This is a genomic window from Pseudomonas cichorii, from assembly GCF_015471405.1.
In the GTDB taxonomy this organism is placed as follows: Bacteria; Pseudomonadota; Gammaproteobacteria; order Pseudomonadales; family Pseudomonadaceae; genus Aquipseudomonas; species Aquipseudomonas serbiensis.
This window is the reverse complement of record NZ_BLVZ01000006.1, coordinates 229,013-286,683: the sequence shown is the minus strand read 5'-3', so window position 1 is coordinate 286,683 and position 57,671 is coordinate 229,013. Positions and strand designations below refer to the sequence as shown.

Here is a 57,671-nt window from a genome sequence, read left to right as displayed (position 1 = left end):
AACCCTCTGATCCCGAGCCTCTACAAGGACGTGGCCAAGGAGCGTGATTTCTATGGCTTCCTGGCGGCTGATCGCACACAAAGCGCTTATCAGCTCAATAACAAGCCACTGGTGCTCAGCCCTGCGCTGGTCAACAAGGTGCGCAACACGCCGGGCATACGTCGCGCCCTGGAGTTTCATGATCGCGGCGAAATCGTCGACGGCCGTCGTGAGTGGTATCACGTCAGCCGCCTGTTCAGCCGCGATGAAATGGTTGCCCAGGCCAGACTGGCCTATGACATGAAATGGTATTTCCCGGCGATCCGGACCATCAGTCAGGCGCAGTACTGGGACGATCTGGATATCCGCTTCCCGATGGCGCATCGCGACACACTGGTGCGCGAAGCCAAGGTACGCGGCCTGCATTCAAGCTGGGTGTTTGCCATTACCCGCCAGGAAAGCGCATTCATGGACGATGCCCGCTCAGGCGTGGGCGCCAGCGGCCTGATGCAATTGATGCCGGCCACCGCCAAGGAAACAGCCCGCAAGTTCAGCATTCCACTGGCATCGCCGCAGCAGGTGTTTGATCCGGACAAGAACATTCAGCTTGGTGCTGCCTATCTGAGCCAGGTACACGGCCAGTTCAACGGCAACCGCGTGCTCGCCTCCGCCGCCTACAACGCAGGCCCCGGCCGCGTTCGCCAATGGCTCAAGGGCGCCAACCATCTGGCATTCGATGTCTGGGTAGAAAGCATTCCCTTCGATGAAACCCGCCAGTACGTGCAGAACGTGCTGTCTTATTCCGTGATCTACGGGCAGAAGCTCAATTCACCACAGCCGCTGGTGGACTGGCATGAGCGCTTCTTCGACGACCTGTAAAAGCTGATCAGAGGCAAGGCAGTTGCACGCTGCCTTGCCCACACCACTCAGGCGGCAGGTTATTCGAGAATCTCGACCTTCATCCCCACTTCCAGAACCCCAGGCCCGTCATTGACCAGATTCTGGCCGAACATCACATCGCCCTCCATTTCGCGATAGGTCTTCAACGTAGTCAGCGGCTCACGGTCTTCGCTGCGTACGCCTGTCGCCGGATCGATGGTGGTCAGGATGCAACGCGCACAAGGCTTGAGGACACGAAACTCCATTTCGCCGATGCGGATACGTTTCCAGCCGTCCTCGGCAAAGGCCTCGGCGCCTTCGATGACCAGATTGGGCCTGAAGCGCAGCATCTCCTGCGGGCGACCGATCCTGGCAGACAGATCGTCGAGCGAGCCCTGACCGATCAGCAGCAAGGGAAAACCATCGGCAAACGACACCTTGTCATCAGCCGTGCCGTAACCACTGGGCAGCGAGCGGGCACGATCCACCGGCACGTACACCATGCGGGTCGGCTTGCCGATGAATTCGCTGACCCAGGCAGCCGCCTCCTCTCCCGCATCCGGCACCTGCAAGGTATCGCGCCAGACCGTGACACCGCGCAGATTCGCCTCGACACTGGCAGGCAGAGCCACATCAAGAGGCTGGAAACCGGGTGCAGAAAGGGTCACACCGCCTGCGGCATTCCACAGTACGGACAACTGAGACATGTGCGGCAAGGCACGCTGAGTGAAGAAACGCCCGCTGTTTGCGTCCACCAGCATCCAGCGTCGGTCGCCTGCCAGCCCCAATTCATCGAAGGCTGCGCGCTGCAGTACTTCGGCTTTGCATGATTTGAGGGGGAAACGATAAAGAGAAGCGAGACGTAGCATTGCCTGTTCCTTGGGAGCTCGAAAAACTGCGACATGAACGTCGCAGCTTATACGAGGCACCCAAGGCAAAGCAGCAAATGTTTCAGCCGCCGTTGACCATGATCAGACGCTGGCGCACTACTTCGACCAGTTTGTCGGGCTGGAACTTGGAGAGGAAGTTGTCGCAACCGACCTTCTTGACCATCGATTCGTTGAAACTTCCGGACAACGAGGTGTGCAATACGATGTACAGGCTGCGCAGGCGCGGGTCATTGCGGATTTCCGTGGTCAGGCGATAACCGTCCATCTCGGGCATCTCGGCGTCGGTAAAGACCATCAGCAGTTTTTCTTCGACGTTCTCACCCGCGTCAGCCCAGCCTTTGAGCATGTTCAACGCCTTGAGGCCATCGCTGGCCACATGCAGCTTCAGCCCCAACTGCGAAAGAGTGTCGCGCAACTGCGACAGCGCCACCTTGGAGTCGTCCACCAGAAGGATTTCACGGCCACGGGCGTGCTCCAGAACCGGGTCTTCCAGCTTCTCGCGGGACACCTTGGCGTTGTAGGGCACGATCTCGGCGAGGACTTTTTCCACGTCGATGATTTCCACCAACTGGTCATCGACCTTGCTGATGGCAGTCAGATAATGCTGACGACCGGCACTGGTCGGCGGCGGCATGATCGCATCCCAGTTCATGTTGACGATACGGTCCACGCCACCGACCAGGAACGCCTGCACGGAACGGTTGTATTCGGTCACGATGATGGTGCTGCCCGGACCGGGCACCAAGGGACGCATGCCGATGGCCTGAGACAGGTCGATCACCGGCAGCGTCTGACCGCGCAGGTTGACCACACCACAGACAAACGTGTGTCGCTGGGGCATCAGAGTCAGCTTGGGTAACTGGAGCACTTCCTGGACCTTGAACACGTTGATCGCGAACAACTGACGACCGGCAAGGCGAAACATGAGGATTTCCAGGCGATTCTCGCCCACCAGCTGTGTGCGTTGATCTACTGTGTCGAGAATGCCAGCCATTTATAGCTCCTGAAGCGTTGATCACGATGAGTCTGCAGTACCTGTATCGGCTGCAACAGCCCGGACCTTAATAGCCATAAATACAATGTCCAAGCATTGATGTCACATTACCATCATGCTTTACTGGTGTCGCACTTCCCGTGGTCAAATATGACAGAAAACTCCTGTTTGACCCCCACATAAAAACAGGCTCGACGCTTTCGAGCCTAGGGGTACCCCTGAGCCTCCATCAGGGCTGACCTGATATTCTCCACACTCAATAGCCACTATTGTGACGCCATTCTCATTGCATGAATGGAGTCAGGCTCTTGTTCGCTTTCCGGTCCGTGCAATCAGCCATCCTGCTGAGGTTCATCGCTGGGCGTCAATGGCGTTGCACCATTGCAAAACTGGAGTATCCAGTGCGGTCCGATAACGGGTTGGCGTCATTCAAGGCACTATTTTTTAAAAACCAAAATGCCATCATTCGGCAATATTCAGAAAGCACCTACATACATTCATTTGAAATCAACATTAACTGTCGTCCATTCGCTGCGGGCGAAACAAATTCGCTACCTACACTGCGTGGAGACAGAGGATGCTGAACAGTAATGAGTGGCAGCACAGACACGATCAGTTCCTTGAGGACTCGCTGGCTCTTCTTTACAAGTCGGAAGAATGCCTGTCGCACCTGGAAATGATCGTCGACGATGAAGATGCCATTGAAAGCCTGCTGACCAATCTGCTCAAGCTTAGCCATGAGGCTCAGAACGCTTCGATTGAATGCCTTGCAGACTTTTCCCGGCAACTGCGGCAATGGCTTACCGAAGCCCGCCAATGTGACGGGTTCTCACAGGAAGTGCTGAATACGCTAAAAAGCTGTCTGGCCCTGATGTCCTGGCAACTGGAACTGATCGACCCACAGACCGGCGAGCTTCCTCTGGACAGTGAAGAGCAGCAGGAACTTCTGGCCAAGCTCGCCGATATTTCCAGTACTTCCTGATCATCGCAGCCTGTTACGCGCAAATGACAACCGGTCTTGCAGGCCATCTTCCCCCGGCAAATCATTGCCTGTTTTCAAGTCGATATCCCTTCAGAAACATCAGGACACTATTACGGTACGTGCCAGCGCACGCATTGCCCTGCAATTTCCTGTTTACAGGAAGGCAGGTTAAAACATTAAATCATCGCAGCATTGAGATAAGATCACTCGCCGGACATGGACAGGCTCTGAAACTGACGGGCTGTTATACAACTACGTGATATTGACCTGACCTCGATAATGCCAGGTCATACGCACTGACCATCAATTGGCGCCATTCTTTATGCATGTCAGCAGGAAGCTCCCCAGAGTTCGATCCCTCAACACGAAAAACGCCCAGTGGCTTACGAATGTGCTGTGTACGGGCGCAATCCTGGGCAATATCGGGCTGTTTCTCAGTTCTGACGCACTCCCCCTTTCACTGCTGGCACTGAACCTGATCACGTTCGTGAGCATCTGGCTCGCACAACTACGTGCCAACAAACTGATCCAGCTTAAACCCCAGGAACTGGCCGAACGGATGCTGGAAGTTCAGGAAAGCGAACGCCATCGGCTCAGCCGGGAATTGCATGACGACATCGGCCAGATGCTGACCGCTGCAAAGATCCAGTGCGACTGGCTGCAACGCCGCTTAACGACAGATTTACAGTCCCACGGCATACAACTGAACAGCATTCTTGAAGAAACCCTGGACAAAGTGCGCGACCTGTCAGCCATCCTCAATCCCCGCCAACTGTCGAGCCTGGGGCTGGAAGCCAGCTTGCGGGCTCATCTGCTGAACGCCCTGACCGACAGCCCGGTGCGCTGGAGCCTGGAGTGCCACCAGCGGCTGACCGGCATTCCCGAAGAAATGGCCGTGGCCGCTTTCCGCATCACTCAGGAAGCCGTGACCAACGTGCTGCGCCACTCCCGTGCCGAAAACCTGCTGGTACGCCTGCAACGCTTGCCCGCCGGGCTTTCACTCTTCATCGCCGACGACGGCATAGGCTTCGAGCCGGCACATAACCCGGCACATGCTGGCCAGCGCGGCATGGCGGGCATGGCAGAACGGGTAGCCTTGCTCAATGGCTCATGGAGCCTGCACAGCACGCCGGGCAAAGGCACACAGATCGACGTATTGTTTCCCTGGGCTCCTCGCACACACGAACGGGCCAATGCACACAAGAACCCCCAATGACTTGCAATCTATTACTGATCGATGACCACTCGCTGATAAGGGCTGGCGTCCGCGCTCTGGTTTCAGACATTCCCGGCTACGCCGTGATTGGCGAGGCGGCTGATGGCAGCCAACTGTCGAGTCTGGTACTCGAACTGGAACCGGACATCATCCTTCTGGACATCACCATGAAGGACACCAACGGCCTGGACGCCCTGGAACAACTGCTTGGGGTGCAACCCCACAGCAAAGTGCTGATCATCTCGATGCATACCGACACCGACACGATCATGCGAGCCCTGGAAATGGGTGCCCATGGCTATCTGCTCAAGGACGCGACAGCCAAGGAACTGGAACAGGCACTGGAAGCCCTGCGCAACGGCGAGCGCTATTTGAGCCCTGCCATCGCCCATACCGTGATCAATCGGGCCTTGCGTGGTCCCCGGGCAAACAAACCCGAGCCACTGGACAAGTACAACCTCACTGCTCGCCAACTGGAGATCCTGCGTCTGGTCGTACGCGGCAAATCCACCCGTGAAATCGCCAGCGGGCTGGGCCTGAGCATCAAGACCGTGGAAAGCCATCGCTCACAGATCATGAAGCGCCTGCAGATCTACGATGTTGCCGGGCTGGTACTGTTTTGCGTGCGCGAACGGATCATCAGTCTGGACGACTGAGTGCCTGTACCGTCCCGAGCACCGGCGAATTCCCGGGCAAATGGATCCGCAAGGCGCCGGGGCGGGCCACAAAGCGCAGGTTCTCGCCTGATAACGGTTCACCGTCCAGATTGATGTCCAGCCCCTGGGCGGACTTGAGTTCAACCCACGGCAGGCGCGCACGAACGAACATATTGTCGATCCCCAACCCGCCTTCGAGCAGCCGCTTGAGCGTACCGACAACCTCCTGAGGCGCCGGAAGGATGCTGATATCGAGCATGCCATCATCGACCATCGCTTCCGGGCACAACACATGACCGCCTCCGGCCTGTCGACCGTTACCGATGCCCAGGGCCAGCAGATTGCCGCGCCAGTGAAAATCCGGCCCGACCAGTTCGCCATGAGCCGCATGCAGCTCGCTGAACCGCGACAACCCGGTAAACAGATACGCAGCGCCGCCCAGCACCTTTTTCAGGTCTTCAGAGGTATTGGCTGTCACCTGGCTGCCAAAGCCGCCAGTGGCCATGTTCAGGAACAGCTTGCCGTCCACTTCCCCGAGATCGACCGCACGTGGCTCTACATCCAGCAGATCCAGTGCATCCGACACTTCCAGCGGTACACCGGCTGCACGGGCGAAATCATTGGCGGTGCCCAATGGCAGAATCACAAGGCTGCTCTGTGTCTCAGCCTGCGCAAGAGCTTCGGCAATATCGCGTACGGTGCCGTCCCCGCCTCCGGCAATGATGTGCCGGTGTCCGTTCGTCAGCGCTTCGGTGACCAGACGCTGCGCGTCACCGCCCTCCCAGGTCAGTCGAACATCCAGCTCCCAGCCTTGCTCACGCTTTTCCATCACGGCGCTGCGTACATCCTCATTAAGCGACTGCTTGCCATGCAGAATCAGAATCGCTCTGCGTTTTGTCATGACGCTTCTCCATAATCGATAGTCTGTACGAAGACACTTTCCGTGTAACACGTGGATGTGACCCCACCGCACAAGAAAAAACCCCTTCTTCCGGATAATTTTTTCAAGGGGCCTGCTGGCCGGACCTCCCTTGAAATAACTGAACGCGCACGCCTGCAACAGCTCTGCAACAACGCAAAAAGCCAAAATAAAATCCCAAGAATGAAACTTTTTTTGTTTCATGAGCTTTACTGTCAAGAAACCCCCATTCGAGGGTGCTGTTTTTCAAAAACCAACGAAAAGACCTACGCGATCAAAGGCTTTGAATGACTTGAAAAAATTGACACACCATCAGGGGACATGAGGAAAAAAACCAAAAACGACAAATAAATGGCTTTTCTTGGAATAAATAAATAGAAAAGATATTTTTTTGACTCTAGGATATTACGACCGACAGATCATGGATCGGCACTCGAACCATGAGTGCCATGTAGTGAGGGAGCTTTATGCGGTTGCAACCAGTCGACAGTCTTTCGCTGACACGCACCAGCCTGGTCGAATACTTCCTTTTGGGCATCCGCCTGATCCATGGAGCCTCCTGCATCCTGCCAGGATTGCTGATTCTGGTACTCCTGCATGATGGCGCTATCGAAAACCCGCAGGATTACGCAGTGATGCCGCTGTTTTTCAGCGTGGTCAGCGTCCTGATATTCCAGGCTCTGGGGGTTTATTCCGAAGCGCTGTTCAGTAACGCATTACGTTTGCGCGTCATCGTCTTCGCCTGGTCCGCATCCTTCGGCGTATTGCTGTTCATGCACCAGACCATGGGCTTTTTCGAGCGTCTGACCAACGAGCAGCTGATTTTCTGGTACCTCAGCAGCCTGGCCCTGTTCTGTATCGTGCGCTTGCTGATGCTGGTGTTTTTCAAGCACCAGATGCGCAAGGGCATTTTCCTGCAGAACGCGGTGATTCTGGGGGCAACGGAAAACGGCCTGCGTCTGGCCGAATACCTGCTTGAGCATCAAGACATCCGTTCGGGTGTAACCGGCTTCATCGATGACCGCATTGGCCGCATGCCCAAGACCGTCGCCAACCTGCCCTTGCTGGGCAACACCAGCGATCTTGAGCGGCTGATCAGGGAAGAGAAAGTCACCCAGGTACTGGTTGCCCTGCCCTGGACCGCCGAAAACCGCATGGACTACATCATTCGCGAACTGCGCAGGCTGCCAGTGAATGTCTTGCTGGTGCCGGACATGATTGCTTTCAGGCACACCCACAACCGCATCACCGAAGTCGCCAAGCTGCCGATGTTCAACGCTTCGGATGTGCCACTCAATGGCTGGTCGCCCTTTTTCAAGCGGGCCGAGGACATTGTGCTCTCGACGCTGGCGGTACTGGCGCTGTCGCCGGTCATGCTGCTCATCGCCCTGGCGATCAAGCTCGACTCTCCTGGCCCGGTGCTGTTCCGGCAAAAACGTTATGGCTACAACAACCGGCTGATCGAGGTCTTCAAGTTTCGTTCCATGCATCAGCATCAGGCCGATGCAACCGCCGAGCAACAAACCACGCGAGGTGACGCCAGGGTCACTCGGGTCGGGCGCTTCATACGCAAGACCAGCCTGGATGAGCTGCCACAGTTGTTCAATGTCGTGGCAGGCAGCATGTCGATGGTGGGGCCTCGGCCCCATGCAACGGCAACCAAAGCGGCCGGCATTCTCTTCGAGCAAGCGGTGAAGGAGTACACGTCACGCCACAGGGTCAAGCCGGGAATCACCGGTCTGGCCCAGATCAATGGCTATCGTGGTGAAACAGACACCGTGGAAAAAATCGAAAAGCGCGTCGAATTCGATCTTGAGTACATAGAAAACTGGTCCGTCTGGTTCGACCTTTACATCCTTATGCGCACTGTTCCGGCAGTGCTCTTCACTCGTGAGGCTTATTGATGAGCAACCTCATCCCCTGCATCATCGCCGGCGGGTCCGGCACCCGACTCTGGCCGGTCTCTCGCGAAGCCATGCCCAAGCCTTTCATGCGCCTTCCCGATGGCGAAAGCCTGCTGCAAAAAACCTTCAAACGCGCCACAGGCCTGCCAGGCGTCGAGCGTCTGCTGACCGTCACCAACCGTGAAGTGTATTTCCGTACCGCAGACGACTACCGTCAGCTCAACAAGAGCAAGGTCCCTCTGGACTTCATCCTTGAGCCTTTCGGCCGCAACACGGCACCGGCCATCGCGGCAGCTGCACTGCATGCGCTCAAGCTGTATGGCACGGATGCCAAGCTGCTGGTTCTGCCCGCCGATCACCTGATCACCGATGTGACAGCCTTCTCCCAGGCTGTCAGTGCCGCACGGCTACTGGCGGATGAAGGCTGGCTGGTGACCTTCGGGATCTTGCCTACCAAGCCGGAAACAGGTTTCGGCTATATCGAAAAGGCCCAGTCGCTCAATGCCGATGGTTATCAGGTCGCACGCTTCGTCGAAAAACCCGACGCAGCCACCGCCCAGAGCTATGTAGACGGCGGGCAGCACCTGTGGAATGCGGGCATGTTCTGCATGCGTGCCGAAGTCCTGCTGCATGAACTTGAAATCCATGCGCCCGAGGTGTTGATCGCGGTCAAGGCATGCCTTGAAAAGAGCATCAGCAAGGAAGGCAACCGGGAGTTGCAGCTGGAACTGGACAGCGAGCTGTTCGCGGCCGTCCCGGATATCTCCATTGATTACGCCCTGATGGAACGCTCGAAGAAAGTCGCCGTTGTGCCCTGCCAACTGGGCTGGAGCGATATCGGTTCCTGGCAGGCAGTACGCGAACTCTCCGCAGTGGATGCCAAGGGCAACCAGTGCAACGGCCAGACCGTATTGCATGACGTGACCAACTGCTACATCGACTCCCCGAAACGACTGGTGGGTGGTGTGGGCCTGGACGACCTGATCATCATCGATACGCCCGACGCCCTGTTGATCGCTGACGGCAAGCGAAGCCAGGACGTGAAAATCATTGCCCAGGAACTCAAGCGCCAGGGTCACGATGCCTATCGCCTGCACCGCACCGTCACTCGTCCATGGGGCACTTACACGATTCTTGAGGAAGGTAAACGCTTCAAGATCAAGCGCATCGTGGTTCGCCCACAAGGGTCGCTGTCACTGCAGATGCACCACCATCGCAGCGAACACTGGATCGTGGTCAGCGGCATGGCCAGGGTCACCAATGGTGAACGCGAGTTCATGCTCGATACCAATGAGTCGACCTTCATCAAGCCAGGACACACGCACCGCCTGGTCAACCCCGGAGTCATTGATCTGGTGATCATCGAAGTCCAGAGCGGCGAGTATCTGGGCGAGGACGACATCGTGCGCTTCACTGACATCTATGGCCGGGCTCCGGAACAAGCGATCAAGGCATGAAATTCGATAACAAGGTCACGATGACAAGCACATCAATAACGATGAGGGACTGAACCAACACGCACTGGACAGGCAGTACCAGCCAACATGATTTCTTTACCCGAAAGGGAGCCTTATTCGTGCATGACAGGAGTTCAGGACCGATGAAAAGCATTCTGCTGTTAATCAGCGTATTGCTGCTAAGCGCTTGCAATACACCCGCGCGGGTCGGCTTGCCCGATGACAAGGCGCAGATCGAAGCCGGCCAGGCGGCAGGACGGGCTCTGGCAGGCAAACCTTTGCCACCGGAACGGATTCGCCCCGGAGATACCTTGCGTATCGTGCGCAACACCGGGGAAGCACCGTCGATATCAGCCTTTACCGCCAACTCCATCTATGAGCTGACGCTGTTTCAGGTGCTCAACGACGGGACCTTTTCCTATCCCTACATCGGCACGGTCAAGGCGGCTGGCCTGACCTTGCAACAGTTGAACGACCTGCTGGAAAGCAAGCTCAAGGATGTCTATCGCGAGACGGCCCTGACCATCAATATTTCCCAGTCGCCAGGCAATACGGTGTTCGTGGGGGGCGCCGTGCGTAACTCGGTCACTCTGCCGGTCAATGTCGCCACCAACCTGGAGCAGGCTCTGGTAGGCGCAGGCGGTGTGGCACTCGATGCCGATGCAGGTCAGGTGGCGTTGCTGCGCCTGGAAGAAAACGGCCTCTACAAGACTTACTTCTTCGACTACAGCAAGTTTCTTTGGGCAGACGCTGGCGGGCCTCGCGCGCCGGTACTGCTGCAACGCGGCGATGTGGTGTTCGTCCCCAAATCCACAGTCGGAAACAAGGTGGACGGCGTCAACCTGTACTTCAACCAGTTGATTCCTTTCGCGAAATCGATAGGCCTGGGCATGAACTACGAGTTGCGTAACAACAACTAATCGTCAGGGAAAAGACATGATCAATATTCGTTCATTCCGCGATCTGCTACGCCTGTTTTTTATCTTCAAGCGCGAAGTAAAGATCACTGTGCTGGTGACTTTCGTCATCGTTATTCTGGGCGCCTTCCTGCTCCCCAACCGTTATGAGTCTACGGCTCTGCTGCTGGTCAAACCCGGCCGCGACAGCAGCACCGTGCCCATCGAACTGTCCGACCGCCAGGCGATCGTCGTACCCAGCGGCCTGCGGGACCCGCTGCTGGACGAAGAACGCATGCTCACCGGACGCCCGATCATGCGCACGGTCGCCGAGAAGTACCTGAACGAACTGTCAAAGGCACAGCCTGAAACCGGCTTCCTGGTCACCGTGAAAAACGGCATCAAGTACGCCGTACGTTCGGTCTTCGATGCCGGCCACAGCATTCTGCAATTCCTCGGGCTGGCAGAAAAGCGCACCCCGGTCGAACGCATGGCCGAAGACCTGGAAAAGAACTTCAAGGTCCGTCACGAGCAGGGCTCATCAGTGATGGAGCTGACCTTCACCTGGAATGACCCGGTCACGGCACAGATCGTGCTCAAGACCTGGATCGATGAATACCAGTTGCAACGTACCAAGACACTGGGGCGCGTCAGCCTCTATGGATTCTACGAATCTGAAGTCCAGAAGATTGGTGCCAACATCATTTCGCACAAACAACAGATCCAGGGTTACCTGAACCAGTTGGGCGCGGTGAGCATTTCCCAGCGTCTGGCAGATACGTCACAGGGCCTCAATGACCTGCGCACCGAACGCAACAACACCATTCGCGCCATTGCTTCCACCAAGGCCGGGCTCGACACCCTGCAGAAACAACTGGCGGCACAACCCAAAACGGTTTCGGCAGGCCGTGAGCTGGCGCTGAACCCCAACCGCCAGGACCTGCAAAACCGCATCAATGGCAAGGAAGTCGAGCGTCAGGAACTGTTGCGTTCGTTCAAGGAACAGGCACCGCCAGTGCGTGCCGCCAACGAAGAAATCAACAACCTCAAGCAACTGCTCAAGGAGCAGGAAGCGACCATCCAGCGTTCCGAAAGCATTACGCCCAACCCTATCTATAACCGCATGCAAAACGTGTATGCCGACCAACAGACCAGCTATGCACGGCTGCAAACCCAATTGGCGCAGCAGAACGCACAACTGGCTCAACTGGAGAGCGACCGTCAGTTGGCCTTGAAACTGGAGCCGGAGCTTTCGCGTCTGCAGAACGAGCTGGATGCTGCCCAGAAAAGCTATGCGCTCTATACCGACAGCCTGGAAAAAGCACGTATCGACCGCGAACTGGACAACAGCCAGATCAGCAACATCGCCACGATCGAAGACGCCACCTTCAACGCCAGCCGGGTTTTCCCGAAAAGCATGCTGATGCTGCTTCTGGCCTTCCCGTTGAGTGCTGTCGTAGGCTTCCTGGCGCTGTACTTCTTCTATCTGCTGGACCAACGCATCCACGATGGAGACAAGATCGAAGGACGCTTTGGCGTACCGATCTGGACCAGCCTTCCCGATCTGGAACGCGCTCAGGAGCGCAGCGCGGCACTCACTGCCAACCTGCATCGCATATACGGCATCCTGCCCCTGGGTCAGGTTGCGGAAAAAGGCCTGGCCATCGGTTTTACCTCCGTGCATCGGGGCGAAGGTGTGAACTTTGTCATCTCGCGCCTGAGTACGCTGCTGGTCGAGCAAGGCCATACCGTGCGAACCGAAGGCCGGGCTCCGGCAAAACCGGGCGAGATCGTGCTGATCAATGCATCGGGGGTTTACGGCAACCAGGAAGCCTTTGTCCTGTTGCGTGATGCCGATCAGATCGTGCTGGTGGTGCGTGCCGAACAAACCACCGTACCGATGCTCGAAGACGCCCTGACTACATTGAATACAGCGTTCAAGAAGGTCGATGGCGTCATCCTCAACCGCCGTCGCTTCGAGGTACCGGAACACGTTCTGAAGTTCCTGAAACGCATCGGGAGTCGTGCCTGATGCGAATTGCCCTGCTCGCCCCTCTGCCACCGGAGCAGAACGGTATCGCCGATTATGCCGGACATCTGAAACAGGCTCTGGAAGATCTGGGCGTGCAGGTACATACGCCTTTGCAGGGGATCGGCAACGATCCTCGCAAGGCCGAGCAGCGTGTCGCCGAAACCGACTGGAGCGGCATCGATCTGGTCCATGCCGAACTGGGCGGCGGACGGCTGGCAGAGTTCCATGCCTTGCGGGCATTGCGTCAACGCTTCCCCCGCTTGCCATTGAGCGCCACCGTGCATGACCCGGAGCGTCTGGTATGGCGTCGGGAAAAACTGCCATGGCCCTTGTCTCTTGCCAGCGGCATGCGCGCTCCCCTGCCGGAAATAGCCACGGTGCTGGCTGATCCACTGTGCCTGCGCGAGGAGCGTCAACTGGCAAGAAGCATGACCCGCCTGATCACGCTGACTCAGGCGGGCAGCCAGAGCCTGAGGCAACGCATGGGCCTGCAACAGGCGCAGATGGCCGTGATCAACCATGGCAACCTGGCAATCGAGCCGGTACCGCTGCCGCCCTTGCAGCCTCTGCGGTTGCTGTACTTCGGGTTCATCTACCGCGGCAAGGGTATTGAGGACCTTCTGGATGCACTGGCCAATGTATTCCTCTCCCAGCCGGAACTGCGCCCTCGTGTGCGCCTGACACTGGCGGGCGGTAGCGAACCGGAAATGGCATTCGGGCCGTCAGGCAGCTATCTGGATCAGTTGCGCCTGCGTATCCGGCAACTGGGTCTGGTGGATCTGGTGGACTGGCAACTGGACCTGCCCGCCGAACAGATCGCCCATGTCATCCAGGCCCATCATGTGATGGTCCTGCCCTATCGCGAGTCCAGCAAATTGAGGATTCTGGGCAAGCTGCGCGGTACCAGTGGCGCGTTGTCCTGGGCCACCGCCTGCGGGCGCGGGGTCATCACCTCGGATGCACGCTCGTTTGCCGAAGAAGTCTCCCATGGCAACGGCATGATCTACCCGCAGGGCGATGTAGAAGCACTGACAGCCGCCTTGAATCTTGTCTGCGCAGCACCGGACATGACCATTGAATGGGCCGAGAACGCGACGCGCATAGGCAAGACCCGAGTCTGGAGTCAGACGGCAGAACGCTTCAAGGATGTATTCCGGCAAGCATGCGAGGTGAACTGACATGCAGTGCAGATCAAGATCATGGCTGGCTATCGCGGCACTACTGACAAGCGCGATGCTCATGGGAACCGTCGCTCAGGCCGCGACCATTCTGCAAGCACCGCGTGCAGTGGTCTGGAAGGACTTTCTGGGCGTCAACGTGCAGTTCCAGTATTTCGCTCCAGAGGTCTATCAGCAGCAGATGGCGCGCCTGGACGCACTCGGGCTGAACTGGATACGCCTGACCATTCACTGGCCAATCATCGAGCCCGTCCAGGATCAGTACAACCTGACAGAGCTTGATGCTGCCATGGCCGCGATCAAGACTCATGGCTATAACACCCTCGCCTATCTGGTGGGCTCGGCACCCTTTGCCAGCAACTCGGCGTCCAGCGCAGCGAGCCGCGATCAATATCCCCCCAGGGACTTCAATGTCTTTGCCGCGCGCATGACGGCGCTGGCCCAGCGTTATTCCCATGTGAACAACTGGCAGGTCTGGAACGAGCCCAATATCGTCTGGCTGCCACAGGCGGACCCGGTCGCCTACAGCAATCTGTTGACCACCACCGCCAATACGATCCGTGCAGTCCTGCCGGACAAGACCATCGTGACCGCCGGCATGGCCTATTACAGCCAGATGCAGCATCGCTCGGGCTACATGTTGCAGACACTGGTCGAAAACAATCTGGGTTCGCAGAATATCGTGGCGGCTTACCACCCGTATTCCGAATACCCCGAAGGTGACTCGGTCGCAGACCGGGATTTTCTGGTGCGTTCCAACGCCATGAACCAGTTGCTGCACAGCAATGGCGTCTCGCAGGTCTGGGCCACCGAATGGGGCTGGTCGAGCTATGCCGGCCCGGTGGAAATGCAGGCCATCATCGGTATCCAGGGCCAGGCCGACTACACCCTGCGCCGTCTGGCGCTGATGAGCGCTCTGGATTTCCAGCGTATTTTCCTGTTCAACCTCAGCGACCTGGATGAACGCGCCAGCGCCCGCGACCAGGGTTACGGCCTGCTCGACCTGCAAGCCAACCCCAAGCCTGTCTACACTGCGCTGCAAAACTTTCTGAATATCACCGGCCCGCGCCTGGAGCCCGCCGCACCGCCCGCCGTCAGCACAGTTCCCGATGACCTGTTTGCCGTGCCATGGACACGCAGCGACGGCAAACATCTGCTGATGTTCTGGAGCGCCACCGGCACCACTCTGAACTTTCCGCAAATCCATGAAGGCATCGTTCATGACCCTCTGGCCGGCACACAGACGCCATTGTCTGGTAGCCAGGGCATCAGTCTGGCGCTCAAACCTTCCCTGCAAATTCTGGAATGGAATCCATAAGCCATGCGAATTCTATGGACGCTACCTTACTTGCCCTGGCCAACCACCAGCGGCGGCAAGACCCGGGAATATCATCTGCTGCGCAATCTGGCAGCACGAGGCCACCGGATAACCCTGCTGGTGCAATCCAAGGTTGCGCTGGATGATGCCTGCCGCAGCGCGCTGGAACCCTGGCTGGAGCGCTTGATCGTCATTGATCGACGCCCGCTGTTCAGCCTGCGCACGTTGCTGGCTGTGGCCTTCGCACCGCCTCCCATGCTGGCCAGCGTCAACGGCTATGCGCCGAAACTGGAAAAGGCGTTCGAAAAGCTGCTTGAAGAAGACTGGGACATCATCCAGCTTCAGCACACCTATGCCTTTCAGCCATTCGAGCGGGCGCTCAAGCGTTCGGGCAAACCGTTTGTGCTTACCGAGCACAATGTCGAATCGGCGCTGGGTGCCGCCAGCTATGACCGTCTGCCCCGCTGGGCAAGCGCCTTCGCCGTCTATGATCGCTGGCGCTACCGCCGCTGGGAGCTGAGGGTCTTCCGTCAGGCCAGCGAACTGGTCGCCGTCACCGAGGATGATGCCAAGGCTCTTTCACGCCTGAGCGGCCGGGCGACTTCCATCGCGGTCAACAGCGTCGATTGCAGCTATTACGCCAATGTTCACGCAGACCGTTACAACCGCCGCCTGCTGTTCATCGGCAACTATGAATACGGCCCCAATGTGGACGCCATCGAGTGGGCGCTGGACGAAATCATGCCACTGGTATGGGAGCTGTCCCCTACAGTGCGCTTTGCCGTGGGCGGCTTCGGCATGCCTGAGTCCTGGCGCGAGCGCTGGACGGATCAGCGCATCGAATGGCTGGGCTTCGTGCCGGACCTGCGAGCCTTGCAGAGCAGCGCTTCGATGTTTTTCGCGCCACTGCGTCAAGGTGGCGGCTCGAAGCTCAAGACTCTTGAATCCATGGCTGCCGGCCTGCCCGTGGTCACCACCGGGCAGGGTGTGTCGGGCCTGGAAGTCACCAATGGCGAGCACTACCTGGGCAGCGAGGACCCGTTACAACTGGCACGCCTGATCGCCGACAACATCGACAGCCCTGCACGCCTTATCCAGATTGGCGAAGCCGGACGTGCCTACGTTCGCTCACGGCATGACTGGTCCGTTTCGGCCGCCCAGCTGGAAGGCATCTACACCCGACTTTCGCCCCCAAGCAAGGATCTCGCGCATGCGTATCGGACTTGATTACCGCGCTGCGGCCGGTTACCCCATCAGCGGCATCGGTCGCCAGAACTTCGCGCTGGAAGATGCCTTTCGCGCTCACCCCGACGTGCAACTGCAACTGTTCGGGGTTGCTCCTTACGATCATCCGATCCGGCGCCTGATCCATGCGCCCAGGTGGGCGACCCCGCTGAACTCGGTGCATCGTCTGCCGGATCGCCTGGGCTTCGAGGGCCTGTTTCTGCCCAAGGCCCTGCGCGACACGGAAGTACAGATCTACGTGGCCAACATCAACATGGGCCTGCCTCTGGGTCGCAAACCTGCCAACGTGCGCTACGTGCTGCAATTGCATGACCTGTTCCAGATCACTCAGAAGAACAACCACGGTTCGCGACTCAAGGCAGCGTTCTATCGCCTGACGGACTACCTCTCGATTGCCCATTCGCTGAAAGTGGCCGACGTGGTATGGGTGCCTTCGCAATTCACTGCAAATGAAGTCATCCGCCTGTTCCCTTCAGCCCGTAACAAATTGCGTACGGTGCCGTTGCTGGTCGAAGGCTTCAAAGGGGAACCTGCCGATATCAGCGAGTTGCAATTGCCCGAACGCTACTGGTTATGTGTCGGCACTCGCGAACCACGCAAGAACATTGCCTGGTTCGTCGATGCCTGGCAGAACGCCCGTCTTCAGTTCCAGACCGTACCGGACCTGGTGCTGGTCGGCGGCAGCGAGCCCTTGAACGAATCCCAGCGCCGCTTGCCGGGGCTGCATGTGCTCAGCGGCATCAGCGATAGCGAACTGCATGCGGTCTATCGCAACGCTGACCGCCTCTGGCAGCCCTCCTATGCCGAAGGCTTCGGCCTGCCGGTGATCGAGGCCTTGAGGGTCGGCACACGGGTTGCCGTGGCCACCGGTTCGTCGCTGGATGAAATCACCCCGCCGGACAGCCCGCGGTTTTCGCCCACCAACAGCAGCGCACTGGTCCAACTGATGGGAGAGCTGTCCACTGCCCCCGAAGAGGACCCCGACATTTCCAGAGCCTGGTCGGCCAATTATGCTCCAGAGGCTTTCTACAAACGCCTGCATGAAGCCCTTGAGGAGTTGCGCTGATGCCGGTAGCGATGCCCCTGGGATTGTTTTTCGGCCTGGTCTTCGGTGTCATGATCTGGCTGTTGCCTCCTGCAAAAGTGTTGCTGGTCGCTGTCGGAACTGCCTCCATCATCACCGTGATCCGCCAGCCCATTCGCGGGCTGCTGCTGTTCTGTGTGATCGGTGCATTCATTCCCTACTCCACGATCCAGATCGGTATCCGCACCACAGTATCCGAAGCACTGATCATGCTGACCTGGGCCAGTTATCTGTTGCAGGCCATGTTCTTCGAGCAGCCCCGCGTGCCGAAGATGATGCGCACAGAGCGTCTGCTGCTGGCGCTGATGCTGTTCAGCGCCTTCCCGTTCCTGGTCGGCCAGTTAACGATCGTTTCCGACGGCAACGGCCCCATCAACTGGGTACGCTGGCTGTTCAACCTGTCGATCCTGTTTCTGGTGCCGCGCCTGCTGAGCGATGGCAAGGCCCTGGAACACGTGATCATCGCCATGCTGGCCGGGACCCTGATGTTGCTGGCGCTGTCGATTCCGACCTACATCATCAGTGGCTCGGCGTCGGCCATCACGCCGATCCTCGCGATCATGGGCTACGGCGGCCTCGACGTGCTGAGCGAGAGCCTGCTGTCGCTTGCCAGTCGCATGGGTTCACCGTGGTTGCACCCCAACGTGGCCGGTGGTGCCATGGCCATGATCCTGCCGATTGCGTTCTGCTTTGGCGTCACTCGCAGCGGAGGACCGCGCTCCCTCGGCCTGCTCGTCGCGGCGCTGGGTGCCATCGGTCTGCTGCTGACCGGCTCGCGGGGCGCTCTGGTGAGTCTGCTGGCAATCATGCTCTGGATGGCGCGTCGGCGTCTGCCGTATCTGGGCCGTCTGCTGGTGGGTGGCGCGATAGCGGGCGTGTTGCTGCTGATGTTCTATCCGCCCTTGCAGGACCGTCTGCTGGGCCTGTTCAGCAACGATGACACCAGTACCGCCATTCGCTTCCTGGAATACACACACTTCCCGCAGGCCATGGCCCTGTTTCCGTTTGGCATCGGCTTCAAGATCGATCCGCCCGTGCCGGGCTACACACAGTTCGGTATTTCCAACCTGTGGCTGAACTTCATCTACAAGATGGGCATTCCCGGCATGCTGCTGTTCATTGCCGTGACCGTAAGCTGGTGGAGAGAGGTGCGCCCTGCTCCAGGCCCGATCATCCTGACCCATGACAACGCCATTGGCCTGGGCTGTACCGTCGGTGTTCTGGCGGCACTGTTCAGCGGCCTGTTCGATCACTACTTCAGCTTCACCAGCGTGCTGGTCGCACTGTTCTGGCTATTCGTCGGCATCAGCCTGCACGAAGCCAAGCGCCTGCGCGCCAAGGCTGCAAAGACCTTGAAATCCCTCGCCGCCCCAACCGACCAGGGAACCGCTCGATGAAACACCGCATGATGCATTCGCATAACCTCAGAGAGGCTCTTCCCGACTACGCCCGCAAGATGGGCGTAGACCTGGAAGAATTGCAGGCCACCTACCAGTGGATGCTGGACAACGAGGTGTGCTTCGAAACCCGGATCAAGAACACCACCCTGTCCTTCATCTGCTACCTGAATATCGAGCCGAGAATCGAAAACCCTCTGGCCCGACGCTTCTATCGCCTGCTGGCAAGCGAAACCCTGGGCGCATTGATTCCCTTGTATGGAATCAACTGGCCAACCCTGCGCGACCGCATGCTGCGTACCTGGGAGCAGATCTACAACATTCTGATCTGCAAGATTCCCAGCCACACATTGCGCCTGCTCTGGCTGCGCATCGGCGGAGCAAAGATCGGCAAGGGTTCAACGGTCTGGCGCAATACCGAGGTGCTGGGCGTGGACAGCCTGCGCATCGGTAACGACTCCACCGTCGGCTGGCACTGCCAACTGGATGCCCGTGGCGGTCTGGTGATCGGTGACCATGTGACCATCGCTTCCCACGTGCTGATCATCGCGGGCGGGCACGACCTGAACGAACCCGAATTCTGGGCAGTGGGCGGCCCGGTATTCATTCGCGACTATGCCTGGATCTGTAGCCGCGCCCTGCTCTCGTTCGGTGCCGATATCGGCGAAGGTGCCGTGGTCGGTGGCGGCAGCGTAGTGTCCAAGCCGATCCCGGACTACGCCATCGTCAGCGGACCGAACGCGGAAATCAAAGGCGAGCGCGCCCGTAACCTCAAGTACAAAGTGGGCGGCAAAGGCCTGTTCACTTTGTTCCATTAAGCCGCCTGCACAATGCTCGGTTCGACCTTGTGGCTGACGCTGGCCACGCTGACTGGCCTGGCGGCCGGATTTGCCCGCGAGTGGCTGCTGGTCGCCGCCTGGGGTGCGGGCAGCCAGAGCGATGCGTTTCTGGTATCGATGTTTCTGCCCGAAGCCTTGCGCATGTCACTCGCAGCCGGGCTGCTGAGTGCGGCGGCCTTGCCTCTGTATCAACAACGCTCTCCTGAACAGCAACAGCGCTGGCTTCAGGCACTGACACCACGCCTGCTGATTTTCGGCGTGCTGCTCAGCCTGGTGCTGAGTTTCGGTGCCGGGCTGTGGGTTCGCCTGATCGGGCCAGGGCTCGACAGCGACGGTTACGCACAGGCGGGCAGCGGTCTGCACTGGCTGGCATGGTGTGCGCCGGGTTTTCTGCTGCATGGCTTGCTGTGTATTCCACTGCAAGCGCGTTCACGCTTCGTGCTGGCGGGCCTTGGATCGCTGCTGTTCAACCTGCCGCCGGTGATTTACCTCGCCGTGCTCAGCCACTCGGCGACGCCTGCGGGCCTGGCCTTTGCCTGTGTGCTGGGCAGCCTGCTGATGCCGGGCGTGCTGCTGCCGACACTCTATCGCTCGGGCTGGCGTCCATGGCAATGGCAGACCGAACAGGGCGCGGTGCGTGAATTGCTGCAACGGATCGGCCCACTGCTGAGCAGCAATCTGGCCAGCCAAGGCCTGGCGCTTCTAGAGCGAATGGTCGCCTCGTTGCTGGGTGAAGGCGCAGTGACCTGGATCAATCTGGCGCGCAAACTCATCAATCTGCCATTGATTGCCCTGATGAGCCTGAACCAGGTACTGCTGGGCTTGATGAGCGGCAGCGCGAACACCCAACGCCTGTCGCTGCTGCGCCGTGGACTGGGCAGCGCCACATTGCTGACACTGCCGGCAGTCACCGGCCTGATCGGCGCTGCAGGCGCGCTGGTGATGCTGTTGCTGCCCAATCAGACCCACGATGGGCCACTGCCACAATTATTGGCCTGGTTTTCAGTGCCCTTGATGTTCGGTGCCTGGAATGCCCTGCTGGCTCGCTATGCCTATGCGGACGGCGACACCCGCTTGCCATTGAACTGCGAGTTGATCGGCAGCCTGTGCAATGCCTTGCTGCTGGGCACACTGCCGTTCTTCCTGGGTTTGACCGGTATCGCCATCGCGGCACTGGGCGGCGCGCTGGTCACCGGCCTGCTATTGATGCGTCGCCAATCCTTGCTTGCGGTCGTCCCATGGCGCAGTCATTGGCTGCTAGCCACACTGTTCATGTTACTGGCCGCCCTGTTGCTGCATCCCTTGCAGGATATCTGGACTCAACTGGCACTTGGCTGCGCCTATAGCGCCGCGCTGATGGTCGGGCTCGCGTTGTGGCTGAAGCCGTGGCGACCTGTTCACGAATGAGCGGACGACATGCTTGTTCCGGGCGGCATTGCGACAACCGAGTGCGAAGCGCTCGCAAAACCTGCGACTGCCAAGCAGCCGGTCGCGAATGAATTCGCCTACGCCCGATGGCCTCATGAACAAAGCCACAACACCATGAAGCCAAAGACAAAGTTCAGGACGAAAGGAACCTTGCGGATGTACCAGCCCGGAAAATGACTGGAGGCCCGTAGCGCCGCAAAGGGTGAAAGCGAGAAAAACGCCAGCGCCCGGTCGACGGCAACCGGGACCTTGCCACGAGAGCGCGGCGGCCCGGGCCTGACCCCGGCACTCCAGATCATCTGGCGAATATATCGATAGAAGCTTCGATCAGTGACTTGCATGGCGTTGATGTAATCCAGCAAGGTCAGGAACATCTCTTTCAACATGACTTTTGCCCCCAGCAAAGGCAACGCGGCATAGGCCAGTAACATCGTTACCTGAATGACAAGCCTGACATACCCGCGCCAGTCGTCCACCAGCTCAAAGTAAGCCGTCGGGGTCGCGCCCAGAGTAATGATGAGCGTGGCGACAATCGCAAAGAAGCCCACCAGCAGCGTCATGAAACGCCCGGATTCCGGAAAGCTGAAATAAAACCGTTTGAAGTCACTGGCCTGATCATCACCGGCCTTAGAACAGATGCGCTGCCAACTGCACCACTGCTCCTCCAGCGCCAAAGCCTCATTGGCCAGTTGCTCATTTGCGCACTGGTAACGCTGACGAAACCACTGCTGCTCCTGAACCTGCAGGCCGATATGCATCGTGCAGTCCTGAGGTCTGGCGATACCCGCCACCCGCTCGATGACGTCGGAGCGGGTAATGGCGATCACATCCACGCAGCGCATAAGAGCGATCATCAACACCGCCATGCAGTACGACATCCATGCGATGGTATCGACAAATCCGTCCACACCATCGCTGCCGATCCTGTACAGCATGAAGATGGAAATGATCAGCAGGTAACCTGAGGTGACTGCATACTCGCGCTTCCTGAACAGACGTGCGAACGGCAAACGTACGAACAACTTTCGGTGCTCGCCGATATCATCCTGAATTTTCTGAATCTGCATACAACGCTACACCTTGCTCAAACAGGCTCACCCAGTAACTCGGTATCAAAAATCCGGCGCCCTATTGTACGTGCTGTATCAAGATGAGCAGCCGCATCCCGGGTTTCGGAATCCGGCAAGAGTTCAGAGGTTACGACACGGGCACCGCAATAATCGAAAATGCCGTGATCGATCTGGGTCTTCATCGCATTCAGATAACCATGCTTCGTGAAAGTACCCGCATCGGCACCGGCGACCCCCACCAGGTGGACATTCAAATGGCCAAGCTTCTTCACCAGCGTGGCATCGGAGCTGAAGTCAAACGCCCAGCCATTGGAAAATACCCGGTCAATCCAGCCTTTGAGGATCGCCGGCATCGACCACCAATAGACCGGATAAACCAGTACCAAGGCATCCGCCCGCTCGATCCTGGCCTGTTCTGCGAGCACATCGGCAGGTGGCGAAGCCTTTTCGCGATGAACAGCGTGATCGGCCATGTTGAATCTCGGATCGAATGACTCGGCAAACAGATCCGCGATTTCAAACGTATGTCCGGGATCGGCAAGCATCAGCCCTTCTGCGACCTGTGCCGCAAGGCTATGGGTGAGTGACTGGGGGTCATGGTGAGCGACCACGATGAGCGCATGCATAGCGAACACTCCTGTTGATTGCGGATAAAAGACGACGCTTATATACTTTTAGTAAGTTACGCCATTAAGTTACTTTTGGTAGGTTTCCATGTCAAGCACTGACACGTCAGCACAGAACCCGGCCCCACAACCGCGCCGCCGGTTATCGCGAGATGACCGACACCGCCAATTGCTCGACGTGGCATGGCAACTGGTGCGCGAGGAAGGGACTGAAGCGCTGACGCTTGGGCGGCTCGCCGAGCAGGCTGGCGTGACCAAGCCCGTGGTCTATGACCATTTCGGCACCCGTGCCGGATTGCTGGCAACGCTCTATAAGGACTTCGATGAACGCCAGACAGCCCTTATGGACGCGGCCTTCCAGACAAGCGATGCGACCCTGATCAACAAGGCCGATATCATTGCATCGTCCTATGTGGACTGCGTCGTTTTGCACGGGGGCGAAATATCCGGTGTCGTCGCCGCACTGGCCAGCTCACCGGAGCTTGAGAAGATCAAGCGGGAGTACGAGGCCATCTTTCTGGAAAAGTGCCGAAATGCCCTGGCTCCGTTTTCACCCTCAGGCGTCATTTCACAGGCTGGCCTGCGAGCGATGCTTGGCGCTGCAGAAGCCTTGTCCAATGCCGCTGCGAGCGCAGAGATCACCTCAGCCCAGGCAAAGGCCGAACTGCTGGAAACCATCATTGCGATGGTCGAAAGGAACAAAAAACCTTCCTGAATGAAAAAGGCAGGATCACTCACCCTCAGTGATCCTGCCCTCCTCTAACTCATGCCGATCACTTAAGGCACAACACAACCTCGTGGGAGGCAGCTTGCTGGCGAAAAGGCCTGAAAACCGGCAGATATTCTGCGTCTACGTGAAGTCGCCAGCAAGCTGCCTCCCACAAAGTGATTTACGACCTTAACTGATCGGCATTACCCTCCTCTAACCCTGAAAAGCGCTAAAACCTCAAAGCTGGAACTTCGCCACCAACACGTTAAAAGACGTGGCCAGACGCGAAAGCTCCTGACTCGAAGCACTGGTCTGGTTGGCACCCGCCGCGCTCTGGGTCGACAGGTCCTGGATGTTCAGCAGATTGCGGTCCACTTCACGAGCCACCTGGGCCTGCTCTTCGGAAGCCGAAGCAATCACCAGATTGCGTTCGTTGATGGTCGCGACACCGTCAGTAATCTTGACCAGCGCCGAACCCGCACGCTCTGCCAGCTCCTGAGTATTGGTGGCCAGCGACAGGCTCTTGCCCATGGCCGCGACCGCACCATCGGCACCCGCCTGGACGGAACCGATCATGCCTTCGATTTCCACGGTCGAAGCTTGGGTGCGATGAGCAAGGGCACGCACCTCATCGGCCACCACGGCAAAACCGCGTCCCTGCTCGCCGGCACGGGCCGCTTCAATGGCAGCGTTCAACGCCAGCAGGTTGGTCTGTTCGGCGATGCTGCGAATCACTTCCAGCACCTTGCTGATATCACGGACATTACCCGCCAGTTGCGCGACCGCTTCGGTCGACTGGGTAATCTCACTGACCATGGTGGTGATGCCCTTGACGGTCTGATCCACCTGACCACGGCCTTGCACAGCATCTTCAGTAGCGGTTTTCGAGGCTTCGGACGTCGAGACGGCGTTGCGGGCAACTTCTTCGACGGCTGCGGTCATCTGGTTGACGGCAGTGGCCGCCTGCTGGATCTCGTCATTCTGACGGGTCAGCCCGCGAGTGCTTTCGTCTGTAACAGCACTCAACTCCTCGGCTGCTGAAGCCAGTTGTCCGGACGCGCTGGCGATCTCCTGAATGGTATGTTTCAAGCCGCGCTGCATGTCGGACAAGGCATTGAGCAACTGCCCGGCTTCGTCGCCACGGTCGGAAGCGATCGATAGTGTCAGGTCACCCTTGGCAATACGCTGGGCACTGGCGACCGCAACGGCCAGCGGACCGGTGATCATGCGCGTGATCAGAATGCCCAGAATGATTGCGACCACAAAGGCAATCGCAATCCCCGCCAACAGCAGCAGCGTAGAGCTGGACTTGAGTTCGGCGGCAGCAACGGCACCTTCCTTGATCTGACGATTATTGGAATCGATCATGACCCGCAACAGGCTACGAGCTTTTACAAAATCCTCGCCAGACAAGGTATTCAGACGACTGCGTGCTTCGGTCAGATTACCCGCCGTCATGAGTTCAGACACCTTCCTGGCACCCGAGATATAAGCAGGCATGAGCTTCTCGAACTCATCACCGGCAGCACGCTCATCGTCTTCCAGAGGCGTGGCGCGGTAGGTTGCAAAAACCTTCTGCATACGCTCCAGATCCGACGCCAGCGCCTGGCGAACCCGCTCCTTGTCCGCCTCCGGGACACCGCCATCCTGGGCATCGAGCAATCTGTAGAGCCCACGGTTATGGGCTGTAAGGCTGGTCAGGGTTTCATTGGTATTGCCCACCGAGACCAGATTGTTGGAAAAGGTCAACGCCAACGCATCGGACAGCCTGCTGACTCCAACCATACCCAAGCCACCCACAGCCAAGGTAATAAGGGCACAAACGATGAAGGCTGCCAGCAGCTTGGTCGAGAATTTGGACTGACTCAGAATATTCATGTTGCGAACTCACAAGGAAGGAGAGGGAACCTGATGAAAGATTTTTTAGGAAGCGGCATTGTGACATCATTGTGACGCCATAAATTCGCCGCTCATTCATAAGATTTTGCTTTTTTCCTGCATTTTCTTTTTTTGGCAGGTGATTCAGGCGGGTGATCAGGCTTTATCCTCCCGGCAGACAGCCCACACATGGCCCCTCAGGGTGCTTTGGCTTCCCTGATTCCTCGCGATAGAACGCTAAAACGGACTCCCTGCCTGAGAAGCCGATGCCATAAGCATGAAACTCACTGGCTTGGGACATTGCACTCAATTTGACCGCACGTTCGCATTGCTACTGACCAGTCATTTGCATTCAACTTGACCAGTTGTTTGCATCGAATTTGACCAGCGCACTGGGTGTCACGTGACCGGCGGAAGTCTGCCAGAAGCGGACATAGAGGTGAGATTTCCCAGGGCAGCTTTGCGCTCTTATCTCAGCCACTCGCAAAGTCGATACCTACCGACGAAAGCGGCCACGCTTTCGCCTCTGTCTTCGCACTTCATTATTTGAAACTCAACATTACAGATGAGGGAGCTTTTTCACCAAACAGCTTCTCTTGGCGCTTTTTCTGGACCTTAATTGCTCTGTTGCTGATCTCCCGACTTATCGTCGGCATAAACGCCGTGAAGATGGCTGTTGGTGCTATCGAGGCTTCGGACCATAGGTCAAAACGGCCATCGACGATTTTCATAAACAGAATGGACGCGCTCCAGAAATCCTCCTGCCGTTGGGCATTTAGCATCTTTGCATACCAAGTCTTTGCCCAAAGATTCCTTGCATACGAATCGCTCGCAGTTGAGTGGGCATTGCCAATGAAGCCCTCGGTGCCGTCGAAGCGGGACAGAACCGCCTCAGCGTGGACGCTATCGTCGCAAAAGCCTGCAATCATGAGCGCAAGTGCTGTTTCGTACGGCCGGTCCGTGGCAAGAAGTTCATCAATGTAGGTCTGTAGAATTGCCACCTTTCCGCAGAGATGGGCTGCGATGACCTCGCGCGCGATGTCGCTGTCACTTTGCGGTGTTCGTAGGCGCCTTTTGCATATGTCCAACATCGCCGGGTTAGCAGTGTTGCTCCATAGGACAATGGTCTCTACAGGGCTTTTTGCAGCGCCGGTGACACGACGTATGGTCGGGTCCAATGCCAAAATGCGGGTAATGAACTCAGGTGCTAACGGATTGCCGCTGGTGCCGAGTGCGACCGCTACCTGTAGGGCGACGTGGTGAAGATGACGGAGCTTTAGATCGGAGGTGGCGACCAACATCCGGAGCCAGCGCTGATCGCGATCAGCATCCTGTCCGATGATCGATTTGATGCCGTCGAACGTGAGATCGGAGAGTATTAGGTCTGCTTCAACAGCCGTAAGCTCACCGGCAAAGCGTTCATAGGCGTTGTTCATGCGGCGTTGGCGATCGTCGAACTGTTCTTCCGTTTCCGAAAGCCGATTCATCTGGGATGTGAAGTCGTTTTCCGACGGAGCCCGTTCCGTTAACGAAACCAAGGGAGGCGTGAGGTCGGACACTGTCGGCGCCCCAGTCTCAATCTCCGGCAACTCCACATCAGCCTCATAGTCCAGTGCCTTCACAAGCGCGGCTTCGATGCGAGCGGCGATGGCATCATCCTGTTCGGCAGGTAGCGTTTCGGCGGCGAACCCGTAGTGTGACACGTTCATTCGATCAAGCGCGGACTCCGTCTCTATCAGGCCCGCTTCCAACGCTTTCAATATCGCGGTGGACCCATGCCACTCCTCGAAACTGTTGTCGCGCTTGTTCGGCTTTTCCGCGCTCCATCCACTATCTATGACTTCCTGTAGTAATGAAGTGTCGCCGCTCGATGCGGCGAGGGCGAGCGCTTCATGCCGGAGATTTTTGAGTGGAGATCGGATGAAGCCTTTGACAATACCGACAGAACGTGGTGTGAGCGGCGATTTAGAATAGTGGATTGAGGCAAGAACTGCTGTCTGCGCATGCTCATTTCCACTCTGCAGAACACCCTCCAGCACCTGTTCCACTTTTTCCGGTGTGGCACTGCGCACGCATGAGAGCAGCTCCAGTAGGAGGGTCTCGCCCTGCATTTTTGCGATCGCGTCGAGCTGCTCTTCGGCGGTGAAATGCGGCAATGCGATGATCGCGGAAAACTGTGCCGTAAGGAATTCGTCCCGATCGTCTTGCCCGTCTTTATGCGACGCGGTGCTAGATACACTGGCCGACAGGAAGCGTTGGGCAAGGTCTTTTGTGAGGGCCGCACTATGCCGTAAAAGCATCAATACGCCCTGAAGCCGCGTATTCCCGCTACGGCCGAGCACTTCGCTCGCGAGTGCACGGTGCGTGTGTATCGCGTCATCAGGTACGAACCGTGCGACACCGGCCCGAGCGCCGCGGAAGTAATGGTCCTCTTGGGCCATTCCCCGGCTCATGGCAATTTTTTCTGGGTCAATCTGTCGATAGTTTTGGGCTGTCGCGATAACGTTCTCTGGTTCAACGGTATCGGGATTGCAGGGATCAACAGCGCTGTAATTTTTTTTTATAGACCAGCCTTCAAAGCGTTCTTGGTCGCGTGTGAGTTCACCGTGGATACGGGCCCCCTCTTTGGCGTCGCCGACATCCCCGGTGCCGTACAGGATGCCGACGCGTGTCCACGCCCCCACGCTGGACGAGTGTTCCGCCGGCAGCGCTTCCAATCCCTTCAGTATTGCTGATCGAGTCTCCTGCCAATCGGCGCGGTTGTAGTGAAGAACCTGCTCGAATTCTGCATAGGGCACCGACGTTGATGAATTGAGTGCGACAGAAAACCGCCAACGGACAAGATAGGTTGCGATCTCTTCTAGCGGCATACCAGCCAGAAGATAGAGAGCGAAGCGACTTATATCATCGAACCTAGGGTGCGGAGCGATTACGAGGTTCCTAGTCATGAAGGATCGCTCGACTTCAGTGAGGGCAGCCTGACGTTCTTGAATGTTAGCCAAGACTCTATTGCGCTCTTCGTCAGCCTGAGTGACAGATCCATGGCCCGACGTCCGGTGTAGCCCTCGTTCTGGTGCAAGCGAATAGAAGGACAGCCAACGCTTCGTAGATTCCAAAATGTGCTGCCAAATTCCCGGCTCGTCGCGCCGGTTGAGTAGCGCGTAGAGCAGCCACTCTTTGCTGGCGATGTGCTCTTGAGACAGATATACATTTTCAGCGGCTTGCAGGAAAGCGAGCGGGGCCGATTTTGCTAGCACGGCGAAGGCGTCGGCCTGGCTGTTCGGAAGATTCTGCAGTGATACGAATTTTTCGATCAGCGCGGAGCGTATCTCGGGGCTCGTTTCATCTTCAAGGCAAGCGATCTGCGTTGCGAGCAAGATAACCTTGGCCGTTTCATCAAGTGCGCTGATCGGCTCCAGTATTGTCGCTAGCTTTTCTCGCGGGTCGCGTTCGTTGCGCAACTCGCGTTCGAGTTGGCCGACGAGGTAGAGCGCGAGTGCCAGGTTGAGACCATCGAGTTTTATCTCATACTGTGACGCGCTTCCTTTCACCGAGGAGAAGAACCGGCTCGATGCAACAGCTTCGAGTTGGGCTTCTTGGACGGCATCGAACAGCCTAAGATCATCCGTATTCTGCGCATTCGCTCGCGCCAATACCTTAGCTGCGAGGTCTTTCAAAAGGTCGGCGAATGCGGGCGCCGAAACTGTAGCCGCCCCGTGCTGCTCCATTCTGCGCATATGCTCAAAGAGCAGCCGCCCGACGCTTAGCTCATCCAAAAGCTCGATAGCCTTGGCTTCTATCAGCTCAATAGCGATACCAAGAAGTCGGGGATTCCTAACGGATTCGAGAACCTCAATCCTGGTGTTAGAGAAGTCGATGCCGCGACTGCCCAATATCTGTTTCACGTCATTGATGGACCACTCGGCCAGCGTGATCGTCCTTACTGCACAAAATATCGTTTTTTTGAGATACGCCCAGTGCTGCGCACGGGTGGTGACCACCAGGCAGCCGCCCAGTTCCTTCAAACGTAGCGCGGCGCGATCGAGCCAACGCCCCCAGTTCGACTTGAGCGGTTGGTTAAGCCCGTCCGCTATAAGGGTTACGCGGACGGAGCTTGCCGGAATGTTCGTGCGCCAATCTTTGAAGCGGCGCCGCCAGCGCGCGATCACTTGCGGCGTAACATTTCCATCTGTCTGATAGATCAGTTTGCGAATTAGGAAGTCATCGAAGTCTTCTGTATCATCTCCGGTCAAATCGTCGGCAGGACACAGGACGAGAAGTGATTTGGGATTGGACAGATTCCAGCCCTGGACAGCCAGCCAGGATTTTCCGACTCCCTCTTCACCGACAATTGCGTAGATTTCGCTTTCTGGAGCTCCGGAGAATGCCTTTGTAAGAAGCGCACGCTCAGGTCGGTCGAGTGCCGAAGGGCCGGACGGATCAAATGGGGAGAGTGGTTGGCCGAGCTCGGCGCGCGCCTGCACTTTGTCTGTGAACAACCGGCCCAGCCATTCTTGGTTGAGCGTCTTGGCGTGGCCCAACCCAACGTCTGTGGCGAGTGACTTTCTGAGCGCACTCAGCCTTGAGGGATAATCCCCGTGTTTTTCAAAGTGGTCGATTGCTTTGATAGCGGGTGCGATAAGACCCGATCCAAGCTTTCCGGTGAGTCCTTGTTCGATAATTGCTTTGGATTTTGAACCTGCCGCAACAGTGGCGACGAGCAGCGCCCCGAGATCGTTATTTGACCAGTCCAATACCGTGAAGCCGAAGCCGTTCTTGGCCGAAAATTTCCGCCCGTCTTCGACTGTTTGGGATGCCACCTCGCATGTTGCTCCGAGTATCCAGAGATCCACCACGCCGGTGTCGTCGTTCGCAACGTCGAAAAGCTTTGTCGAAATATCGTTCTTTGAAAGGCCTTCTTTGTAGCGTTTGCCCTCGAAATATGTGGCCCCGCCATCGAACGCCGAATCGCCGTCTCGTCCTCGCTGTGTACCTGACTTTGCGAGACGGAAAGATTGTCCTGTGATTTCACCCAGTACGACTCCGAGCAACCCTTCAAATCCTTCTGGGCCTGAAGGATCGAGGGCTAAAAGGGCGTCCTGTAGAGCCTTCGCGTGCGTTTTATCTGCTGTGTTCATGCTGGAATGACGGTTCCACAAGTGTTGCAGCCAATGGGAGTTAGAGGGCGTAGCTTTGTCAGGTGAACGCTTTGCTTCACCTCTTGGCTAGGTTCGGAAGAATAAAGGTGCCGGTTGCAGAACGACAACTTTCCGGACCTCCCGCTTTTAAAAGCAACGAATGTCTCCTACTGGCCGATTCTGTTGAAAAAGTCGGCTTCTGGAAGCTCTGCTCTCGGGCAGCTCAAAAAGCGCTTAATTTTGGTGTCGCTACGCAAAATCTAAGACAGATCTATCCTCTGAACGAACCAGATTTCAACCTCGCTCACGGTCTTTCATCGGCAAAAATCGTGGCGGGCCTTTTTCAACAGAATTGGCCGTTAGGTGTCCTCCACGAGTGGCAACTATGAATCGACTTCTGCCGGTCACAGCGCGCCCAGTACGCTGGTCAAGTCCATGCAATTACGCATGGCTCACTCTCTACGAGACTGCTTGCTGAACTCCACCTGCCAGCCCCGGTTAACATACCCTTTACTTTCCTTGTTGAATTTTTTGAAAACTTCCTCTTTTACAGAGTAATCCACCAGCAGGAAGCTTTCCCTCTCTACAACCGACGCCTCCATATGCTCCGCAATCTGGCGCGCAAGCAGGTTGTCATGTGTATGAAGCCTCCCAGAGTTTTCAATGGCGATAGCGGCTATCAGCAAGTCGTTCCAGCTATTTCTAAAATTAGCCTTTAGAGAGCTTTTTTCCTTCAGTGAAGACAGCAAATCCTGAGCTTTTTCTATGGCTTCACTGCTGAGAGGGATGCATTCTATTTCGCACTCCAGAAGGAAACTGAATTTTCTCTTCAGCGTTTTTCTTTTTTCCTTGGGCAAATGAGAGATGACGCTATTGAAAAGCTCCGACGATTTGTTGTTGATGATCTCCGACATCGCATAATTTCCAAAATGGATGATCGTGGGGTGAATGGCCCCGAAATCCATCTTCACCCAGTCAGTACTCATTTTTGAAAACGCATGATCCCGACGCATAAGTCTGTCAGGAAAACTCATGGCGGCATGGCGCTGGGAAATCAAGGGAACATAATAGTTGGCACTGACTGGATCAGGGCTTACAGCCCCAAGAAACTCGGACGCCACAATGGAGGAAACTCTCGCACCTTCGACATCAACACGCTCAGTATTCTGGATGGCCGCAATCAGGATTTGGGTATCAAGAAAGTCTCTTGGATTATCCATAATTAACACTCGATTTGATGATGACGATATTGGCCCCTGACAAAATGCAAAGAACAAGTCATTCAGGTTCAAGCGGAACGACTTGCCGGGGCGTTAAATAAATCAAAGCGGCTGCGGTCCACCCTTCCACGGCATGTATTCAACCCGCACAATCCCCTCGGCCACGCCTTGCGGGTTGACTGTAAAGCCAGGTAATTGCCGCAGGTTCATCTGCTTGCATTGCGCGCTCAAGCGGGACTGCAAGTCGCCATCGAGCTTGAATGCATCAGGCCTTTGACGGCTGGCCCTGAGGTTTACCAGGCAGCCCTGCACTTGGCCCTGGGCATTGGCGACATAACGAAAATCGGCATAGCCGATGCTGGAGGCGGGCTGGTTATGCAGAGTCTGTTCCCAGAAAAAGCGGCTTTGCGCGTAGCGCGTAACCCTGCCTGTGCGTTTGAGCCCGAGTTCTTCAGTGTCCTGATCAGACGAGAACAAGAGCGGTGCCAGGATATCTGCTGTCCCGTCGGTATCGTAAAGCTCGGTCGGTACAAGGGGGAACAATGTGCTCCAGCACACGTCTTTCACCAAGGCCGCAAGGCGTGGATCGACAGGCTGAGATGATGAAGTATCTGGTGAATACGGCTGCGCCTCGCAGAGGATTACTTCATTGCGGCGATTGATTTTTACTCTGAGTTTCACGTTTCCATCTAAAAGTTCGCTTCTGGCGACCCGAACATTGCTGCTCAGGGCAACCCGAAAGCCTATGGAAAACTCTTCGAGCTTTTTGATCTGTTCTGGCGTCGATTGGTCCGTCGTCGGCGATTGGCAGCCTGCAATCGCTAGCAATCCAGCGATCGCTGCGGCCTTGGTCAGATCAAAGTGAATCGCTGACATGAAACGTCCTTGATAGATGCCCGGAATAAAGAGCGCGCAATGCTACTGATACGCAATTGCGGAGTCCATGCATTCCTCTGTTTACAGCAACCCCTGCTCCGCACAAACCTTCACCACCTGCTCGCGAAACCAGCCATTGGCTTCGTCTTCCTCGACTTCCCTGCTCCAGGCCATGTCCAGGGTGAAGCCTGGCAAGTCAGGGGGCAGTTCAAATACGGCAACCCAGGGTTCGGTGGCCAGCAAGGTCTGGATACGGCGCGGCAGGACCAGTATGAAATCGGTCCCTTCAAGCATTTGCAGGGCGGCGCGGTAGCTGGTGGCGCGGGTGATGATATGGCGTTCGCGGCCCTGGCGATGTAACCAGCCATCCACCATGTTGGTGTCGGACGTCCAGGGGGTCGGGTACACATGATGACGCTGAGTGAAGGTTTCGATATCGATGCTGGCACACAGCGGCGCGGATTGCGCGTCCATCACGCAGACCAGATCGTCTTCGAGCAAGATCTGGGTCGTCAGGCTCTCGGGTACGCGATGAAAGCCTGGCCCAAAACACAGGGCCAGATCGAACTGGCCTTCGCTCAAGGACTGGGCAGGCAATTCCTTGTTGAGCTTCTGGACATTGACAGTGACGGTATATCCGGCAGCGATGAACCCGCGCATCAGGTGCGGCAAGACCAGCAACTCGAAATACTCTGGCGCGCAGACCGTGAAGGTTGTCTGCCGGCTGGTGGGGTTGAACAATTGCAGCCCGTCATGGCACAGATTGATCTTTTGCAGGATCTGCTGCACATGACTTTGCATGGCAATGGCCTTGCGAGTCGGACGCATCCCGTTACGGGTGCTGATGAACAGATCGTCCTCGAAGTTGGCGCGCAACTTCTTCAAACAGTAACTGACCGTCGACTGGCTGACATGCAGTGCTTCCGACACCAGCGTCAGATTGCGCAGCTCGTAGACCGAGGCGAAGACCATCAGGTCCTGCATGTCGAGCTTTCTGAGAGCATTACTGTTGAGCATCGAGTCATCTCATGGCACTGACGGCGGATCGGGTCAGCGCAAGAAAGATAACATCAAAATACGATCACGCCGCCTCCCCTTCCATAAGCTTCGCTCTCTTCGGGGCCAACCTCGTTACACGGTGTAACAGGCCTCGAAACATCAGGCATTCTGCCGACGGCAGTTGCCGCAACCTTGAGATTCGCGCCTGGTAACGGCAGCCTTGACGGTCTCTGCCGGCTCGTCGATTTCATCCACTTCCAGCCACCAGGTTTCGCCACGGCAAGGATACTGAATGTAGAACGGCTGCCCCATTCGCGGCGTGGTAATGGAAACATTCTGCTCCCACGCCAGTGTCAGAATGCGGTCGAACGGTTCGTGCCAGGCATGCATCGCCAGATCGAACGTGCCGTTATGAATCGGCAACAGCCAGCGGCCACCCAGGTCGATATGCGCTTGCAGCGTCTGCTCTGGCTGCATATGCACATCCGGCCACTGGACGTTGTAGGCACCGGTTTCCATCAGCGTCAGGTCGAAAGGTCCGTATTGCTCGCCGATGGTCTTGAAGCCATCGAAGTAGCCGGTGTCGCCACTGAAGAAGATCCGCTGCTCATCCGTGAGGATCACCCAGGACGCCCAGAGGGTTTTATTGCTGTCGAGCAGGGTCCGTCCGGAAAAGTGCTGCGATGGCGTAGCGACGAAACGGATGCCCGACACTTCGGTGGACTGCCACCAATCCAGTTGCCGGACCTTGTGCGCAGGCACACCCCATTCGATCAAGGTATCGCCCACGCCCAGAGGCGTCAGGAAATGCTCGGTCTTGTCCATCAGTGCCTTGATGGCCATGTGATCAAGATGATCGTAGTGGTTATGCGACAGAATCACCGCCTTGAGTGGCGGCAGTTCTTCAAGGCTGATCGGCGGCTGATGAAAACGTTTCGGGCCAGCCCACTGCACCGGCGAAGCGCGCTCGGCAAAGACCGGATCGGTCAGCCAGAACTCATTGTGCAATTTGAGCAGCACTGTGGAGTGCCCAAGACGGAACACCGTCTTGTCCGGTGCCGCCAGCAGTTGCTGGCGCGACAGGGGTTGAACAGGAATCTCGCCGGCAGGCCGGGTTTCTCTGGGCTTATTGAACATGGCATTCCAGAACACCCCGAGCGTGCGGACAAACCCCAGCGACTTGACTGGCGCGTGGTTACGGTAGCGCCCCTCGTGACGAGACAAGACAGGCAATGAAGAAGCATCGGTTTTAGGGGTTGTCATGGCCATGATTTGCAGACTCCTGAGAACAGGTCGAGATTCCTGACATGCGGCTTCAAGCTATACGCACCTTACGGGGCGTAGCATGAAAAATGTGTAACAGTGTTTTACACTACACGGTGTAGTTTTAAGCTTGCATCATTCACCACGACAAGTAAACTGCCGAGTGTACTTTTCTCTAAACGCACGTTTGAAGCGAACTTATGACAGCACCCATGCGACTTACCGACCAGAAACGCGAATCCATTGTCATGGCAGCCATTGCCGAATTTCGTGATCGTGGTTTTGAAGTCACCAGTATGGATCGCATCGCTGCGCGGGCCGAAGTTTCAAAACGTACGGTCTATAACCACTTCCCCAGCAAGGAAGAGCTTTTTGCGGAAATCATCCAGCGCCTGTGGACGTGCGCGGCCCCATCGCCCGATGCGCCTTATCGACGCGATACCAGCCTGCGCGAACAGTTGCGCGACTTGTTGCGACACAAGATGGACTCCCTGACGGACAGTAACTTCCTGGACCTGGCACGGGTGGTCATCGGCGCCACCATTCACTCTCCCGATCGTGCTCAAGCATGGATGACACGTATCAACGAGCGTGAAGAGACGTTCACCACATGGATTCGCGCCGCCCAGAATGATGGTCGCCTCAAACCCACCGACCCCGGCTTCGCCGCCTCCCAGATGCATGCCCTGCTCAAGTCCTTCGCCTTCTGGCCGCAATTGACCCTCAATGCCGACATTCTCACCCCCGAAAAACAGGATGAAGTGATCGAATCGGCACTGGACATGTTTCTGGGCTGGTACGAGATCAAGCCCGGTCAGTGATGCGCCCGACGATTTCGTGCCGCTGCTCAAGGGATGCGGCCAGACGCTGATGAGTCATGGCCAGAATCCTGGCGGGCGCAGTCGTTGGATTACCCGCATTGAAAGGCGGTGCCGGGGCGTATTCCAGCTGCAACTGAATCGCCTGGGCCTGTTCTTCATCGAAGAGTTCAGCCACCAGCGTCAGGGCAAAATCGATCCCTGCCGTCACCCCGCCACCGGTCACCAGATTGCCATCGCGTACCACACGCCCCTGAGTGGCAATGGCCCCAAAGGCCGCCAACAAAGGATGCGAGGCCCAATGGGTGGTTACCCGTCGTCCTTGTAAAAGCCCCGCGGCCCCCAACACCAATGCGCCAGTACACACGGAGGTGACATAACGTGTCGTGCGAGCCTGGTGCCGGATAAATTCCAGAGTCTGTTCGTCCTCCAGCAAGGCGTTGATGCCAAGACCACCGGGAATGCAAATGACGTCCAGCGGCGGGCAGTCATTGAAATCCACCGTCGGCAACAGCGCCAGTCCGGTACTGGAGGTGAGCGGCTCCAGGCTCTTCCAGACCATATGCACCTTGACCCCCGGCAAAGAAGCAAAGACTTCGTAAGGCCCGGTCAGGTCCAGTTGCTGAACATCGGGAAACACCAGCAGGCCGATATGCAACGTCATCTCGGTAACTCCATGCAGAAAGTGGGTGGACGCATGAACTGTATCTGGATAGCCTTTGGCAGATACGCCACAAAACCCACCAATTACGCCAACCACATCAAATGAAGGCTTCTACATGGCTGACATCTCGAAAATCGTCCATATCGTTGCCTTCGCCGATGTTCAGGTCCTGGATGTCTGCGGCCCTTTGCAGGTGTTTGCCTCGGCCAATCGACGCCTGGAAGGTCTGGGCAAACCGCTGCCTTACGCCATGAAGGTCGTGGCGGCAGAACCGGGCAGTGTCATGTCGTCAGCTGGGCTGGGCTTGCAGACATGGCCACTGCCTGCCGCCGAACCTTGCGACACCTTGATCATCGCCGGTGGTCGAGGCATTGGCGCTGCCATGGAAAATGCAGAACTGGTGAACTGGATACAGCAGCAGGCCATGACAGCACGGCGTGTGACCTCCGTCTGCTCTGGTGCGTTTATCCTGGCGCAGACCGGGCTGCTGGATAATCGGCGCGTAGTGACCCATTGGGACAGTTGCGAGAGACTGGCCAAACGCTTCCCGAGCTTGCAAGTCGATCCCGACCCGATTTTCATCAATGACGGACGCTTCTGGACTTCGGCGGGGGTCACGGCGGGCATAGATCTGGCATTGGCCCTGATAGAACAGGACCTCGGGCATGCCATGGCGCTGGCGGTAGCCCGTGATCTGGTAGTGTTTCTCAAGCGCCCCGGCGGGCAGGCGCAGTTCAGCAACGCGCTGTCGATGCAGCAAGCCAGTCATCCCACAGAAAACCGCTTCGCCGAGCTGCATGGCTGGCTGATGGAGAATCTGGATGCAGACTTGTCGGTCGCCAGCCTCGCCGCTCGTGTGGGCATGAGCGAACGCAGTTTCGTGCGCCACTACAGCGCCCAGACCGGCACTACACCGGCCAAGGCTGTCGAGCAGCTTCGCGTGGAAGCTGCGCGTCGGCTGTTGAGTGAAAGCACTCTGGCAATCAAACGCATCGCCTCACAATGCGGCTTTGGCAGTGAAGAAACACTGCGCCGCAGTTTCCTGAGGGCAATGTCGGTCACGCCGCTGGCTTATCGGGAACGGTTCAGGCACCAGGCTTAGCCCAGCACCACACCCCGACACTCCCCGAACCCGATAGACACCTGCCCTTCGCGATGGCAGCGGGCGCGCAGGATCACTTCGTCGCCCGGCTCCAGAAAGCGCCGCTCTTCGCCATTGGGCAGTTTGACGACCTGCTTGCCGCCTTCGGTCATCTCCAGCAGGCTGCCGAACTGCCCGGCCTGCGGACCGGAAAGCGTTCCTGTACCGAACAGATCCCCCGGTTGCAACTTGCAGCCGTTGACGCTGTGGTGCGTGATCATCTGCGCCACGGTCCAGTACATGTTCAGGCTGTTGCTCAAGGCCAGACGACAGGGCTCCAGACCCTGAGCCTTCATCTGCTCGGTCAGCAGCAGGACCTCCAGTTCGATATCCAGCGCACCGTTTTCCTGATCCGTCGGATCGAACAGGTACGGCAACGGCTGCGGGTCGCCTTCGGGACGTGGCGGTTGAGGGCTGCGAAACGGAGCCAGGGCTTCGGCGGTCACTACCCAGGCAGAAATCGTCGTGGCAAAACTCTTGGACAGGAACGGGCCCAGCGGCTGATATTCCCAGGCCTGGATATCCCGCGCCGACCAGTCGTTGAGCAGGCAGAAACCGGCGATATGCTCGCTCGCCCGATCAATCGCAATCGGCGTGCCCTGCTCATTGCCCGGCCCGATCCACACGCCCATTTCCAGCTCGTAATCCAGCCGTTTGCAGGGGCCGAATGCCGGTACTTCCTGGCCCGGCGCCAATGTCTGGCCGTTGGGGCGCTGGATCGGTGTATCGGAAATGCACAGCGTTGAGGCCCGACCGTGATAGGCGATGGGCACGTACTTGTAGTTGGGCAGCAAGGGGTTGTCCGGGCGGAACAACTTGCCGACGTTCATCGCGTGATGAATGCCCACATAAAAGTCGGTGTAATCCCCTACCCGCGCAGGCACATGCAGGCGGCATTCAGCGATGGGATGCAGCAGATTGGCGGCCTGCAGGCTGGCGCGTTGCGGGCTGTCCTCTGCGAACAGTTGCAGCAAGGCAGCGCGCAAGGTGCGTCGCGCCGGAGCACCCAATGCGAAGAAATCATTCAACTGATCGCGGCTGGCGACGTCTGCAACCTTTTGCGCTTCTCCCTCGAAAAAACCGGCCTGCACTGCCGCTTGCAGATCGAACACCAGATCGCCGATGGCCACACCGCCACGCGGGCCTGTATCGCCATTGCTGAACACGCCCAACGGCAGGTTTTGCAAGGGGAAATCGGGATGACCATTGGCCGAGGCAATCCAGCTATGGCGGGTTGAAGAAACATTCATCAAGGCAATTCCTTATTGAAAATCCTGGCCATGTCACTCCAGCAAGCGTCGTAATCGCGTTGCAGTTGCTCACAGTCCAACGCATGACGGCTTGGGCGCAGGACCTTGCCAGTCTCGAACATGAAGGCCAGGGTGTTATCGATCTTGTGGGGTTTGAGTTCGGCGGCAATGGCTTTTTCTGCGGTGGCATTGTCAGGGCCGTGGGCGCTCATGCAGTTGTGCAGCGATGCCCCGCCCGGCATGAAACCTTCGGCCTTGGCATCGTAGACACCCTCGATCAGGCCCATGAATTCGTTCATCAGGTTGCGGTGGAACCACGGAGGCCGGAACGTGTTTTCCGCCACCATCCAGCGCGGCGGGAAGATCACGAAGTCGATATTGGCCTGCCCGTGAACCGCGCCCGGAGCCGTGAGCACCGTGAAGATCGAAGGGTCTGGATGATCGAAACTGACCGTGCCGATGGTATTGAAACGACGCAGGTCATATTTGTACGGCACGTTGTTGCCATGCCAGCCCACCACGTCGAAGGGTGAATGATCCAGTTGCGTGGACCACAGCTCGCCGAGAAACTTCTGCACCAGTTCAACCGGTGCGTCGCTGCTCTCGAAACGGGCAGTGGGCGCCAGAAAATCTCGCGGGTTGGCCAGCCCGTTGCTGCCGATAGGCCCCAGGTCCGGCAGACGCAATGCACTGCCGTGGTTCTCGCAGATATAGCCACGGGCAGTGGCATCCAGCAGTTGCACTGTGAATTTCATGCCGCGAGGCAGCACTGCGATTTCCTGCGGCTCGATATCCAGCAGCCCCAGCTCAGTGACGATGCGCAACCTTCCCTGCTGCGGCACCACCAGCCACTCGCCATCGGCATTGAAGAACGCTCGCTGCATCGAGGCATTGGCGCGGTACACGTAAATGCTCACGCCCTCTGCCTGATCGGCCGCACTGGTGCTGGCCAGCGCTATCAGGCCATCGATGAAGTCCGTGGGCTCAGCCGGAATATCGAAGGCATTCCAGCGCAGGCGATTGGGTGTGATCGGCCCTTGTTCAAGCCCAGTGATCTGCCGGAGCAAACGCTCATATCGAGGATGGGCAGCCGAGGGTTTGATTCTGTATAGCCAGGTACGCCGGGCCTCGGCGCGCGGGACCGTGAAAGCCGTGCCGGACAGCAGTTCGGCATAAAGCCCCAATGTGTGTTTCTGCGGAGAGTTCTGACCGACCGGCAACGCACCGGGCAGCGCTTCACTGCTGAAGTGATTGCCGAAGCCGGATTGATACACCAGTGGTTCGTGATCGGGATGAACAGGCATCTGGACCTCTTGTTTTTATTGGGTCGCATAGCGGCGAATCAAAAATCGTAAATCGATTACGAATAACGTAATTTGAGTTTGAGGTGTGGTCAAGCTATAAAAGCTGCCTTTCCAGATTGGCGCCCCACCCATGACCGATGAAATCGAAAGCCCTGCAAACGGACGCCAGCAAAAGGTTCAGGCGGCCGAAGTCGGCCTGGGAGTGCTCAAGGCTCTGGCCGAACTGACGCCTTCGACGTCGTTGTCGAAACTGGCCGAGCATCTGGGCATGCCAGCCAGCAAGGTTCATCGATATCTACAGGCACTTATTGCCAGTGGTTTTGCCGAACAGGACGGGGCCACCAACCACTACGGGCTGGGTCGCGAAGCGCTACAAGTCGGCCTGGCCTCGCTGGGCAAGCTGGATGTGCTGAAAGTCGCCGCACCTCATCTGGCGACCTTGCGCGACGAACTGAATCAAACCTGCTTCCTGGCAGTCTGGGGCAACAAAGGGCCAACCGTGGTCTATGTCGAGCAATCCACAGGCGCGGTCACGCTGGTGACGCAGATCGGTTCGGTATTGCCACTGCTGAGTTCCTCTACCGGCCTGGTCTTCGCCAGCTTTCTGGCGGACAGGGAAACAGCCGCCCTACGGGAACAGGAAATCCCTCACCTGAACGCAGCGCAACTCAAGGACGTCGAGCAGCATGTCGAACAGATTCGCGCCAACGGCGTGCATCAGATTCAAGGGCTGCTGATGCCCGGCGTCAACGCGGTATCTTCTCCGGTTTTTGCCATGGGCAACAAACTGGCAGGCGTGGTGACAGTGGTGGGATCGGGCGCGCTCCTGACCGGCAAGGCGCAGGACCTTGCGGCCAGACAATTACTTGCAACGGCACAGGCGATCAGTGGGCGGATGGGGGCTGAAAGCTGAAAGTCATAAGTTGCAAGCCATAAGCTGCAAGCTGCAAGCTGCAAGATTAGAAGCCCATCTGCTCTTTCTTGCAGCTTATAGCTTGCAGCTTGCAGCTTACAGCCCTCCCCCCTCCTACTCCTCCGCCATCAACACTCCACGCCGGATCTGATCCCGTTCGATCGACTCGAACAGCGCCTTGAAATTGCCTTCGCCAAACCCGTCATCGCCCTTGCGCTGGATGAACTCGAAGAACACCGGCCCCATCAGGGTTTCGGAGAATATCTGCAGCAGCAGACGACGCTGACCACCGTCGGACGAGCCATCTAAAAGGATGCCTCGGGATTTCAATTCGGCTTCCGGCTCACCATGGTCAGGCAGGCGGCCTTCGAGCATTTCGTAGTAGGTCTCCGGCGGCGCGGTCATGAAGCGCATGCCGATGGCTTTCAGGGCATCCCAGGTCTTGATCAGGTCATCGGTGAAGAACGCCACATGCTGGATGCCTTCGCCATTGAACTGCATCAGGAACTCTTCAATCTGGCCTGCGCCTTTGGAGGACTCTTCGTTCAAGGGAATACGGATCATGCCATCGGGTGCGGTCATGGCCTTTGACGTCAGGCCGGTGTATTCACCCTTGATGTCGAAGTAGCGAATCTCACGGAAGTTGAACAGCTTTTCATAGAAATTCGCCCAATACGCCATGCGTCCGCGATAGACGTTGTGGGTCAGGTGATCGATGAACTTCAGGCCTGCGCCCTCGGGATGCCGGTCCACTCCTTCGATGAAGTTGAAGTCGATGTCATAGATCGAGGTGCCTTCGCCAAAACGGTCGATCAGGTACAGCGGCGCGCCGCCGATCCCCTTGATCGCCGGCAAGCGCAATTCCATAGGCCCGGTGGCGATTTCAACGGGTTGCGCCCCCAGCTCAAGGGCTCGGCTATAGGCCTTTTGTGCATCCTTGACCCGAAACGCCATGCCGCACACCGACGGCCCGTGCTCGGCCGCGAAATAGGAGGCCAGGCTATGAGGTTCGTTATTGAGAATCAGGTTGATCGCGCCCTGGCGATACAGCACCACATCCTTGGAGCGATGGGTCGCGACCTTGGTAAAGCCCATCATCTCGAAGACAGGCTCAAGGACATTGGGGGTCGGCGAGGCGAATTCGATGAATTCAAAGCCCATCAGGCCCATCGGGTTTTCGTATAGATCAGCCATGGTCTGGCTCCTTGCAGGAAAAGTGAGAATGCGGGACAGCCCAAATCACTTTTCTGCGGGCGGCGCACAGGGAACGCCCCGAACACTGCGGGCCAGGAAGTCACCAAAAATCAGTTGCAAACCCAATGTTTTCATAAGTTTCAGCCTAGTCCGGCTTGTCCGGTTGTGCATCCGGGTGCGCCTTCAGGAAGGCGGGAGATTGCAGCGCCTGTCGTTCGACCTGGACGATACGCGGATAAGCGCCCAGGTCGACCTTGAAGCGCCGCGCCGCATAGACCTGCGGTAAAAGATACACATCTGCCACGCTGGGCACATCTCCAAAACAGAACGCCGCATCGTCAATCAACTGCTCGACGGCATTCAGACCTTCGCCTATCCAATGGCCAATCCAGCCTGTGACCTCTGCCTCGTCATGCCCCATGCCACGCAAACGGTTGAGCACAGAGACATTGTGCAGCGGGTGAATATCACACCCGATCACGGCGGCCACCGCCCGCTGCCGGGCACGTAGCAGCAGGTCCGATGCAAGCAGAGGTGGCTGCGGGTAACGCTCTTCGAGGTATTCGATAATGGCAGGCGACTGGGTGATGACCTCACCGCTCTCAAGCTGCAAGGCTGGTACGCGACACTGTGGATTGATGGCCTTGTATTGCGGCTTGAGGTGTTCACCGCCATCACCGGCCAGATTGACCGCAATCGCAGTGTAATCCAGCCCCTTGAGAGCAAGAGCGATGCGCACGCGATAACTGGCCGTCGAGCGGTAGTAGGTAAACAGGCCAGGCCAAGCCATATCTCGTGGGAGCGAATTCATTCGCGAAAGCTCGTTATTATTTTCGTAAATACATTACGTTATGCGTAAATTGCGGGATCACCCGCCGCCTGTCAAGCCAACACTCACGTCCAGCCTTGCAGACGCAAGGTCGAACGCACCAGCCGCTGCTCTTCGTTTTCGATTTCCCGCAGGTTTTCGCAGATGCTCTGAATATGTGCGAGGGCGGCCTTGCGAGCCTGTTCCGGGAGACGGCCGGTCACGGCGTTGTACAGGCGGGCATGCTGGCGGTCGATCTGACGCTTCTGCGGCTCGCGATGATAGAGATTGTTGACCGAGGCATAGACCGTGTTGAGCAGCAGGTCGGTGAGCGAGCGCAAGGTTTGCACCAACACCGGATTATGCGAAGCCTCACAGATCGCCAGATGGAAGGCGTGGTCCAGACGAGCGTGTTCACTGGCTTCAAGCTCCCGGCTCTGGGCCGCAACCAGGGCGTCATAGCTTCGTGTGATCAGAACAAAATCCGCATCGGTGCCGCGCAAGGCCGCAAGCCGCGCCGATTCGCCTTCCAGCAGGCTGCGCACTTCGAACAGGTCATACAGGGTGCGCGGTTGCGAGCCGAACAGGTGCATCAGCGGTGAGACTTGCTGCTGGCTGTTCATTTGCGCGACAAACGAGCCCTTGCCCTGCTCGGTCTCGATAATCCCCCGAGCCCGCAGCAACTTCAGCCCTTCACGCAGGGCGGTGCGGGAAACGCCAAGCTTTTCGGTCAGGCGACGCTCGGAGGGCAAGAGTTGCCCCACCTTCAGGACGCCATCGACGATCAGCCGCTCGATACGCTCACAGACCACATCCGCCACTTGCGGAACCCGCTGCTTTGCAGAGCCGTCCATCCTCACTCCAACTGGTATGACCAGATCAAAGGTATAAACCGATAGCGAACCACATCTACAACAAGACAATGATTTTCAAGGAGTTTTAAAAGAAATAACGCCGTAAATCCCTGAAAAACTGGTTCGACCACCTGCGCAAAGCATGGACAGTAAAGCCGGGAACGCCAATGATGCAAGCCAACCGCTGCCTGAAACCGGTAAACGCAAGCCCTACAAAAACAACATTGGGTTGCACCATGAATATTCTCTACGACGAACGCATCGACGGCGCTCTGCCTGCCGTCGACAAGCAGCAACTGCTGCATGACCTGCAACAGCAGTTGCCGGATCTGGATATCCTGCATCGCCCCGAAGAGCTGCGGCCCTATGAGTGCGATGGCCTGTCTGCCTATCGGACCACTCCGATGCTGGTGGCATTGCCCCGGCATATCGAAGAAGTCCAGACCTTGCTCAGGCTGTGCCATGAACGGCATGTGCCGGTGGTAGCGCGTGGTGCAGGCACCGGTCTTTCCGGTGGTGCCTTGCCGCTGGAGAAAGGTGTATTGCTGGTGATGGCGCGCTTCAATCAGATTCTGGAGATAGACCCCGCCGCCCGTCTGGCACGGGTTCAACCGGGCGTACGCAACCTGGCGATTTCCCAGGCTGCGGCGCCTCACGGTCTGTATTACGCGCCTGACCCTTCTTCCCAGATCGCCTGCTCCATCGGCGGTAACGTCGCGGAAAACGCAGGCGGTGTGCATTGCCTCAAGTACGGTCTGACCGTCCACAACCTGCTCAAGGTCGAAATACTCAGCGTCGAAGGTGAGCCCATGACGCTGGGTAGCGATGCGCTGGATTCTCCGGGCTTCGATCTGCTGGCGCTGTTTACCGGCTCCGAAGGCATGCTGGGCGTCATCACCGAAGTGACCGTCAAACTGTTGCCCAGACCGCAGGTCGCCAAAGTGCTGCTGGCGGCCTTTGATTCCGTGGAAAAAGCCGGGCGGGCCGTGGCCGATATCATCGCCGCCGGCATCATCCCCGGCGGGCTGGAAATGATGGACAACCTGGCGATTCGCGCCGCCGAGGACTTCATTCACGCCGGTTATCCGGTCGATGCCGAAGCCATTCTGCTGTGCGAACTCGACGGCGTCGAAGCCGACGTACACGATGACTGTGAACGGGTCCGGGAAGTGCTGACCAGAGCTGGCGCCACCGAACTGCGTCAGGCCAGGGACGAAGCCGAGCGCGTTCGTTTCTGGGCCGGACGCAAGAATGCCTTCCCGGCGGTCGGGCGCCTGTCGCCGGATTATTACTGCATGGACGGCACCATTCCGCGCCGGGAACTGCCCGGCGTCCTGCAAGGCATTACCCGACTGTCCGAAGAGTACGGCCTGCGAGTCGCCAATGTGTTCCATGCCGGAGACGGCAACATGCATCCGCTGATCCTGTTCGATGCCAACCAGCCGGGCGAACTGGAACGCGCCGAAAATCTGGGCGGCAAGATCCTTGAGTTGTGCGTCGCGGTGGGCGGCAGCATCACCGGCGAACACGGTGTCGGACGGGAAAAGATCAATCAGATGTGTGCCCAGTTCAACAGCGATGAGCTGACCTTTTTCCACGCGATAAAAGCAGCCTTCGATGCCAGTGGCATGCTCAACCCCGGCAAGAACATTCCAACCCTGCACCGCTGTGCGGAATTCGGCGCCATGCATATCCATGCGGGCCAGTTGCCCTTCCCTGAACTGGAGCGTTTCTGATGGCGACCACCCATGACAACGATGCCAGCCAGGCCTTGCTCGATCAGGTCAATAAGGCCCTGCTAGATGCAACACCGCTACGGATTCAGGGCAGCAACAGCAAGTCTTTCCTGGGCCGTAACGTGACAGGCAAAGTGCTCGACACCCGCGAGCATCGCGGCATCGTCAGCTACGACCCGACGGAACTGGTGATTACCGCTCGCGCCGGCACGCCACTGAGCGAGTTGATGCAAGCTCTCGATGACGCCGGGCAAATGCTGCCCTGCGAACCGCCAAGGTTTGGCGAAGCCACACTTGGCGGCATGGTCGCCGCCGGATTGTCCGGGCCACGCAGACCCTGGTCCGGCTCGGTACGGGATTTCGTGCTCGGCACACGGGTGATTACCGGACTGGGCAAACACTTGCGCTTTGGCGGCGAAGTGATGAAAAACGTCGCCGGTTACGACGTCTCGCGCCTGATGGCAGGCAGCCTGGGCTGTCTTGGGCTGCTGACCGAAGTGTCACTCAAGGTCCTGCCAAAACCCCGCCAGTGCAGCAGCATCGCCCTGGAAATGAACAATGCTCAGGCTCTGCAACGCCTGGCCGAATGGGGTCAGCAGCCAATCCCGATCAGCGCCGCCAGCCATGATGGCCGCGTCCTGCATCTGCGCCTTGAAGGTGGCGAAGGCTCGGTAAGCGCTGCACGGGACAGCCTCGGCGGCCAGACAATCAACCCCGATTACTGGCAAGACCTGAACGAGCAGCGTCTGGACTTTTTCCTCGACAGCCGCCCCTTGTGGCGTCTGTCTGTCCCCAACAACGCTGGCGTACTGGATCTGCCCGGCGACCAGTTGCTCGACTGGGGCGGCGCGCAACGCTGGCTGAAATCCGACGCGGACAGCGCAACGATCCGCAGCCTGGTAACGGCCATCGGCGGTCATACGACGTGCTATCACGCGGGTCACGAGGACAGCCCGTTCCAGCCGCTGGCCACACCGTTGCTGCGTTATCACCAGCAACTCAAGGCCCGGCTCGACCCGCAGGGCATCTTCAACCCTGGCCGAATGTACGCGGAGTTCTGATCATGCAGACCACCTTGAGCGAACACGCCAGACAACTGCCCCGCGCCGAAGAGGCCGAGAGCATCCTGCGCAGTTGTGTGCATTGCGGTTTCTGCAATGCCACCTGCCCGACCTATCAGTTGCTCGGCGATGAGCTGGACGGTCCTCGCGGGCGCATTTATCTGATCAAGCAAGTCCTGGAAGGCAATGAGGTCACCGAGAAAACCCAACTGCATCTGGACCGCTGCCTGAGCTGTCGCAATTGCGAAACCACCTGCCCGTCGGGCGTGGATTATCACAACCTGCTGGACATCGGGCGTGCCGTGGTCGATGCCGCCGTGCCTCGTCCGTTGGGCCAGCGTCTGTTGCGCGACAGCCTGCGCCATGTCGTTCCCCATGCCGGGCTGTTCAAATCCCTGACGCAACTGGGCAATACCTTTCGCCCCTTGCTGCCCGACAGCCTGAAAACCAAACTTCCGGCCTCGATATACCCGGCAGGAGCTCGTCCGGCACAACGCCACGAACGCCAGGTACTTTTGCTGGAAGGCTGTGTTCAGCCGGGTCTGTCGCCCAATACCAATGCGGCGACCGCAAGGGTGCTGGATAGGCTGGGTATCAGCGTGCAGCCCATCAGTGAGGCCGGTTGCTGCGGTGCCGTGGACTACCATTTGAATGCTCAGGACGCAGGACTGGATCGAGCTCGGCACAATATCGATGCCTGGTGGCCCGCCATTGAGAGCGGTGCCGAAGCCATCGTCCAGACGGCCAGCGGTTGCGGTGCCTTCGTAAAGGATTATGGTCATCTGTTACGCCATGACCCTGAATATGCCAGCAAAGCCGCGCGGGTCAGCGCCTTGAGCAAGGATCTGGTGGAGGTGCTGCGCGATGAACCGTTGCAGGCGCTTGGCATCAAAAGCGACCTGCGCCTGGCGTTCCATTGCCCTTGTACCTTGCAGCACGCGCAAAAGCTCGGCGGAGAAGTCGAGCGGGTGCTGACACGCTTGGGCTTTAACCTCACCACAGTCCCCGACGGGCATCTATGCTGTGGCTCGGCAGGCACCTACTCCATAACCCAGCCTGAGTTGTCGCGTCAATTACGCGATAACAGAATGAACGCTCTGGAAAGTGGAAAGCCAAACGTTATCGCTACCGCCAATATCGGCTGCCAGACTCATCTCTCGGGCGCCAACCGGACACCGGTGCGGCACTGGATCGAATTGATCGATCAGGCCCTCACCCCTTCTGAATCTCACTGAAAACCAATCTGGAGAATCCCATGAAAATAAAAGCCGTTCTGACCCAGACCGAAGTAAGCCAAATGCTGATTGCCGCCCGCGACGAGGCGCTGGCCAATAACTGGGCCGTGTCCATTGCCGTGGTCGATGACGGCGGTCACCTGCTGGCCTTTGAACGTCTGGACGGCGCAGCCGCGATCAGCAGCTACATCAGCGTGGAAAAAGCCCGTACTTCCGCACTGGGTCGTCGCGAGTCCAAGGGTTATGAAGAGATGGTCAACGGCGGTCGTACGGCATTTCTCAGCGCGCCTTTGCTGACCTCGCTGGAAGGTGGCGTGCCGGTGATTATCGATGGGCAGGTCATCGGTGCGGTGGGCGTGTCGGGTGTGAAAGCCGACCAGGATGCCCAGGTAGCGAAGGCCGGGATTGCGGCGCTGAATGCTGATTGATGTGCGCACATCATGAATTAAGTGGAGTTTTCGTAGGAGCGAATTCATTCGCGAGAGGCCCGTATATCCGAAGAGGATCTATCGTCTTCAATGACGTCTCGCGGATAAATCCTCTCCTACCTGCCCCTGTTTTATACAAACCCATCAGGGATGAGGCCTGACCATGACTGATTTCATCAAATGCCAACGTCTGAAAGTGGCAGTCAATCTGCAACGCTTCATCGATGAAGAAGTACTGCCGGGCACAGGGCTGGATCGCGAAGAATTCTGGGAAGGGTTCGACGCTCTGGTACATGAGCTGGCCCCCCTGAACCGCGACTTGCTGGCAGAACGTGACCGCCTGCAAGGCGAGCTGGATAAATGGCACAAGGCGCATCCCGGCCCGATCAGCGATATGCCGGCCTACCGTAGTTTTCTGCAATCCATCGGCTATCTGCATCCGGTGCCTGAGCAGGTCTGCGCCACCACGTCCAATGTGGATCTGGAAATCAGCGACCAGGCCGGCCCGCAATTGGTGGTCCCTGCCAGCAATGCTCGATACGCACTGAATGCGGCCAATGCACGCTGGGGTTCGCTGTATGACGCCCTGTACGGCACCGATGCGATTCCCACCAGCGAAGGCGCGGAAATCAGTGCCGGTTACAACCCGCTGCGCGGAGCCAAGGTCATCGTCTTTGCCCGTGAACTGCTGGACGAAATCGCCCCCCTCGCCCGAGGCACGCACATCGATGCGCGGCATTACGCGATCATCGACGGCAAGCTACAGATCAGGCTGGCAGATGACAGTGAAACCGGTCTGAAACAGCCGGAAAAATACCTCGGCTATCAGGGCGATCCCCAGCATCCGACCGCCGTGCTACTGAAGAACAATGGCTTGCATGTGGAAATCCAGATCGACCACAAACACGCCATCGGCAGCAACGATATCGCCGGGATCAAGGATCTGCTGATCGAATCGGCGCTTTCAACCATCATCGACTGCGAAGACTCGGTCACCGCCGTGGATGCCGACGACAAGGTGTCGGTCTATCGCAACTGGCTGGGCCTGATGAAGGGCGACCTGAGCGAAGAGCTGGTCAAGGGCGGCAAGACCATCACCCGTCGTCTCAATGCAGACCGTGCCTACAAGGCCGCCAATGGTGGTGAACTGAAACTGCCGGGGCGCTCTCTGTTGCTGATCCGCAACGTAGGCCATCTGATGACCAGCCCCGCCATTCTGGACCGCCAGGAACATGAAATTCCCGAAGGCATCCTCGATGGCGTGATAACCAGCCTGATCGGCCTGCATGACCTGAAACGTCGTGGCAATTCCCGTGCAGGCAGTATCTATATCGTCAAACCCAAGATGCATGGCCCTCAGGAAGTGGCATTCGCCGGTCAACTGTTCAGCCATATCGAGGACCTGCTCAAACTGCCGCGAAACACCCTGAAAATGGGCATCATGGATGAAGAACGCCGCACCAGCGTCAACCTCAAGGCCTGCATCGATGCGGCCTCGACGCGGGTTGCCTTTATCAACACCGGCTTTCTGGACCGTACCGGCGATGAAATCCACAGCGCCATGCAGGCCGGCCCGGTATTGCGCAAAGGCGACATGAAAAACACGCCCTGGATCAAGGCTTACGAGCGTAACAACGTGCTGGTCGGCCTGACCTGCGGCCTGCGCGGACGGGCGCAGATCGGCAAAGGCATGTGGGCGATGCCCGATCGCATGGCCGACATGCTGGAGCAGAAAATCATCCACCCGCAATCCGGAGCCAGCACGGCCTGGGTGCCCTCACCAACCGCCGCGACCTTGCATGCGCTGCACTATCACAAGGTCGATGTGACCAAAGTCCAGGAAGAGCTGCAACAGATCAAGCTGGCCGATATCAGCGAACAGTTGCTGGATGACCTGCTGAGCATCCCGGTTGCCAACAAGACGGACTGGTCTGTGGAGCAGATTCGTGCAGAAGTCGAGAACAATGCCCAGGGCTTGCTCGGTTATGTGGTGCGCTGGGTCGAGCAGGGCGTCGGTTGCTCCAAGGTGCCGGACATTCACAACGTAGGCCTGATGGAGGACCGGGCAACGCTGCGCATCTCGAGCCAGCACATGGCCAACTGGCTGTACCATGACGTGATCGATCAGGAGTTCGTGCTGGGCATTCTGGAGCGCATGGCCAGGGTGGTCGACAAACAGAACGCCGGGGACTCGCGCTATCGGCCCATGGCGGCGGACTTCAAGAAATCCGTCGCCTTCCAGGCGGCCTGCGCGCTGGTGCTCAAGGGCACCGAACAACCCAGCGGTTATACCGAACCGTTGCTGCATAAGTTCCGGTTGGGGTTCAAAAAGTAGGAGTGAATTCATTCGCGAAGGTCATTCATTCGCAAAGTCATTTTTTTCGCGAATAAATTCGCTCCTACGGGGGTGTCAGGAGCTTTCGCGTACCACCAGCTCAAAACCCAGGTCCACATGAGGTGGCTGGGCCAGCCCTTCAAGCAGGCCCAGCAGTACTTGTGCAGCGCGTTGCCCGACTTCCTGGCGCGGTGTGCGGATCGAAGTCAGACGCGGGAACATGTGGGCCGAGCCGGGCAAATCGTTGAACCCCACCAGGGAAACCTGCTCCGGTATCGCAATCCCACGGCGCAAGGCCTCAAGGGACGCGCCCTGTGCAAGGTCGTCGTTGCAGAAGAAGATGCCATCCACATCAGGATGCCGCTCCAGCAATTGCGCGAACAATTCGCTGCCAAGGCCGATGGAAGACGGTTGCGGCGTCGAGACTTGCAGCTCAGGGTCGTATAACCCCGCCTCCTCCAGCACCTGACGAAAACCCACGCCACGTCTCAATACCCGCGGGTCGAGCTGGGCCGCCATATAGACCAGACGCTTGCGACCGCGCCCCAGCAGATGGCGCGCCGCCTGCGCTCCGGCATCTTCCTGGGAAAACCCCACGCAATAAGCCTCGCGCTCGATATCCAGCTCCATCATATGGACACAGGGAATACCGCTGGCCTCCAGCATCTGACGCGACGCGGGCGTGTGGTCGAAACCGGTCAGCAGGATGCCTCTGGGCCGATTGACCAAGTGGTTGCGCAGCAGCTTTTCTTCCTCGTCGGGCGAGTAGTGATAGTTACCGATCATCACTTCCAGACCGCGAGTGCGCAGCACGCCCTGAATGGCTTCCAGGGTATCGATGAATAACTGGTTGGAGAGCGAAGGCACCAGCACCACTACGGTCTGGCTACAGGATGACGCCAGGGCGCGGGCCGCAGGATTGGCGACATAGCCCAGGCTTTGCGCCGCTGCGCGGACCTTTTCCACCAGCTCCGGAGCAACGGTGGCAACACCACGCAATGCACGGGAAGCCGTGATAGGCGAAACGGCGGCAAGCTGCGCAACTTCATTGAGGGTCGGACGGCCTGTGGAGCGGGAACCAATGCGGGTCATCTATTGCCAACTAACATAGGGGTTGCCAAATGTATTCAATGCCCCCTAAGGTAGCGCTGTCTCATGGATCGTGACAATGCTTTCTCGCGGGCGCTCACTGCGCAGAACAGCCTGCAATGATATGGCTACACCTAAAACAACGACAAGAACTGGAACAGCCCAGACTGAACTTTGCTTCCACCGGACAAAGACAGCGCTGTCTCCAGATGAGGTATCTAATGTGACAACTGCGAATACTGCTATTTCCGCCCTTGTGGTGATGGGTGTTTCCGGCTGCGGCAAGAGTGTGGCCGGCGCAGAAATTGCCCTCAACAGTGGCGGTCGCCTGATCGAAGGCGATGCCTTTCACCCCACCGCCAATATCGAAAAGATGAGCGCTGGCACTCCCCTCACTGACGAAGACCGTGCCGGCTGGCTGACTCGTCTTGGCGAGGAAATGGCTGCTGCCGTGAAAAATGGCGAACGTCCGGTCCTGACCTGCTCCGCCCTCAAGCTTCGCTACCGCGAACGTCTGCGCGAAGCCGTGCCGGGCCTGGGATTTGTCTTTCTGGAGTTGAGCAAGGAAGTCGCGACCGACCGCTGCGCACATCGACCGGGGCATTTCATGCCGGCCAGTCTGGTGGACAGCCAGTTCGCAACCCTTGAACCGCCTCATGGCGAACCCAGGACTCTGGTCGTCGATGCGACTCAGTCTGTGGACACCATTGGCAAGCAAGCCTCGGCCTGGTGGAAAGACTCGCTAGGCGGCTAAAGGCGTGAGTGCGAAAGACAGCGCTGTCTTGAAAACAGGACAGCGCCAAATGGTAGGGCGTGATCATTCTCGACGCACACAGACTCACCAGGAACGATCACGCTTTTGAATTGCTCCTATAAAACAAAGACAACCGGAGAGAACTCCCATGTTCGGTATGACCCATGAGACGTACCTGCTGATAGATGCGTTGGTAACCGTCGTCGGCCTTGTGCTGCTGATTACCAAATTCAAAGTTCACCCCTTCGTTGCACTGACCATTGCAGCGGGCTTCCTGGGCCTGACCTCCGGCATGCCGGTGGAAAAGGTCATGAAATCGTTCCAGGACGGTTTCGGTGGCGTACTGGGCTTCGTCGGTATCATCCTTGGTCTGGGCACCATGCTCGGCAAGCTGATGGCTGACTCGGGCGGTGCCGATCAGATCGCGCAAACTCTGATCCGCACATTCGGCAAGCAGAAAGTGCATTGGGCGATGATGCTGTCCGCGTTTCTGGTCGGGATCCCGCTGTTCTTCGAGATCGGCTTCGTGCTGCTGATCCCGCTGGTATTCATTGTGGCGCGTCGTACCGGTGTGTCGATCGTCAAGATCGGTATCCCGCTGCTGGCCGGTCTGTCGGCCGTTCACGGGCTGGTACCGCCGCACCCGGGTCCGCTGCTGGCCATCGGTATTTTCGGTGCTGACATCGGCAAGACCATTTTCTACGGCCTGATCATCGCACTGCCGACTGCCGTCATTGCAGGCCCGATCTATGGCAAATGGATTTCCAAGTACATTCCCGGCACACCTTCCCAGGAACTGATGGATCAGATCGCCAAGGAGTCGAGCACGCAAAACCTGCCCGGCTTCGGCATCACGCTGGTGACCATCCTGCTGCCAGTGTTCCTGATGCTGCTCAAGACGTTTGCCGACGTGGTATTCCCGCCGGAAAACATGTTCCGTATCTGGATGGACCTGATCGGTCACCCGATCAGTGCCCTGCTGGCAGCCCTGTTGCTGGCGTTCTACACCTTCGGTTCGGCACGTGGCTTTGACCGTACCAAGATCATGAAGCTGCTGGACCAGAGTCTTGCGCCTGTCGCGGCCATCGTGCTGATCGTCGGCGCTGGCGGCGGCTTCAAGCAAATGCTGGTGGCCAGTGGCGTGGGTGATGTCATCGGTAACATGGCGGTGCAGGCACAGGTCAACCCGCTCCTTCTGGCGTGGCTGGTGGCTGCGGTGATTCGTATCGCGACAGGCTCGGCGACTGTGGCAACCATTACCGGCGCAGGCATTGTTGCGCCAGTGGTCGGACTGATTCCCGGCGTCAACCGTGAGCTGCTGGTATTGGCCACGGGTGCAGGCTCGCTGATCCTGTCCCATGTGAACGACGCTGGTTTCTGGCTGGTGAAGCAGTACTTCAACATGACCGTATCAGAAACATTCAAGACCTGGACGGTCATGGAAACCATCCTTTCGGTGGTCGGCCTGATCTTTGTCCTGCTGTTGTCGATGGTCGTTTAACAGACGCACGATGCAATGAAGTTTCGCGGGCAGTTCATGCCCGCGAGACTGTTCCCCCCGCCCCGGCACGCCATCGCTTAGATGCATTCATTTATACGAGCACGCCACTTGAGCATCCGCCCCAAAGACACGGCCAACGCCCGGCCCTGCGGCTCTGCGACAGCCTGCATGATGCTGTAAATCACTCTCAAATCCGATTTCCTACGCTCCACTACGCACTTTCATTTTGAAATATCAGAAAGCTCAGGCAATGTTTCAAACTAATGCCTACGCTTACATATGTCAGGGAGTTGACCCTCTCAACGCCCTCCTGAAAGTCGGCGGCAATGGCGAGGTATGCTGCGACTTACGTTACTTTTTACTTTCCGCCAGTAATTACGGGCATTTTCGTGCCAAAACGGGCAGAATTGGCGTACTCGTCGTATCGTTGATGCAAATCTCGATGACAAGAAAATGACCCGAGGGAATTAATTTCAACGCTGCAACGTCATACGATGGATGCATTTGGATGTACTCGGCAACAATCACCACGCAAAGGCAAACGCCAGCCTCTTGATAGAGGCGTTTCAAGAGGCCATCAAGGAAAAGATTATGTTGATACTCACTCGCAAAGTAGGCGAAAGCATAAACATCGGTGACGAAATCACCGTGACGATTCTTGGCGTTCAAGGACTGCAAGTCCGGCTAGGTATCAACGCACCGAAGAATGTCTCAGTGCATCGCGAAGAGATCTACAAGCGTATCCAGGCAGAACTGGCTCCAAACCAGGACCCACAATAACACCCGCTACACCCCTCTATTCAGCTGATCTGCCACCCCATTGGCAGATCAGCCATACGGCGCCGTGAAAGGCGCCGTTTTTTATTCCCGCCCCCCAATCTTCCCTCCCTCGCGGCAGTGACCACTTGTCATTCACCCGGAACATCGCTCGAACCCCACAAGTCCACCCCAAGCAAGCACTCAGATCAATGCCAGCCCGTTGTGCGTAGTGAGCCGGGCATTCTCTTTTACCTGATGACCCGAATACGGTGAATGACGATGGCTACGACGAATGAACCCACAGTCAGTGGCAACGCACACGCTGGCAGGCCGACAGGCCAGGACCCTCTGCCAGGATTGCAGGACGATACCCAACATCCCCTTGAGGACACGAAAGAACAACTCAACGCGCCATTCGAGCAGTACCGCGACACGGCTGCAGATCAGATCGACAACCTGGCACAGACGGCTCAGTCAGTTGCAAAAGAGATATCGGATAACGACACGCTGGGGCTTTCCCGATACGTCTCTGATATCGCACAGGGCATGAACGATCTGGCAGAAAAGCTGCGAGGCAAGAACACCGATGAGTTGTTGCAGGATGCGGGCAGACTGGCGCGTGACAACCCCCTGCTGTTTCTCTGCGGCAGTGTTGCGCTGGGGCTTGGGCTGTCACGGGTACTCAAGGCATCGATGCCCGCAACAGACGCCCCCTCTTCGACGACAGACGCCCCCGGGTTTGCCGATGACCCTGTCGATGAACTCTACCGGGATGGCTTGAACAGGGATGGCCTGTCCAGAGGAGATGTGTAATGAAGACAACACCCGACATTCCAGAGAGATCGCCTGAAAACGAAACCTCGGTACTGGGCTTGATCAAGCAACTGGCGCATGAGGTTCCAGCCCTGATCAACAAGGAAATAGCGCTGGCCAAGGCCGAGCTGCGGGAATCGATCCAGACCTCCAGACAAGCAATCATGACGATCGGCATTGGCGCGATCATGGTTCTGGGCGGCTTCATCATATTGTTGCAGGCAGCGGTCTATGTGCTGACCCACTTCATGGCCTCATGGCTGGCGGCATTGATTGTTGCAGTGGTCGCCATGATCGTGGGGTATCTCATGATCATGGCTGGCAACAAGAAGCTCGACCCCGCCAGTCTTGCACCTGAACGCACCGCCAGCACCTTGCAGAAAGACAAGGAAGCTATCCAGAGGAAAGTCTCATGAGCATAGACAGCAGCTTCGGCACCCCGGAAGACTTCGAGGCGCCACCGCAAAAGAGCCCGGAAACCCTGGAACAGGAAATCGATGCACAACGCTCCAGCATCGGCAACATTGTCGATGCGCTCGAAAAAAAGATATCACCCGGCCAATGGGTCGATCAGGCCCTGGCCTACGCCCGGGAAAACGGCGGCGAGTTTGTTGGCAATCTGGGCAATAACGTCAAGGCCAATCCGGTGCCTGCCGTACTGGCATCGGTGAGCATAATCTGGCTGATGCTGGGCAGCCGCACGCCCTCCTCCGGCCCTTCGGCGATCGACAGCGTCGGCAGGAAAGTCAGCGATATGGCGGAAAGTGTCGGCGACAGCCTGAGCAGTGCCAAGGCCAGGGTGCAGGAAACTGCTGCCCGCATGAAAGACAAGGGCAGCCAGTTGACGGACAGTATCGGAGATAAACTCTCGTCGCACTCGGGTCACGACACAGGCCTGGCGTTTCAGGAAAAACGCCTCAGCGCCAACACCTTGTTAAGCGAGCAGCCCTTGGCTGTCGCCGCCATCGGTGTTGCTCTGGGAGCGCTCATCGGCGCAGCCTTGCCGGCCAGCGAGCGTGAGAAACGGTTGATCGGCCAGGCACGCGACAAGCTGATCAATACGCCTGCACAGCACAATGGCCCTGAGCAGTTTTCGTCGACAGGCACTGGCTTGCCTCCTGACAGATCACCGTTGCCAGAAAAGCATGACAGCCTTGCGGGCCGTTCCGAACCACTGCCGGGAACTTCGTCGGGAACGTCGCCCGGCCTGGGTTGAGTCAGGCAAACGGCCCCGCTCAGGCAGGGCCGTTCACCCTTGTCATGGCCTGATCGCATTCATCTCAGAAGGCAATGCACGATCCGGTCCTTTACCTGAAGGCGTCGCTCCTTGAGCTTCTTGAGTTCATCATCACCAATCCCTCCGGCCAGTCCCTTTTCGGCATGGATCACCTGAGTATCCGTATCGTCATAATCCGCGAGCAATTGCTGCAACTTCGCATCGCTCTTGCTGCGCTGGACGACTTCTTCCCGGGTCAGTTGCAAATCTGCGAATAGATCATGTTTGACTGGCATGGATAATCATCTCCTGTAGAACTGCTGAACCATGAGCCCGGCAGGTGAGGCCTGGCTTACTGATACAGTCAGGCCTCAGCCTTGAAAGTTCAGAACAAGCGACGTCTGGGGCGCCCATACAGGAGCACGCTCTTCCAGGGGCTGCATCTGGCTGTGACGTGAAGGTTCGAGCGGTAGGACCTTGTCCTGCAACCTTGCCAGAACGGCATCGATCACTGCCCGGCTGGCATCATGATGAAACTGCCAGACGCCATATATCCGCCCATCGAATGAGGGCTCGCTGCCCAGTTGAGGGTCGGCCTTGAGCCCGGCTCCGATTCCAAACAGATGCAGGCCATGCAAACGGCGACCGAACTGATCCTGCGGGCAACCCGAAGCATCGGAGTCCAGGCCTCCCTTGGTTTCACAAAGACGCACCGGGCGACCATCG

Annotated in this window: 50 protein-coding genes and 2 pseudogenes (2 of these 52 running past the window's edge); 31 read left to right on the top strand and 21 right to left on the bottom strand. The window is 57.8% G+C overall.

The features are described from left to right. Positions 1-858, top strand: the 3' end of a protein-coding gene (locus tag JL015_RS11400; RefSeq protein ID WP_201018561.1) for a transglycosylase SLT domain-containing protein. The gene continues 1,071 nt to the left of window position 1, outside the view; 858 of the gene's 1,929 nt are visible here — the last part of the coding sequence; its start codon lies off the left edge, out of view; it ends in the stop codon at positions 856-858. Between the two features lie 59 nt (positions 859-917). Here the strand turns inward: JL015_RS11400 and JL015_RS11395 are convergent, their stop codons facing one another. Both JL015_RS11395 and JL015_RS11390 read right to left on the bottom strand, forming a co-directional pair. Next, on the bottom strand, positions 918-1,727 hold the full coding sequence (locus tag JL015_RS11395) for an MOSC domain-containing protein (protein ID WP_201018560.1): 810 nt from the start codon (positions 1,725-1,727) through the stop codon (positions 918-920). 82 nt (positions 1,728-1,809) lie between these two features. Next, positions 1,810-2,742 carry a chemotaxis protein CheV gene (locus JL015_RS11390; RefSeq protein WP_201018559.1) on the bottom strand — a complete coding sequence of 311 codons (933 nt, stop codon included), beginning with the start codon at positions 2,740-2,742 and terminating at the stop codon, positions 1,810-1,812. Positions 2,743-3,319: 577 nt separating this feature from the next. On the opposite strand from JL015_RS11390, the gene JL015_RS11385 reads away from it, so the two are divergent. The 3 genes from JL015_RS11385 to JL015_RS11375 all read left to right on the top strand — a co-directional run bounded on the left by JL015_RS11385 (position 3,320) and on the right by JL015_RS11375 (position 5,596). After that, entirely contained in the window at positions 3,320-3,724 is a 405-nt protein-coding gene (locus JL015_RS11385) for a hypothetical protein (protein ID WP_201018558.1), read from the top strand. Positions 3,725-4,046: 322 nt separating this feature from the next. Then, the gene (locus JL015_RS11380; RefSeq protein WP_201018557.1) at positions 4,047-4,940 is read left to right on the top strand and encodes a sensor histidine kinase; all 894 of its coding nucleotides are present in this window, start codon (positions 4,047-4,049) and stop codon (positions 4,938-4,940) included. Further along, positions 4,937-5,596, top strand: a complete 660-nt coding sequence (locus JL015_RS11375) for a response regulator (RefSeq protein ID WP_201018556.1) — start codon at positions 4,937-4,939, stop codon at positions 5,594-5,596. Before JL015_RS11380 ends, JL015_RS11375 begins: the two co-directional genes overlap by 4 nt. On the opposite strand, the gene yegS is transcribed toward JL015_RS11375, so the two are convergent. Then, a complete protein-coding gene (yegS, locus tag JL015_RS11370; RefSeq protein ID WP_201018555.1) occupies positions 5,580-6,497 on the bottom strand; it encodes a lipid kinase YegS in 918 nt (305 codons plus the stop codon). The genes JL015_RS11375 and yegS overlap by 17 nt on opposite strands. Before the next feature lie 51 nt (positions 6,498-6,548). Here yegS and JL015_RS11365 point away from each other — a divergent pair, with 51 nt between their 5' ends. From JL015_RS11365 to JL015_RS11310, 12 genes are all read left to right on the top strand, one after another. Further along, positions 6,549-6,806, top strand: a complete 258-nt coding sequence (locus JL015_RS11365; protein WP_201018554.1) for a hypothetical protein — start codon at positions 6,549-6,551, stop codon at positions 6,804-6,806. A 176-nt stretch (positions 6,807-6,982) separates the two neighbouring features. Next, entirely contained in the window at positions 6,983-8,419 is a 1,437-nt protein-coding gene (locus tag JL015_RS11360; protein ID WP_201018553.1) for an undecaprenyl-phosphate glucose phosphotransferase, read from the top strand. Beyond that, positions 8,419-9,876 (top strand): mannose-1-phosphate guanylyltransferase/mannose-6-phosphate isomerase, encoded by a 1,458-nt coding sequence (locus JL015_RS11355; protein ID WP_201018552.1) that lies wholly within the window; start codon positions 8,419-8,421, stop codon positions 9,874-9,876. Before JL015_RS11360 ends, JL015_RS11355 begins: the two co-directional genes overlap by 1 nt. Before the next feature lie 143 nt (positions 9,877-10,019). Then, positions 10,020-10,796, top strand: coding sequence for a polysaccharide biosynthesis/export family protein (locus JL015_RS11350; RefSeq protein ID WP_201018551.1), 777 nt, complete (start codon positions 10,020-10,022; stop codon positions 10,794-10,796). A gap of 16 nt (positions 10,797-10,812) precedes the next feature. Further along, positions 10,813-12,804 (top strand): GumC family protein, encoded by a 1,992-nt coding sequence (locus JL015_RS11345; RefSeq protein WP_201018550.1) that lies wholly within the window; start codon positions 10,813-10,815, stop codon positions 12,802-12,804. Continuing rightward, positions 12,804-13,982: a glycosyltransferase gene (locus JL015_RS11340; RefSeq protein ID WP_201018549.1), complete on the top strand. Its 1,179-nt coding sequence runs from the start codon at positions 12,804-12,806 to the stop codon at positions 13,980-13,982. The genes JL015_RS11345 and JL015_RS11340 overlap by 1 nt, the downstream gene beginning before the upstream one ends. A gap of 1 nt (position 13,983) precedes the next feature. Continuing rightward, on the top strand, positions 13,984-15,300 hold the full coding sequence (locus JL015_RS11335) for a cellulase family glycosylhydrolase (RefSeq protein ID WP_201018548.1): 1,317 nt from the start codon (positions 13,984-13,986) through the stop codon (positions 15,298-15,300). Positions 15,301-15,303: 3 nt separating this feature from the next. After that, positions 15,304-16,527, top strand: coding sequence for a glycosyltransferase family 4 protein (locus JL015_RS11330; protein WP_201018547.1), 1,224 nt, complete (start codon positions 15,304-15,306; stop codon positions 16,525-16,527). After that, entirely contained in the window at positions 16,511-17,611 is a 1,101-nt protein-coding gene (locus tag JL015_RS11325) for a glycosyltransferase family 4 protein (protein ID WP_201018546.1), read from the top strand. The genes JL015_RS11330 and JL015_RS11325 overlap by 17 nt, the downstream gene beginning before the upstream one ends. After that, the gene (locus JL015_RS11320; RefSeq protein WP_201018545.1) at positions 17,611-19,026 is read left to right on the top strand and encodes an O-antigen ligase family protein; all 1,416 of its coding nucleotides are present in this window, start codon (positions 17,611-17,613) and stop codon (positions 19,024-19,026) included. The genes JL015_RS11325 and JL015_RS11320 overlap by 1 nt, the downstream gene beginning before the upstream one ends. Next, on the top strand, positions 19,023-19,844 hold the full coding sequence (locus JL015_RS11315; RefSeq protein ID WP_201018544.1) for an acyltransferase: 822 nt from the start codon (positions 19,023-19,025) through the stop codon (positions 19,842-19,844). Before JL015_RS11320 ends, JL015_RS11315 begins: the two co-directional genes overlap by 4 nt. Before the next feature lie 12 nt (positions 19,845-19,856). Next, on the top strand, positions 19,857-21,272 hold the full coding sequence (locus JL015_RS11310) for a lipid II flippase MurJ (protein WP_201018543.1): 1,416 nt from the start codon (positions 19,857-19,859) through the stop codon (positions 21,270-21,272). A gap of 113 nt (positions 21,273-21,385) precedes the next feature. On the opposite strand, the gene JL015_RS11305 is transcribed toward JL015_RS11310, so the two are convergent. Together JL015_RS11305 and JL015_RS11300 are read right to left on the bottom strand one after the other, a co-directional pair. Continuing rightward, on the bottom strand, positions 21,386-22,360 hold the full coding sequence (locus JL015_RS11305; RefSeq protein ID WP_201018542.1) for a hypothetical protein: 975 nt from the start codon (positions 22,358-22,360) through the stop codon (positions 21,386-21,388). A 17-nt stretch (positions 22,361-22,377) separates the two neighbouring features. Continuing rightward, positions 22,378-22,989, bottom strand: a complete 612-nt coding sequence (locus JL015_RS11300) for an NAD(P)H-dependent oxidoreductase (RefSeq protein ID WP_201018541.1) — start codon at positions 22,987-22,989, stop codon at positions 22,378-22,380. Between the two features lie 88 nt (positions 22,990-23,077). Between JL015_RS11300 and JL015_RS11295 the strand changes: the two genes are divergently transcribed. Continuing rightward, positions 23,078-23,704 (top strand): TetR/AcrR family transcriptional regulator, encoded by a 627-nt coding sequence (locus JL015_RS11295; protein WP_201018540.1) that lies wholly within the window; start codon positions 23,078-23,080, stop codon positions 23,702-23,704. A 231-nt stretch (positions 23,705-23,935) separates the two neighbouring features. Here the strand turns inward: JL015_RS11295 and JL015_RS28265 are convergent. The 7 genes and pseudogenes from JL015_RS28265 to JL015_RS11265 form a co-directional block, all read right to left on the bottom strand. Beyond that, positions 23,936-24,535: pseudogene (locus JL015_RS28265) on the bottom strand (methyl-accepting chemotaxis protein); the annotation flags it as partial. A gap of 258 nt (positions 24,536-24,793) precedes the next feature. Then, positions 24,794-25,576: pseudogene (locus tag JL015_RS28260) on the bottom strand (MCP four helix bundle domain-containing protein); the annotation flags it as partial. 542 nt (positions 25,577-26,118) lie between these two features. After that, positions 26,119-30,714 (bottom strand): hypothetical protein, encoded by a 4,596-nt coding sequence (locus tag JL015_RS11285; RefSeq protein WP_201018538.1) that lies wholly within the window; start codon positions 30,712-30,714, stop codon positions 26,119-26,121. A 452-nt stretch (positions 30,715-31,166) separates the two neighbouring features. After that, entirely contained in the window at positions 31,167-31,934 is a 768-nt protein-coding gene (locus tag JL015_RS11280) for a PIN domain-containing protein (RefSeq protein WP_201018537.1), read from the bottom strand. A 102-nt stretch (positions 31,935-32,036) separates the two neighbouring features. Continuing rightward, positions 32,037-32,810, bottom strand: a complete 774-nt coding sequence (locus JL015_RS11275) for a hypothetical protein (protein WP_201018536.1) — start codon at positions 32,808-32,810, stop codon at positions 32,037-32,039. An 81-nt stretch (positions 32,811-32,891) separates the two neighbouring features. After that, entirely contained in the window at positions 32,892-33,827 is a 936-nt protein-coding gene (locus JL015_RS11270) for a LysR family transcriptional regulator (protein WP_201018535.1), read from the bottom strand. A gap of 141 nt (positions 33,828-33,968) precedes the next feature. Further along, entirely contained in the window at positions 33,969-35,078 is a 1,110-nt protein-coding gene (locus JL015_RS11265) for an MBL fold metallo-hydrolase (protein ID WP_201018534.1), read from the bottom strand. 194 nt (positions 35,079-35,272) lie between these two features. Here JL015_RS11265 and JL015_RS11260 point away from each other — a divergent pair, with 194 nt between their 5' ends. Then, the gene (locus tag JL015_RS11260) at positions 35,273-35,893 is read left to right on the top strand and encodes a TetR/AcrR family transcriptional regulator (protein ID WP_201018533.1); all 621 of its coding nucleotides are present in this window, start codon (positions 35,273-35,275) and stop codon (positions 35,891-35,893) included. Here JL015_RS11260 and JL015_RS11255 read toward each other — a convergent pair. Further along, entirely contained in the window at positions 35,877-36,554 is a 678-nt protein-coding gene (locus tag JL015_RS11255) for a DJ-1/PfpI family protein (RefSeq protein ID WP_201018532.1), read from the bottom strand. The two genes, JL015_RS11260 and JL015_RS11255, sit on opposite strands and share 17 nt — an antisense overlap. Before the next feature lie 115 nt (positions 36,555-36,669). Between JL015_RS11255 and JL015_RS11250 the strand changes: the two genes are divergently transcribed. Then, on the top strand, positions 36,670-37,656 hold the full coding sequence (locus JL015_RS11250; RefSeq protein ID WP_201018531.1) for a GlxA family transcriptional regulator: 987 nt from the start codon (positions 36,670-36,672) through the stop codon (positions 37,654-37,656). Here JL015_RS11250 and fahA read toward each other — a convergent pair. Both fahA and hmgA read right to left on the bottom strand, forming a co-directional pair. Beyond that, on the bottom strand, positions 37,653-38,945 hold the full coding sequence (gene fahA, locus JL015_RS11245; RefSeq protein ID WP_201018530.1) for a fumarylacetoacetase: 1,293 nt from the start codon (positions 38,943-38,945) through the stop codon (positions 37,653-37,655). The two genes, JL015_RS11250 and fahA, sit on opposite strands and share 4 nt — an antisense overlap. Continuing rightward, on the bottom strand, positions 38,945-40,249 hold the full coding sequence (gene hmgA, locus JL015_RS11240; RefSeq protein WP_200986058.1) for a homogentisate 1,2-dioxygenase: 1,305 nt from the start codon (positions 40,247-40,249) through the stop codon (positions 38,945-38,947). The genes fahA and hmgA overlap by 1 nt, the downstream gene beginning before the upstream one ends. A 130-nt stretch (positions 40,250-40,379) precedes the next feature. Here hmgA and JL015_RS11235 point away from each other — a divergent pair, with 130 nt between their 5' ends. Then, positions 40,380-41,162, top strand: coding sequence for an IclR family transcriptional regulator (locus JL015_RS11235; protein ID WP_201018529.1), 783 nt, complete (start codon positions 40,380-40,382; stop codon positions 41,160-41,162). A 114-nt stretch (positions 41,163-41,276) separates the two neighbouring features. On the opposite strand, the gene hppD is transcribed toward JL015_RS11235, so the two are convergent. From hppD to glcC, 3 genes are all read right to left on the bottom strand, one after another. Beyond that, entirely contained in the window at positions 41,277-42,356 is a 1,080-nt protein-coding gene (gene hppD / locus JL015_RS11230) for a 4-hydroxyphenylpyruvate dioxygenase (RefSeq protein ID WP_201018528.1), read from the bottom strand. 145 nt (positions 42,357-42,501) lie between these two features. Then, the gene (gene maiA / locus JL015_RS11225) at positions 42,502-43,146 is read right to left on the bottom strand and encodes a maleylacetoacetate isomerase (protein ID WP_201018527.1); all 645 of its coding nucleotides are present in this window, start codon (positions 43,144-43,146) and stop codon (positions 42,502-42,504) included. Positions 43,147-43,250: 104 nt separating this feature from the next. After that, complete coding sequence (gene glcC, locus JL015_RS11220; RefSeq protein ID WP_201002821.1) at positions 43,251-44,018, bottom strand: transcriptional regulator GlcC; 768 nt, start codon at positions 44,016-44,018, stop codon at positions 43,251-43,253. 236 nt (positions 44,019-44,254) lie between these two features. Here glcC and glcD point away from each other — a divergent pair, with 236 nt between their 5' ends. From glcD to JL015_RS11195, 5 genes are all read left to right on the top strand, one after another. Beyond that, on the top strand, positions 44,255-45,754 hold the full coding sequence (gene glcD, locus JL015_RS11215) for a glycolate oxidase subunit GlcD (RefSeq protein WP_201002823.1): 1,500 nt from the start codon (positions 44,255-44,257) through the stop codon (positions 45,752-45,754). Further along, the gene (gene glcE / locus JL015_RS11210; RefSeq protein ID WP_201018526.1) at positions 45,754-46,815 is read left to right on the top strand and encodes a glycolate oxidase subunit GlcE; all 1,062 of its coding nucleotides are present in this window, start codon (positions 45,754-45,756) and stop codon (positions 46,813-46,815) included. Before glcD ends, glcE begins: the two co-directional genes overlap by 1 nt. A 2-nt stretch (positions 46,816-46,817) precedes the next feature. Next, positions 46,818-48,050, top strand: a complete 1,233-nt coding sequence (glcF, locus tag JL015_RS11205) for a glycolate oxidase subunit GlcF (RefSeq protein WP_201018525.1) — start codon at positions 46,818-46,820, stop codon at positions 48,048-48,050. 20 nt (positions 48,051-48,070) lie between these two features. Continuing rightward, positions 48,071-48,478 carry a heme-binding protein gene (locus JL015_RS11200; protein ID WP_201018524.1) on the top strand — a complete coding sequence of 136 codons (408 nt, stop codon included), beginning with the start codon at positions 48,071-48,073 and terminating at the stop codon, positions 48,476-48,478. Between the two features lie 163 nt (positions 48,479-48,641). Beyond that, positions 48,642-50,813 (top strand): malate synthase G, encoded by a 2,172-nt coding sequence (locus JL015_RS11195; RefSeq protein ID WP_201018523.1) that lies wholly within the window; start codon positions 48,642-48,644, stop codon positions 50,811-50,813. Between the two features lie 75 nt (positions 50,814-50,888). Here JL015_RS11195 and JL015_RS11190 read toward each other — a convergent pair whose 3' ends face one another. Beyond that, positions 50,889-51,905: a LacI family DNA-binding transcriptional regulator gene (locus tag JL015_RS11190; protein WP_201018522.1), complete on the bottom strand. Its 1,017-nt coding sequence runs from the start codon at positions 51,903-51,905 to the stop codon at positions 50,889-50,891. Between the two features lie 259 nt (positions 51,906-52,164). Here JL015_RS11190 and JL015_RS11185 point away from each other — a divergent pair, with 259 nt between their 5' ends. The 6 genes from JL015_RS11185 to JL015_RS11160 all read left to right on the top strand — a co-directional run bounded on the left by JL015_RS11185 (position 52,165) and on the right by JL015_RS11160 (position 56,945). Beyond that, entirely contained in the window at positions 52,165-52,656 is a 492-nt protein-coding gene (locus JL015_RS11185) for a gluconokinase (RefSeq protein ID WP_201018602.1), read from the top strand. Between the two features lie 148 nt (positions 52,657-52,804). Further along, positions 52,805-54,157, top strand: a complete 1,353-nt coding sequence (locus JL015_RS11180; protein ID WP_201018521.1) for a GntP family permease — start codon at positions 52,805-52,807, stop codon at positions 54,155-54,157. 591 nt (positions 54,158-54,748) lie between these two features. After that, on the top strand, positions 54,749-54,937 hold the full coding sequence (gene csrA / locus JL015_RS11175) for a carbon storage regulator CsrA (RefSeq protein ID WP_002554157.1): 189 nt from the start codon (positions 54,749-54,751) through the stop codon (positions 54,935-54,937). Positions 54,938-55,195: 258 nt separating this feature from the next. Beyond that, positions 55,196-55,729: a hypothetical protein gene (locus JL015_RS11170; protein WP_201018520.1), complete on the top strand. Its 534-nt coding sequence runs from the start codon at positions 55,196-55,198 to the stop codon at positions 55,727-55,729. Further along, positions 55,729-56,145: a phage holin family protein gene (locus JL015_RS11165; RefSeq protein WP_201002838.1), complete on the top strand. Its 417-nt coding sequence runs from the start codon at positions 55,729-55,731 to the stop codon at positions 56,143-56,145. Before JL015_RS11170 ends, JL015_RS11165 begins: the two co-directional genes overlap by 1 nt. Next, positions 56,142-56,945 (top strand): DUF3618 domain-containing protein, encoded by an 804-nt coding sequence (locus JL015_RS11160; protein WP_201018519.1) that lies wholly within the window; start codon positions 56,142-56,144, stop codon positions 56,943-56,945. Before JL015_RS11165 ends, JL015_RS11160 begins: the two co-directional genes overlap by 4 nt. A 59-nt stretch (positions 56,946-57,004) precedes the next feature. Here JL015_RS11160 and JL015_RS11155 read toward each other — a convergent pair whose 3' ends face one another. Together JL015_RS11155 and JL015_RS11150 are read right to left on the bottom strand one after the other, a co-directional pair. Further along, a complete protein-coding gene (locus tag JL015_RS11155) occupies positions 57,005-57,241 on the bottom strand; it encodes a DUF465 domain-containing protein (RefSeq protein ID WP_201018518.1) in 237 nt (78 codons plus the stop codon). 75 nt (positions 57,242-57,316) lie between these two features. Next, positions 57,317-57,671, bottom strand: the 3' end of a protein-coding gene (locus tag JL015_RS11150; protein ID WP_236250199.1) for a lysine N(6)-hydroxylase/L-ornithine N(5)-oxygenase family protein. Its footprint extends 1,082 nt past the window's final position; 355 of the gene's 1,437 nt are visible here — the last part of the coding sequence; its start codon lies beyond the right edge, outside the window; it ends in the stop codon at positions 57,317-57,319.

Bases quoted from the DNA above. Each gene is read 5' to 3' on its own strand.
- JL015_RS11395 (WP_201018560.1), bottom strand. From the start codon at position 1,727: ATGCTACGTCTCGCTTCTCTTTATCGTTTCCCCCTCAAATCATGCAAA.
- JL015_RS11390 (WP_201018559.1), bottom strand. From the start codon at position 2,742: ATGGCTGGCATTCTCGACACAGTAGATCAACGCACACAGCTGGTGGGC.
- JL015_RS11385 (WP_201018558.1), top strand. From the start codon at position 3,320: ATGCTGAACAGTAATGAGTGGCAGCACAGACACGATCAGTTCCTTGAG.
- JL015_RS11380 (WP_201018557.1), top strand. From the start codon at position 4,047: ATGCATGTCAGCAGGAAGCTCCCCAGAGTTCGATCCCTCAACACGAAA.
- JL015_RS11375 (WP_201018556.1), top strand. From the start codon at position 4,937: ATGACTTGCAATCTATTACTGATCGATGACCACTCGCTGATAAGGGCT.
- yegS (WP_201018555.1), bottom strand. From the start codon at position 6,497: ATGACAAAACGCAGAGCGATTCTGATTCTGCATGGCAAGCAGTCGCTT.
- JL015_RS11360 (WP_201018553.1), top strand. From the start codon at position 6,983: ATGCGGTTGCAACCAGTCGACAGTCTTTCGCTGACACGCACCAGCCTG.
- JL015_RS11355 (WP_201018552.1), top strand. From the start codon at position 8,419: ATGAGCAACCTCATCCCCTGCATCATCGCCGGCGGGTCCGGCACCCGA.
- JL015_RS11350 (WP_201018551.1), top strand. From the start codon at position 10,020: ATGAAAAGCATTCTGCTGTTAATCAGCGTATTGCTGCTAAGCGCTTGC.
- JL015_RS11345 (WP_201018550.1), top strand. From the start codon at position 10,813: ATGATCAATATTCGTTCATTCCGCGATCTGCTACGCCTGTTTTTTATC.
- JL015_RS11340 (WP_201018549.1), top strand. From the start codon at position 12,804: ATGCGAATTGCCCTGCTCGCCCCTCTGCCACCGGAGCAGAACGGTATC.
- JL015_RS11335 (WP_201018548.1), top strand. From the start codon at position 13,984: ATGCAGTGCAGATCAAGATCATGGCTGGCTATCGCGGCACTACTGACA.
- JL015_RS11330 (WP_201018547.1), top strand. From the start codon at position 15,304: ATGCGAATTCTATGGACGCTACCTTACTTGCCCTGGCCAACCACCAGC.
- JL015_RS11325 (WP_201018546.1), top strand. From the start codon at position 16,511: ATGCGTATCGGACTTGATTACCGCGCTGCGGCCGGTTACCCCATCAGC.
- JL015_RS11320 (WP_201018545.1), top strand. From the start codon at position 17,611: ATGCCGGTAGCGATGCCCCTGGGATTGTTTTTCGGCCTGGTCTTCGGT.
- JL015_RS11315 (WP_201018544.1), top strand. From the start codon at position 19,023: ATGAAACACCGCATGATGCATTCGCATAACCTCAGAGAGGCTCTTCCC.
- JL015_RS11310 (WP_201018543.1), top strand. From the start codon at position 19,857: ATGCTCGGTTCGACCTTGTGGCTGACGCTGGCCACGCTGACTGGCCTG.
- JL015_RS11305 (WP_201018542.1), bottom strand. From the start codon at position 22,360: ATGCAGATTCAGAAAATTCAGGATGATATCGGCGAGCACCGAAAGTTG.
- JL015_RS11300 (WP_201018541.1), bottom strand. From the start codon at position 22,989: ATGCATGCGCTCATCGTGGTCGCTCACCATGACCCCCAGTCACTCACC.
- JL015_RS11295 (WP_201018540.1), top strand. From the start codon at position 23,078: ATGTCAAGCACTGACACGTCAGCACAGAACCCGGCCCCACAACCGCGC.
- JL015_RS11285 (WP_201018538.1), bottom strand. From the start codon at position 30,714: ATGAACACAGCAGATAAAACGCACGCGAAGGCTCTACAGGACGCCCTT.
- JL015_RS11280 (WP_201018537.1), bottom strand. From the start codon at position 31,934: ATGGATAATCCAAGAGACTTTCTTGATACCCAAATCCTGATTGCGGCC.
- JL015_RS11275 (WP_201018536.1), bottom strand. From the start codon at position 32,810: ATGTCAGCGATTCACTTTGATCTGACCAAGGCCGCAGCGATCGCTGGA.
- JL015_RS11270 (WP_201018535.1), bottom strand. From the start codon at position 33,827: ATGCTCAACAGTAATGCTCTCAGAAAGCTCGACATGCAGGACCTGATG.
- JL015_RS11265 (WP_201018534.1), bottom strand. From the start codon at position 35,078: ATGGCCATGACAACCCCTAAAACCGATGCTTCTTCATTGCCTGTCTTG.
- JL015_RS11260 (WP_201018533.1), top strand. From the start codon at position 35,273: ATGACAGCACCCATGCGACTTACCGACCAGAAACGCGAATCCATTGTC.
- JL015_RS11255 (WP_201018532.1), bottom strand. From the start codon at position 36,554: ATGACGTTGCATATCGGCCTGCTGGTGTTTCCCGATGTTCAGCAACTG.
- JL015_RS11250 (WP_201018531.1), top strand. From the start codon at position 36,670: ATGGCTGACATCTCGAAAATCGTCCATATCGTTGCCTTCGCCGATGTT.
- fahA (WP_201018530.1), bottom strand. From the start codon at position 38,945: ATGAATGTTTCTTCAACCCGCCATAGCTGGATTGCCTCGGCCAATGGT.
- hmgA (WP_200986058.1), bottom strand. From the start codon at position 40,249: ATGCCTGTTCATCCCGATCACGAACCACTGGTGTATCAATCCGGCTTC.
- JL015_RS11235 (WP_201018529.1), top strand. From the start codon at position 40,380: ATGACCGATGAAATCGAAAGCCCTGCAAACGGACGCCAGCAAAAGGTT.
- hppD (WP_201018528.1), bottom strand. From the start codon at position 42,356: ATGGCTGATCTATACGAAAACCCGATGGGCCTGATGGGCTTTGAATTC.
- maiA (WP_201018527.1), bottom strand. From the start codon at position 43,146: ATGGCTTGGCCTGGCCTGTTTACCTACTACCGCTCGACGGCCAGTTAT.
- glcC (WP_201002821.1), bottom strand. From the start codon at position 44,018: ATGGACGGCTCTGCAAAGCAGCGGGTTCCGCAAGTGGCGGATGTGGTC.
- glcD (WP_201002823.1), top strand. From the start codon at position 44,255: ATGAATATTCTCTACGACGAACGCATCGACGGCGCTCTGCCTGCCGTC.
- glcE (WP_201018526.1), top strand. From the start codon at position 45,754: ATGGCGACCACCCATGACAACGATGCCAGCCAGGCCTTGCTCGATCAG.
- glcF (WP_201018525.1), top strand. From the start codon at position 46,818: ATGCAGACCACCTTGAGCGAACACGCCAGACAACTGCCCCGCGCCGAA.
- JL015_RS11200 (WP_201018524.1), top strand. From the start codon at position 48,071: ATGAAAATAAAAGCCGTTCTGACCCAGACCGAAGTAAGCCAAATGCTG.
- JL015_RS11195 (WP_201018523.1), top strand. From the start codon at position 48,642: ATGACTGATTTCATCAAATGCCAACGTCTGAAAGTGGCAGTCAATCTG.
- JL015_RS11190 (WP_201018522.1), bottom strand. From the start codon at position 51,905: ATGACCCGCATTGGTTCCCGCTCCACAGGCCGTCCGACCCTCAATGAA.
- JL015_RS11185 (WP_201018602.1), top strand. From the start codon at position 52,165: ATGGGTGTTTCCGGCTGCGGCAAGAGTGTGGCCGGCGCAGAAATTGCC.
- JL015_RS11180 (WP_201018521.1), top strand. From the start codon at position 52,805: ATGTTCGGTATGACCCATGAGACGTACCTGCTGATAGATGCGTTGGTA.
- csrA (WP_002554157.1), top strand. From the start codon at position 54,749: ATGTTGATACTCACTCGCAAAGTAGGCGAAAGCATAAACATCGGTGAC.
- JL015_RS11170 (WP_201018520.1), top strand. From the start codon at position 55,196: ATGGCTACGACGAATGAACCCACAGTCAGTGGCAACGCACACGCTGGC.
- JL015_RS11165 (WP_201002838.1), top strand. From the start codon at position 55,729: ATGAAGACAACACCCGACATTCCAGAGAGATCGCCTGAAAACGAAACC.
- JL015_RS11160 (WP_201018519.1), top strand. From the start codon at position 56,142: ATGAGCATAGACAGCAGCTTCGGCACCCCGGAAGACTTCGAGGCGCCA.
- JL015_RS11155 (WP_201018518.1), bottom strand. From the start codon at position 57,241: ATGCCAGTCAAACATGATCTATTCGCAGATTTGCAACTGACCCGGGAA.